The sequence below is a fragment of the Streptomonospora arabica genome, from assembly GCF_039531585.1.
Lineage (GTDB): Bacteria > Actinomycetota > Actinomycetes > Streptosporangiales > Streptosporangiaceae > Streptomonospora > Streptomonospora halophila.
Map to the genome: position 1 here is coordinate 57,672 of NZ_BAAAQI010000017.1, position 57,671 is coordinate 115,342.

Annotated in this window: 46 protein-coding genes and 1 other RNA gene (2 of these 47 cut by a window edge); 31 read left to right on the forward strand and 16 right to left on the reverse strand. The window is 75.0% G+C overall.

What is annotated here, in order from left to right:
• Window positions 1-982, forward strand: the 3' portion of a protein-coding gene (locus ABD284_RS21325; RefSeq protein ID WP_344146507.1) for a family 2 encapsulin nanocompartment cargo protein polyprenyl transferase. 59 nt of this gene lie to the left of the window's left edge; 982 of the gene's 1,041 nt are visible here — the last part of the coding sequence; its start codon lies off the left edge, out of view; its stop codon occupies window positions 980-982.
• A gap of 29 nt (window positions 983-1,011) precedes the next feature.
• Entirely contained in the window at window positions 1,012-2,355 is a 1,344-nt protein-coding gene (gene ispH, locus ABD284_RS21330; RefSeq protein ID WP_344146510.1) for a 4-hydroxy-3-methylbut-2-enyl diphosphate reductase, read from the forward strand.
• Between the two features lie 160 nt (window positions 2,356-2,515).
• Here the strand turns inward: ispH and ABD284_RS21335 are convergent, their stop codons facing one another.
• Complete coding sequence (locus tag ABD284_RS21335) at window positions 2,516-2,887, reverse strand: nuclear transport factor 2 family protein (protein WP_344146513.1); 372 nt, start codon at window positions 2,885-2,887, stop codon at window positions 2,516-2,518.
• A gap of 240 nt (window positions 2,888-3,127) precedes the next feature.
• On the opposite strand from ABD284_RS21335, the gene ABD284_RS21340 reads away from it, so the two are divergent.
• From ABD284_RS21340 to ABD284_RS21370, 7 genes are all read left to right on the forward strand, one after another.
• Window positions 3,128-3,958, forward strand: a complete 831-nt coding sequence (locus tag ABD284_RS21340) for a helix-turn-helix domain-containing protein (protein WP_344146670.1) — start codon at window positions 3,128-3,130, stop codon at window positions 3,956-3,958.
• 401 nt (window positions 3,959-4,359) lie between these two features.
• On the forward strand, window positions 4,360-5,145 hold the full coding sequence (locus ABD284_RS21345) for a DeoR/GlpR family DNA-binding transcription regulator (protein ID WP_344146516.1): 786 nt from the start codon (window positions 4,360-4,362) through the stop codon (window positions 5,143-5,145).
• Between the two features lie 19 nt (window positions 5,146-5,164).
• Window positions 5,165-6,574, forward strand: coding sequence for a GntP family permease (locus ABD284_RS21350; protein ID WP_344146519.1), 1,410 nt, complete (start codon window positions 5,165-5,167; stop codon window positions 6,572-6,574).
• Window positions 6,575-6,585: 11 nt separating this feature from the next.
• On the forward strand, window positions 6,586-7,974 hold the full coding sequence (locus ABD284_RS21355; RefSeq protein WP_344146522.1) for a four-carbon acid sugar kinase family protein: 1,389 nt from the start codon (window positions 6,586-6,588) through the stop codon (window positions 7,972-7,974).
• 95 nt (window positions 7,975-8,069) lie between these two features.
• On the forward strand, window positions 8,070-9,113 hold the full coding sequence (pdxA, locus tag ABD284_RS21360) for a 4-hydroxythreonine-4-phosphate dehydrogenase PdxA (RefSeq protein WP_344146525.1): 1,044 nt from the start codon (window positions 8,070-8,072) through the stop codon (window positions 9,111-9,113).
• 421 nt (window positions 9,114-9,534) lie between these two features.
• Entirely contained in the window at window positions 9,535-10,512 is a 978-nt protein-coding gene (locus tag ABD284_RS21365) for a fatty acid desaturase family protein (RefSeq protein ID WP_344146673.1), read from the forward strand.
• Window positions 10,513-10,678: 166 nt separating this feature from the next.
• Window positions 10,679-11,776: a DUF2157 domain-containing protein gene (locus ABD284_RS21370; RefSeq protein WP_344146528.1), complete on the forward strand. Its 1,098-nt coding sequence runs from the start codon at window positions 10,679-10,681 to the stop codon at window positions 11,774-11,776.
• Window positions 11,777-11,867: 91 nt separating this feature from the next.
• Here the strand turns inward: ABD284_RS21370 and ABD284_RS21375 are convergent, their stop codons facing one another.
• Window positions 11,868-14,249, reverse strand: a complete 2,382-nt coding sequence (locus ABD284_RS21375; RefSeq protein WP_344146531.1) for a Tex family protein — start codon at window positions 14,247-14,249, stop codon at window positions 11,868-11,870.
• Between the two features lie 227 nt (window positions 14,250-14,476).
• Here ABD284_RS21375 and ABD284_RS21380 point away from each other — a divergent pair, with 227 nt between their 5' ends.
• From ABD284_RS21380 to ABD284_RS21390, 3 genes are all read left to right on the forward strand, one after another.
• Window positions 14,477-15,451: a pirin family protein gene (locus ABD284_RS21380; RefSeq protein WP_344146534.1), complete on the forward strand. Its 975-nt coding sequence runs from the start codon at window positions 14,477-14,479 to the stop codon at window positions 15,449-15,451.
• A gap of 143 nt (window positions 15,452-15,594) precedes the next feature.
• Window positions 15,595-16,785 (forward strand): VLRF1 family aeRF1-type release factor, encoded by a 1,191-nt coding sequence (locus tag ABD284_RS21385; RefSeq protein WP_344146537.1) that lies wholly within the window; start codon window positions 15,595-15,597, stop codon window positions 16,783-16,785.
• Window positions 16,786-16,846: 61 nt separating this feature from the next.
• Entirely contained in the window at window positions 16,847-17,443 is a 597-nt protein-coding gene (locus ABD284_RS21390; RefSeq protein ID WP_344146676.1) for a hypothetical protein, read from the forward strand.
• A 257-nt stretch (window positions 17,444-17,700) separates the two neighbouring features.
• Here the strand turns inward: ABD284_RS21390 and ABD284_RS21395 are convergent, their stop codons facing one another.
• Together ABD284_RS21395 and ABD284_RS21400 are read right to left on the reverse strand one after the other, a co-directional pair.
• Window positions 17,701-18,246, reverse strand: coding sequence for a P-loop nucleotide/nucleoside kinase family protein (locus tag ABD284_RS21395; protein WP_344146540.1), 546 nt, complete (start codon window positions 18,244-18,246; stop codon window positions 17,701-17,703).
• A gap of 103 nt (window positions 18,247-18,349) precedes the next feature.
• The gene (locus ABD284_RS21400) at window positions 18,350-18,685 is read right to left on the reverse strand and encodes a hypothetical protein (protein ID WP_344146543.1); all 336 of its coding nucleotides are present in this window, start codon (window positions 18,683-18,685) and stop codon (window positions 18,350-18,352) included.
• 341 nt (window positions 18,686-19,026) lie between these two features.
• Here ABD284_RS21400 and ABD284_RS21405 point away from each other — a divergent pair, with 341 nt between their 5' ends.
• A complete protein-coding gene (locus tag ABD284_RS21405) occupies window positions 19,027-19,641 on the forward strand; it encodes a DUF7144 family membrane protein (protein ID WP_344146545.1) in 615 nt (204 codons plus the stop codon).
• Window positions 19,642-19,813: 172 nt separating this feature from the next.
• Here ABD284_RS21405 and ABD284_RS21410 read toward each other — a convergent pair whose 3' ends face one another.
• On the reverse strand, window positions 19,814-20,503 hold the full coding sequence (locus ABD284_RS21410; protein ID WP_344146548.1) for an SDR family NAD(P)-dependent oxidoreductase: 690 nt from the start codon (window positions 20,501-20,503) through the stop codon (window positions 19,814-19,816).
• Window positions 20,504-20,882: 379 nt separating this feature from the next.
• Window positions 20,883-21,746, reverse strand: a complete 864-nt coding sequence (locus ABD284_RS21415) for a deoxyribonuclease IV (protein WP_344146551.1) — start codon at window positions 21,744-21,746, stop codon at window positions 20,883-20,885.
• A 48-nt stretch (window positions 21,747-21,794) separates the two neighbouring features.
• Here ABD284_RS21415 and ABD284_RS21420 point away from each other — a divergent pair, with 48 nt between their 5' ends.
• The 6 genes from ABD284_RS21420 (at window position 21,795) to ABD284_RS21445 (ending at window position 26,116) form a co-directional block, all read left to right on the forward strand.
• The gene (locus tag ABD284_RS21420; protein ID WP_344146554.1) at window positions 21,795-22,214 is read left to right on the forward strand and encodes a hypothetical protein; all 420 of its coding nucleotides are present in this window, start codon (window positions 21,795-21,797) and stop codon (window positions 22,212-22,214) included.
• A gap of 130 nt (window positions 22,215-22,344) precedes the next feature.
• A complete protein-coding gene (locus tag ABD284_RS21425; RefSeq protein ID WP_344146557.1) occupies window positions 22,345-23,184 on the forward strand; it encodes a Nif3-like dinuclear metal center hexameric protein in 840 nt (279 codons plus the stop codon).
• A gap of 82 nt (window positions 23,185-23,266) precedes the next feature.
• The gene (locus tag ABD284_RS21430; protein ID WP_344146560.1) at window positions 23,267-24,010 is read left to right on the forward strand and encodes a zinc ribbon domain-containing protein; all 744 of its coding nucleotides are present in this window, start codon (window positions 23,267-23,269) and stop codon (window positions 24,008-24,010) included.
• A 77-nt stretch (window positions 24,011-24,087) separates the two neighbouring features.
• Window positions 24,088-25,257: a bifunctional RNase H/acid phosphatase gene (locus ABD284_RS21435; protein WP_344146563.1), complete on the forward strand. Its 1,170-nt coding sequence runs from the start codon at window positions 24,088-24,090 to the stop codon at window positions 25,255-25,257.
• Between the two features lie 68 nt (window positions 25,258-25,325).
• Window positions 25,326-25,709: RNase P RNA component class A (gene rnpB, locus ABD284_RS21440), an RNA gene on the forward strand.
• Between the two features lie 278 nt (window positions 25,710-25,987).
• Window positions 25,988-26,116 carry a hypothetical protein gene (locus ABD284_RS21445; protein WP_344146566.1) on the forward strand — a complete coding sequence of 43 codons (129 nt, stop codon included), beginning with the start codon at window positions 25,988-25,990 and terminating at the stop codon, window positions 26,114-26,116.
• A gap of 219 nt (window positions 26,117-26,335) precedes the next feature.
• Here ABD284_RS21445 and ABD284_RS21450 read toward each other — a convergent pair whose 3' ends face one another.
• The 3 genes from ABD284_RS21450 to ABD284_RS21460 all read right to left on the reverse strand — a co-directional run bounded on the left by ABD284_RS21450 (window position 26,336) and on the right by ABD284_RS21460 (window position 32,411).
• Window positions 26,336-28,708: a SulP family inorganic anion transporter gene (locus ABD284_RS21450; RefSeq protein ID WP_344146569.1), complete on the reverse strand. Its 2,373-nt coding sequence runs from the start codon at window positions 28,706-28,708 to the stop codon at window positions 26,336-26,338.
• 412 nt (window positions 28,709-29,120) lie between these two features.
• Window positions 29,121-31,379, reverse strand: a complete 2,259-nt coding sequence (locus ABD284_RS21455; protein ID WP_344146572.1) for a hypothetical protein — start codon at window positions 31,377-31,379, stop codon at window positions 29,121-29,123.
• Between the two features lie 456 nt (window positions 31,380-31,835).
• Complete coding sequence (locus ABD284_RS21460) at window positions 31,836-32,411, reverse strand: YbhB/YbcL family Raf kinase inhibitor-like protein (RefSeq protein ID WP_344146575.1); 576 nt, start codon at window positions 32,409-32,411, stop codon at window positions 31,836-31,838.
• 274 nt (window positions 32,412-32,685) lie between these two features.
• Here ABD284_RS21460 and ABD284_RS21465 point away from each other — a divergent pair, with 274 nt between their 5' ends.
• The gene (locus ABD284_RS21465) at window positions 32,686-35,976 is read left to right on the forward strand and encodes an AfsR/SARP family transcriptional regulator (RefSeq protein ID WP_344146578.1); all 3,291 of its coding nucleotides are present in this window, start codon (window positions 32,686-32,688) and stop codon (window positions 35,974-35,976) included.
• Between the two features lie 394 nt (window positions 35,977-36,370).
• On the opposite strand, the gene ABD284_RS21470 is transcribed toward ABD284_RS21465, so the two are convergent.
• The 3 genes from ABD284_RS21470 to ABD284_RS21480 form a co-directional block, all read right to left on the reverse strand.
• Window positions 36,371-37,162 (reverse strand): sporulation protein, encoded by a 792-nt coding sequence (locus ABD284_RS21470; RefSeq protein WP_344146581.1) that lies wholly within the window; start codon window positions 37,160-37,162, stop codon window positions 36,371-36,373.
• A gap of 250 nt (window positions 37,163-37,412) precedes the next feature.
• On the reverse strand, window positions 37,413-38,243 hold the full coding sequence (locus ABD284_RS21475; RefSeq protein WP_344146584.1) for an ABC transporter permease: 831 nt from the start codon (window positions 38,241-38,243) through the stop codon (window positions 37,413-37,415).
• The gene (locus tag ABD284_RS21480) at window positions 38,240-39,229 is read right to left on the reverse strand and encodes an ATP-binding cassette domain-containing protein (RefSeq protein ID WP_344146587.1); all 990 of its coding nucleotides are present in this window, start codon (window positions 39,227-39,229) and stop codon (window positions 38,240-38,242) included. The genes ABD284_RS21475 and ABD284_RS21480 overlap by 4 nt, the downstream gene beginning before the upstream one ends.
• 232 nt (window positions 39,230-39,461) lie before the next feature.
• Here ABD284_RS21480 and ABD284_RS21485 point away from each other — a divergent pair, with 232 nt between their 5' ends.
• Together ABD284_RS21485 and ABD284_RS21490 are read left to right on the forward strand one after the other, a co-directional pair.
• Window positions 39,462-39,983 carry a PH domain-containing protein gene (locus tag ABD284_RS21485; RefSeq protein ID WP_344146590.1) on the forward strand — a complete coding sequence of 174 codons (522 nt, stop codon included), beginning with the start codon at window positions 39,462-39,464 and terminating at the stop codon, window positions 39,981-39,983.
• Window positions 39,984-40,047: 64 nt separating this feature from the next.
• Entirely contained in the window at window positions 40,048-41,844 is a 1,797-nt protein-coding gene (locus tag ABD284_RS21490) for a PH domain-containing protein (RefSeq protein WP_344146593.1), read from the forward strand.
• Between the two features lie 70 nt (window positions 41,845-41,914).
• Here ABD284_RS21490 and sepH read toward each other — a convergent pair whose 3' ends face one another.
• Entirely contained in the window at window positions 41,915-43,177 is a 1,263-nt protein-coding gene (gene sepH / locus ABD284_RS21495) for a septation protein SepH (RefSeq protein WP_344146596.1), read from the reverse strand.
• A gap of 368 nt (window positions 43,178-43,545) precedes the next feature.
• A complete protein-coding gene (locus tag ABD284_RS21500; RefSeq protein WP_344146599.1) occupies window positions 43,546-44,847 on the reverse strand; it encodes a D-arabinono-1,4-lactone oxidase in 1,302 nt (433 codons plus the stop codon).
• Window positions 44,848-44,974: 127 nt separating this feature from the next.
• Here ABD284_RS21500 and ABD284_RS21505 point away from each other — a divergent pair, with 127 nt between their 5' ends.
• From ABD284_RS21505 to ABD284_RS21515, 3 genes are all read left to right on the forward strand, one after another.
• Window positions 44,975-46,012 carry a ferrochelatase gene (locus ABD284_RS21505; protein ID WP_344146602.1) on the forward strand — a complete coding sequence of 346 codons (1,038 nt, stop codon included), beginning with the start codon at window positions 44,975-44,977 and terminating at the stop codon, window positions 46,010-46,012.
• A gap of 187 nt (window positions 46,013-46,199) precedes the next feature.
• On the forward strand, window positions 46,200-48,236 hold the full coding sequence (locus tag ABD284_RS21510; RefSeq protein WP_344146605.1) for a S9 family peptidase: 2,037 nt from the start codon (window positions 46,200-46,202) through the stop codon (window positions 48,234-48,236).
• Between the two features lie 76 nt (window positions 48,237-48,312).
• Complete coding sequence (locus ABD284_RS21515; RefSeq protein WP_344146608.1) at window positions 48,313-49,134, forward strand: inositol monophosphatase family protein; 822 nt, start codon at window positions 48,313-48,315, stop codon at window positions 49,132-49,134.
• A gap of 189 nt (window positions 49,135-49,323) precedes the next feature.
• Here the strand turns inward: ABD284_RS21515 and ABD284_RS21520 are convergent, their stop codons facing one another.
• A complete protein-coding gene (locus ABD284_RS21520) occupies window positions 49,324-49,491 on the reverse strand; it encodes a hypothetical protein (protein ID WP_311545472.1) in 168 nt (55 codons plus the stop codon).
• Between the two features lie 694 nt (window positions 49,492-50,185).
• Between ABD284_RS21520 and ABD284_RS21525 the strand changes: the two genes are divergently transcribed.
• The 4 genes from ABD284_RS21525 to ABD284_RS21540 all read left to right on the forward strand — a co-directional run bounded on the left by ABD284_RS21525 (window position 50,186) and on the right by ABD284_RS21540 (window position 54,068).
• Window positions 50,186-50,839 (forward strand): response regulator transcription factor, encoded by a 654-nt coding sequence (locus tag ABD284_RS21525; RefSeq protein WP_344146613.1) that lies wholly within the window; start codon window positions 50,186-50,188, stop codon window positions 50,837-50,839.
• On the forward strand, window positions 50,836-52,128 hold the full coding sequence (locus tag ABD284_RS21530; protein WP_344146616.1) for a sensor histidine kinase: 1,293 nt from the start codon (window positions 50,836-50,838) through the stop codon (window positions 52,126-52,128). Before ABD284_RS21525 ends, ABD284_RS21530 begins: the two co-directional genes overlap by 4 nt.
• A gap of 479 nt (window positions 52,129-52,607) precedes the next feature.
• A complete protein-coding gene (locus ABD284_RS21535; protein ID WP_040270202.1) occupies window positions 52,608-52,907 on the forward strand; it encodes a DUF4193 domain-containing protein in 300 nt (99 codons plus the stop codon).
• A 237-nt stretch (window positions 52,908-53,144) separates the two neighbouring features.
• The gene (locus ABD284_RS21540) at window positions 53,145-54,068 is read left to right on the forward strand and encodes a hypothetical protein (RefSeq protein ID WP_344146622.1); all 924 of its coding nucleotides are present in this window, start codon (window positions 53,145-53,147) and stop codon (window positions 54,066-54,068) included.
• A gap of 63 nt (window positions 54,069-54,131) precedes the next feature.
• Here the strand turns inward: ABD284_RS21540 and ABD284_RS21545 are convergent, their stop codons facing one another.
• Window positions 54,132-54,425, reverse strand: coding sequence for a DUF4235 domain-containing protein (locus ABD284_RS21545; RefSeq protein WP_344146625.1), 294 nt, complete (start codon window positions 54,423-54,425; stop codon window positions 54,132-54,134).
• A 302-nt stretch (window positions 54,426-54,727) separates the two neighbouring features.
• Here ABD284_RS21545 and valS point away from each other — a divergent pair, with 302 nt between their 5' ends.
• Window positions 54,728-57,298: a valine--tRNA ligase gene (valS, locus tag ABD284_RS21550; protein ID WP_344146628.1), complete on the forward strand. Its 2,571-nt coding sequence runs from the start codon at window positions 54,728-54,730 to the stop codon at window positions 57,296-57,298.
• A gap of 117 nt (window positions 57,299-57,415) precedes the next feature.
• Window positions 57,416-57,671, forward strand: partial view of a dUTP diphosphatase gene (gene dut / locus ABD284_RS21555; RefSeq protein WP_344146631.1) — the 5' portion only. It continues 218 nt past the right edge of the window; 256 of the gene's 474 nt are visible here — the first part of the coding sequence; it begins with the start codon at window positions 57,416-57,418; its stop codon lies beyond the right edge, outside the window.

The following is a 57,671-nucleotide window of genomic DNA, read 5'->3' on the forward strand; positions in this document are numbered from 1 at the left end:
CCGCGACGTCGTCGACCCCGCACTGCGGGCGGCGGTCGCGACCCTTCCTTCCGCGCCGCGAGCGATCGCCGAGTACCACTTCGGCTGGTGCGACGAGCACGGCAACCCGGTGGGCGGTGCGGGCGGCAAGCTGTTCCGCGCCGCGCTGGCGCTGCTCAGCGCCCGGGCGGCCGGGGGCTCCGGGCAGGGCGCGGTCCCGGCGGCGGTGGCCGTCGAGCTGGTGCACAACTTCTCGCTCCTGCACGACGACGTCATGGACGGCGACGCCACCCGCAGGCATCGGGCCACCGCCTGGCGCGTCTTCGGGACCGGCGGCGCCGTCCTCGCCGGCGATGCGCTGCTGTCGCTGGCGTTCGACACCCTGGCCGCGGGCGGCGACCCCGCCGGCAGCGACACGGTGCGGCGGCTCAACAGCACGGTCCAGCGGCTCATCGCCGGCCAGAGCGCCGACATGGACTTCGAGCGGCGCGCCGACATCGCCCCCGCGGAATGCCGCGCGATGGCCGAGGCCAAGACCGGCGCGCTGCTCGGCTGCGCCTGCGGCCTCGGTGCCTCCCTCGGCGGAGCCGCGCCGGGGCGGGCCGAAGGGATGCACCGCTTCGGCGAGCTGCTCGGCCTCGCCTTCCAGATCGCCGACGACCTGCTGGGCATCTGGGGCGATCCGGCGACCACCGGCAAACCCGTCCACTCCGACCTGCGCAACCGCAAGAAGTCGCTGCCCGTCGTGGCCGCGCTGGCCGCCGGCACCGCGGAGTCGGGCGAGTTGGCGGCCCTGTTCGCCCGCGCCCGGCCTCTGGAGGGCCCCGACCTGGTCCGCGCCGCCGAGCTGGTCGAGCTAGCGGGAGGGCGCTCCTGGGCCGAGCGCGAGACCGCCGCCCTGCTGGAGAGCGCGCTGGAGCATCTGCGCTCCGCGGCCGCGGCGGCGGCCCCCGCCGCCGAACTGGCGGAGCTGGCCCGCCTGGCCGTCCGCCGCGACCACTGACCACGGCCGAGCCGAGGAGGCACACAGCCATGTCCCGGACCCCTCAGACCGCAGCACCGGCCACGGCGCCCGGCGGCGGGGACCCGCCCCTGGGCGAGGTCCTGGTCGCCGACCGCCTCGTCCCCCCGCACGGTCCCGACGTCCCCTGCCCTGCTGCCGACCTGGTCGCCGGCGAACTGAGCCGCCGCGGCGCCCGCCCGGTCCGGGGCGCACTGCGGCTGCCCGAAAGCCGCCGCCCGGCCGCCGGGGGAGGAGTAACCCCGCCGAGCGGCGGCGAAGGCGCGGCCGGCGCGGACCACGGCGGCGGCTACACCGCCGTGGTCGCGGGGTCCGACCCGCCGCGCGGGCTCGGCGCGGCCCCCACCGCGGCGACGGTGCCGGGGCAGGCGGGCGAGAGTGCCCTCCGCGAGGCCGTCGACGCCTGGCTCGCCGTCGCGGGAGCGGCGCGCACCGTCCTGCTCGCCGCTCCCCGGTCCTTCTGCGCCGGGGTCGAGCGCGCCATCGAGGTGGTGGAGCAGGTGCTCCAGCAGCGCGGCGGACCCGTCTACGTGCGCAAGCAGATCGTGCACAACACCCGTGTCGTGGCCGGGCTCGAAGCGCGCGGGGCCGTGTTCGTCGACGAGCTCGACGAGGTCCCCGAAGGGGCCGCCGTGGTCTTCTCCGCGCACGGCGTCTCGCCGCAGGTGCACCGGCAGGCGGCCGAGCGGGGCCTGCACGTCGTCGACGCCGCATGCCCGCTCGTCACCAAGGTGCACACCGAGGCGCGCCGGTTCGCGTCCCGCGGCGACACCGTGGTGCTCATCGGCCACGGCGGCCACGAGGAGGTGGAGGGCACCCTCGGACAGGCGCCCGCGCGCACGGTCCTGGTCGAGGCGCCCGAGGACGTCGCGGCCCTGGAGGTCGCCGACCCCGAGCGGGTCGCCTATCTGACCCAGACCACCCTCGCCGTCGACGAGACCGCCGAGGTCGTCGACGCGCTGCGGGCCCGCTTCCCGTCGCTGCGCGGGCCCGCCTCCGACGACATCTGCTACGCCACCACCAACCGCCAGGACGCGCTGGCCGCGATCGCCGGGGAGTCCGACGTGGTGCTGGTGGTCGGCTCGGCCAACTCCTCCAACTCCGTGCGGCTGGTGGAGCTTGCCCAGCGCCGCGGCGTCCCGGCCCATCTGGTCGACGACACGGGCGAGATCCGGCCGGAGTGGCTCGCGGGCGTGCGAACGGTCGGGCTGACCGCCGGCGCATCGGCGCCGCCCGGGCTCGTCGAGGAGGTGGTCGCCGCGCTCGGCGGACTGGGGCCGGTCACCGTGCACGAGCGCGAGGTCACCCGCGAGACCGTCCACTTCGCGCTGCCCTCGGCGGCGCGGCGGTCCTGACGGCCGCCGCCGGCACCGCGTCGCCGGCCGCTTCGGCGACGCGGGCGGCGCGGCCCGGCCGAGAGGGGGCGGCCGGACCGCCGACGCCCCGTGGCCGAGCGCCGGCCGCTCACGCCCGGATGGCAACGCCCCCTGCGGGCCGGAGCGGCCGGGGCGCCGGTCACCCCATCGCGGGCGCCTTGTCGAGAAAGCCGTAGACGGCGCTGATCCGCCCGTCGCCGGCCGCTTCGGCGACGTCGAAGCCGACCGCGACGGGCTCACCCCCGCCTTCGGGTACGAGCTCCCAGCCGAACCGGGCGACGTGGTGGTGGGCGTCCACCTCCGGCAGGGCGCGGAAGACGTGGCCGGGGAAGAGCTCCTGCACCTGGGCGATGACCGCGGCGATCGCCTCGTGCCCGGAGGCGTCGGCCAGCGGGTCGGTGTAGCGGCCGTCCTCGGTCCACAGTCGGGCGACCGCGTCGGCCCGGGAGGCCGGGTCGGCCTCGTTCCATGCGGCGATGAAGCGTTTCACCAGGTCGTCGAAGTCCTGCATGGTGTGTCCTCCATAGTCGGGTCCGAGTGCGGGGCGCAGACTGCGTCGATCGCCCCGGCCGGTGCCGAGAAAGCTGCCACGGGACACCGCGCCCGTCGATTACGCGCGAGGTAGCGGCGGGCCGGCGTCCGCGGGCGTTACCCGGCGGGTAATGGACACGGCCGCACAACGCGGGCATCGTGGCGGGGCAGGCGAGGCGCGGGAGCGCTCGGCCCGACCAGAGGAGGCGGCGCAGTGGTGATGGTGTCGGCGCGTACGGCAGAGCCCGTCGGCGCCCTGCTGCGGCACTGGCGCGCGCGGCGCGGCCTCAGCCAGCTCGCGCTCTCCGGCCTGACCGGGGTGTCCACCCGGCACTTGAGCTTCGTCGAGACCGGGCGCTCGGGGCCCAGCCGCGACCTCGTCCTGCGCCTGTGCGACCACCTGGACCTGGAGCTGCGCGAACGGAACCGGGTGCTGCTCGCCGCCGGCTACGCGCCCGCCTACCCGGAGACCTCACTGGACGACCCGCGGATGGCGGAGGTCCGCACGGCCGTGGGCAGGATGCTCACCGGCCACGAGCCCTATCCCGCGGTGGTCGTGGACCGGCGGTGGGACCTGCTCGACGCCAACGCCGGCATCGCCCTGCTCACCGAGACCGTCGCCGACCACCTGCTGAGCCCGCCCGTCAACGTGCTGCGGGCCAGTCTCCACCCCGAGGGGATGGCGCCGCGGATCGCCAACCTGGGCGAGTGGCGGGCGCACCTGCTCGGGCGCCTGCGGCGCCAGGCGGAGGTCACCGACGCGGCCGACCTGCGCGAGCTCTACGCCGAGCTGCGCTCCTATCCCGGCGACGACGGCTCCGCGGCCGAGAGTGCCCCGGGCGGCCCCGGCGACTTCGTCGTGCCGCTGCGCCTGCGCCACGGCGACCGTGAGCTCTCGTTCTTCAGCACGGTGGCCACACTCGGCACACCCGTGGACGTCACCCTCGCCGAGCTCGTCGTCGAGTCCTTCTTCCCCGCCGACGCCGGCACCGCCGAATTCCTGGCCGCCCGCGGCCGCACGGGCGCCGTCGCCGCCCTGCCCGCGGGCTGAGGCGTGCTCGCCGGGTCGCCGTCCTCCTGCGGCGCCCCGGCACCGCTCCCGCCGCGTTCCCGTCCTGCCGGCCGGGATCCGCCCCGGCCCCTTCCCCGGCCGCGCGGGAGCGGCACCGGTCCCTGCCGCAGCGCCGAGCGCCCCGCCGGAGGAGCGGCGCTTCGCGCCCCGGGAGCGGGGCGCGCCCGCGGGCGCTTCCTCCGGAGGGACCCGCCAACACGCCCGAGGCCCCTTCGGCGGCTTGGTCCAACAGGGGCCGGTGCGCTCGGCGCCCCCGCCGGGCCCCAGGTGAAATTGCGCAGTTCAGTCACGATCTGGTCTACCTGTTGCTTGTACTGCTCATTTGAGTCACTATTGTGCCGTTCATCTGCGTGAAATGAGCAAGCAAACGGGAGTGTCGCGTGCGCCATCAGGAGCTCCTGGACGCGGTCGTCGACGGCGTCCACCGGGTCGAGGACCTCGCCCGTGCGCTGGGGATCAGCCCGTCGACGGTGCGTCGCGGCCTGACCGAGCTGGAGCAGGCCGGCAAGATCGTGCGCACGCACGGCGGCGCCGTGCCCTCGCCCGGGGGCGGTGAGCTGTCCTGGGCGCAGAAGAGCCAGCGCAACGCCGCCGCCAAGCGGCGGATCGCGGCGTTGGCGGCCGACCTCGTCGAGGACGACCACGTGGTGCTGCTCGACGCGGGCAGCACCACGACCTTCATCGCCGAGCGGCTGGCCGCCCGCTCGGGTCCCACCGTGGTCACCAGCGGACTGGGGCCGATGACCGCCCTGCACGACGCGGAAGGCGTCGAGCTGATCGTCGTCGGCGGGCGGGTGCGGCGGCGGCGCGGCTCCATCGTGGGCGATTACGCGCGCGGCGTCCTCGACCGGGTCACCGCCGACATCGCCTTCATCGGCGCGGACGGGCTGCTCCCCGGCCGCGGCGTCAACTGCCCCAGCCCCGAACTGGCGGCGGTCAAGGAGCTGCAGATGCGCAGCGCCCGCGAGGTCGTCGTGGTCGCCGACTCCAGCAAGCTCCACACCGGCGAACACCCCTACTGGGCGGTCGTGCCCGGCCCCCACGTCCTCGTCACCGACGACGGCATCAGCGACGAGGACGCCCGCGCGTTCGACGCGGACCCCTCCTGCCGGCTCCGCGTCGCAGCGACCGCAGGCGGCCCCATCACGCCTGCGGCAACCGATTGACCCCACGAAAGGGGCGGACATGGATGTGCAGCTGCTCGCGGCGCTGGTCCTCGGCGTCGCCGCTGTCGTCGCGATCATCGTGTGGTCGCGACTGGACGCGTTCGTCGGCCTGCTGGCCGGCGCGCTGGTCACCGGCGTGGTCGCCGGAGTCCCCATCAACGACCTGATCGGCTACATCACCTCCGGGTTCGGCGACACCCTCGCCGGGATCGGCATCGTCATCGCACTCGGCGTCATGATCGGCAAGGTCCTGGAGGAGAGCGGCGGCGCCGACGCCCTGGCGCGGATGTTCGTCCGCGCCTTCGGCAAGGGCCGCGAGGACGTGGCCATGACCGCCACCGGCGCGGTCGTCTCGGTCCCGGTCTTCTGCGACTCCGGGTTCGTCATCCTGCACCCGCTCGCCCGTTCGCTGGCCCGGCGCTACGGCAAGCCCCTGGTGGGCGTCTCCCTCGCGCTCGCCGGCGGTCTGGCGGTCACCCACCACCTGGTCCCGCCCACGCCCGGGCCGCTGGCCGCGGTGGGGCTGCTGGGCGCCGACCTGGGCACCGTCGTCGTGGCCGGCCTGGTGATGGCCGTGATCCTGGTGCCCGTCGTGGTCGCCTACGCCCGCATCATGGGTCCGCGCCTGGAGCGCCACCTCGACCCCGAGCTGCTGCCCGAGCCGGCGGCCGCCGGCGCCGCGGCCTCCGGCGGGGCGCCGGGCGGCTCCGCGCCGGCGGGGAGCCCCGCGGATGCGGCCGCCGACGGAACCGGCCACGACGCCAAGCCGCGGGTGCACCCTGCGCTGGCGGCGATCCCGCTGCTCCTGCCGCTCCTGCTCATCGTCGGCAACACCGTCAGCGGCGCCGCCGCCGAGGGAAGCCGTGTCGCCGACGTGTTCGCCTTCATCGGCGAACCCGCCGTCGCACTGCTGATCGGCCTGGTCATCGCCGTCTACCTGCTGCCGCGCCTCGACATCGAACGCACGACCGTCGTGGGCTGGCTCACCTCCGCGGCCGCCTCCGCCGGCATGATCGTCTTCATCACCGGCGCGGGAGGCGCCTTCGGCGAGGTGCTGCGCCAGTCCCGCGTGGGCGACGCCCTGGCCGAGGAGGTCTCGACCTGGCCCGTCCCGCTGTTCCTGATGCCCTTCCTCATCGCCACCTTCGTGCGCATCGCCCAGGGCTCGGGCACCGTCGCCATCATCACCGCCGCCACGCTCGGCGCGCCGCTGGTGCAGTCGGCGGGGGTGGATCCCACGCTCGCCGTTCTTTCCGCGTGCTCCGGCTCCTTCGTCTTCTCCTACGTCAACGACTCCTTCTTCTGGGTCGTCACCCGTTTCACCGGGCTCTCCGGCGCTCCGGCGATGAAGATGTGGACCGGCGCCACCACGACACTGTGGCTGGCCAGCATCCCGCTGCTGGGTATCGCCGCCCTCGTTCTGGGATAGGAGAGACCACCGTGGCCCAGGTACTCGTCGTCGCCGACGACCTCACCGGCGCCAACGCCACCGGCGCCCGGTTCGCGCGCGCCGGGATGCGCGTGGCCACGGTCACACCCGAGCAGGCCCCGCGCGCGGCCCGCGACTACGACGCCGTCGTGGTCAACCTCGACAGCCGCCATATGCCACCGGGCCGGGCCGCCGAAGCGGTCGCCGCCGCGATCGACGCGGTCTGGCCGGTGGCGCTGGTGGTCAAGCGCACCGACACCACCCTGCGGGGCAACGTCGGCGCGGAGCTGGAGGCGGCGTGGCGCCGGGTGCGCGCGCGGGTCGCCGAGCCCACCCCGGTGCGGGCCCTGCTCGCGCCCGCGTTCCCGGCCTCCGGGCGGGTCACCGTCGACGGCGTCCAGCTGCTCGACGGCGTCCCGCTGGAGCGCACCGAGCTCGCGCTGGACCCGCTCAGCCCGATGCGCACCAGCGTCGTGGCCGACCTGCTCGCCGAGCAGACGGCCCTGCCGCTGCGCCACGTCCCGCTGCGCAGCGTCGCGCAGGGGCCGCTCGACGCGGAACTGGCGGCGGGCGCGGAACCCGTCGTGCTCTGCGACGCGCTCACCGAGCAGCACCTGGCCGACATCGCCCAGGCCGCCGCCCGTGCGCACCGCGACCACGGCACCGTATGGGTGGCCGTCGACCCGGGGCCCGCCGGAGCGCTGCTGGCCGAGGCGCTCGGGCTGCGCGGGAGCGCGGCCGCGGCGGGTCCCCTGCTGGGCGTGGTCGGCAGCGCCACCGAGCTGACCCGTCGCCAGCTCGACGCGGCCGCCCGCAGCGGTCCCGTGCGGTTCGTCGAGGCCGACGCCGCCCGCCTGGCCCGCGACGAGCCCGGCTACCGCGCGGGGCTCGCCGGCGAGCTCGCCGACACCCTCGCCGCGGCCGCCTTCCCCGAACCCGTGGTGCTGCGGACCGCCGGGGCGGCCCGCGACGTCGTCGAACTGCCCGAAGCCGCCAAGCTCGCCTTGCCCGGACTGCTCGCCGGACTGGTCGCCGAGGCGGTGCGGGGGATCGGCGGCGCCGCGCCGAGCGGCCTCTACACCAGCGGCGGCGAAGTCACCTCGGCGGTCCTCGACGCGTTGGAGGTGCGCGCCTTCGAGGTGGACGGAGAGGTGGTGCCGCTGGCCGTGCACGGCAGGCTCAGCGGTGGAGCACTCGACGGAGTTCCGGTGGTGACCAAGGGCGGCCTGGTGGGCGACGACTCCACCCTGGTCGCGTGCCTGGGCGAGCTGCGCCGCGCGGTGCAGGCCCGCATGCGCACGGTCCCGGCCGAGGTGCCCGAGCACCACGCCCCGCACGCTCCCAACGCCCCGCAGGCGCCCGATCCCCCCGGCCCGCTGCGCACACCGCCGCGGGTGTGACCGCGCGCCGGGGACCTCCGGCGCCGCGGCAGACGAATCCGAACAGCCCGGCCGCGCTATCCGCCGCGGCCGGCGCATCCTGGGAGGGAAGCCAATTGTCCGAGACCGCCCACACCGCGACCGGCCGTCCGGCCCTCGCCGTCACCGTCGGCGACCCCGTGGGGATCGGGCCCGAGATCACCGTGCGCACGCTCAGCGAGGTCGGCGGCACCGCCTCCGCCCGGGGCGTGGTGGTCGCCGACCCCGCCGTGCTGCGGCGCGCGGCCGCCGTGTGCGGCCTGGACGTGGAGGTCCGCGCGCTGGACTCCTGGGGTCTGCCCGCCGAGCGCGAAGGGGTCCTCGACTGCTTCGACATCGGCGAGCTGGGCGAGACCGAGCTGCCCTGGGGGCGGGTGGACGCGCGCGCCGGCGCGGCCGCCGTGCGCGCCGTCGAGGTCGCCACCCGCGCGGCGATGGACCGCCGCGTGGCGGGCGTCGTCACCGGCCCCATCAACAAGGAGGCCATCTGGGCCGCCGGCAGCGAGCACCTGGGCCACACCGAGATGCTGGGCGCGCTCACCGGGGTCACCCGGCAGAACACCATGTTCGTGGTGCGCGGCAAGAAGATCTTCTTCGCCACCCGCCACGTCTCACTGCGCACGGCGCTGGACCAGGTCGGCGCCGACCACCAGGTCGCCGCGATCGAGGAGGCGCTCACGGCCCTGCGGGTCTTCGGCCACGACGAGCCGCGCCTGGCCGTGGCCGCCATCAACCCGCACGGCGGCGAGAACGGCGCGTTCGGCACCGAGGAGATCGACCACCTCGCCCCCGCCGTCGAGCGGGTGCGGGCCTCCGGCGCCGACGTGGCCGGCCCGGTGCCCGCCGACTCCGTGTTCCACCAGCTCCTGCAGGACCGCTACGACGGTGTCCTCTCCCAGTACCACGACCAGGGGCACATCGCCGCGAAGACGTTCGACTTCGACGGTACGATCTCGGTGACCGTGGGGCTGCCGATCCTGCGCACCTCGGTCGACCACGGAACGGCCTTCGACATCGCCGGCACCGGCGCCGCCGACCCGGGCACGATGCGGTCCGCGTTCCTGCACGGATGCGAGTTTTCCCACTTCGCGGAGCGCATCCGCGCCGAGTACGGTTCTTGATGTCGCGTCACCGGACGGCGCGCATTCGCCCCGCTGCCCGAGGGCGGGCGCTTTGTGGTAGTGCAGGGGGTGGTGCGGGCTCCACCTTCGGTTAGCAAGCCCGCACCATCGTGGCGGCTTCCGGTATCGCCTAGGTTGAAGGAACCGGTTCGGCAGCGGTTCCGACCTCCGCCGCAACCGGGCGGAGCGCGGTGCGCGGCGTATCCCCCGGTCGACGCGATGGCGGACGGTCAGCCCTGCACCACGCTGAGCCCTGTCGGGCGAGGGTTCCGGCAGCGGATCGACGCGTGGAGGAGCCAGCATGACCATGACAGGATCGAGCGCGGAGCGCGGAGCGCCGCGCGGGGGCGGGCGCAGGGGTGCGTCCCGCACCCCCAGCGACTTCGCCGCACTGTCGCGGCGGATCGAGCAGGCGGGCCTGATGCGCCGCCGACCCGTGTACTACGCGGTGCGGCTGAGCGCGCTCGCCGTCCTCTTCATCGCCGGGTGGGCGGCGTTTGTGCTGATCGGGGACTCCTGGTGGCAGATGGCGGTGGCGGTCTACCTCGCCGCCGTCTTCGGCCAGGTGGCACTGGCGGCGCACGACCTCGCCCACCGCCAGGTCTTCCGCACGCGCGGCCCCAGCGAGGCGGCCGGGCGGATCGTCGGCAACCTCGGGATCGGCATGGGGTACGGCTGGTGGCAGGACAAGCACACCAGGCACCACGCCAACCCCAACCACGAGGACCTCGACCCCGACGTCGCCCCCGACCTGCTGGTCTGGTCGCACGACCAGGCCGAGCGCGCGTCGGGGCCGGCGCGGATCATCGGCGGGTGGCAGGCCGTGCTCTTCTACCCGCTGCTCACCCTTGAAGGCCTGAACCTGCACGTGCAGAGCGTCCGCTCGCTGCTGCGCCCCCGCCTGCGCCTGCGGTGGCTGGAGGCGGCGCTGCTGGCCGCGCACTTCGCCCTCTACCTCGGCGCCCTGTTCACCGTGCTCTCCCCGGGCAAGGCGCTGCTGTTCCTGGCCGTCCACCAGGGCCTGTTCGGCGTGTACCTGGGCAGCGTCTTCGCGCCCAACCACAAGGGCATGCCCACCCTCACCGGCGGCGACAAGCCCGACTTCCTCCGCAAGCAGGTGCTGACATCCCGCAACGTCACCGGCGGCGTGTTCACCGACCTCGCCCTGGGCGGGCTCAACTACCAGATCGAGCACCACCTCTTCCCGAGCATGCCCTCTCCCCACCTGCGCCGCGCCCGCCCCATCGTGCGCGCCTACTGCGCCGAGATCGGGCTGTCCTACCACGAGACCGGCTTCGTGCGCTCGCACGTCGAGGCGCTGACCCACATGCACCGCGCCGGAGCGCCCCTGCGCCGCCCGGGCCGGACCTCCGAGGCCGCCGCTCCCGGCGGCCGGTGACGGCGGCCCCGCGCTCCCGCGCCGCCCCCGCGTGTCCCACCGCGGCACGGTCGCCCCCCGTGCGCGTTGAGTACCGGTACTCAGGTCCTCCCGGCCCCGGCACGATGGGATGGAGGCGTCCGGCGAAGTCCGCCGGCGGCTTTGCGAGTGCGGGAGGAGGACACAGGTGAGCGAGTCGAAGCCGTCCCGCGACACGGCCCTGAGCGGTCTGGTCGAGCGCGGCGTCATCTCGGCCTGGCAGGCCGACCAGGTGCGCGTGGCGCTGGCCGCGGCCGAACCCGCGCCCGGGCGCGTGCGCTGGATGGAGATCGTCGGTTACATCGGCGGCGGCCTGGTGCTGGCCGGAGCGGTCGCGCTGGCGGCCGCCTCCTGGGAGGAACTGGGCGACGACGCCCGCATCACCCTTCTGGCGGTGCTGGCGGCCGCGGCAGCGGGCGGCGCGATGCTCATGAGCGGCGGCCCGCAGGAGATGCTCGGGCGCCGCAACCGGGTGCCCGACGTCCGGCGCCGGATCGCCGGGGTGCTCCTGGCGCTGGCCGCCGTCCTGGCGGCCTTCGCGGTGGCGGTGGCGGTCGACGTCGCGGAGGACGGCGACCCCGCCTACCTGCCGCCCCTGGTCGGGCTGGCCGTCGCCGCCGCCGGCTATGCCGCACTGCCCTCGGCCGTGGGCCAGGTCGCGGTGTGGGGGATGAGCGTCGGCGTGGTCGGAACGCTCGTCGAGGAGTTCGCCTCAGGCGACGACACCCTCCTGCTGGGAGGAAGCTGGCTGGCGCTGGGCGTGGTGTGGGCGGTGCTCTCGGCCCTGGGCGCCGCCGCCGAGCGCCGGCTGGGACTGGGGCTGGGGGCCGGACTGGCGCTGGCGGCCGGCCAGACCCTGCTGTCCTGGACCGACGAGAACGCATGGGGATACGCCGCCACCCTGCTGGTTGCGGCGGCGTGCATCGCCTACTACTTCCTCGACCGCACCGCTGTGCTCCTGGTCATGGGGGTCATCGGGGTCACGGTCGGCGTGCCGGAGATGGTCTGGGACCTGACCGACGGCGCGATCGGCACGGCGACGGTGCTGCTGATCGCGGGGGCGGTCCTGCTGGCGGCCAGCTGGACCGGGCTGCTCGTGCACCGGCGCCGCAACGAGGCCGACGGCCGGGCCGGGCCGGAGGGCGGGGGAGCGCCCGGCGCCGGTGCCGACTCCGGGCCGGCCGACGGCGGCCCCGTTCCGCCCGACCCCGCCGGCGCCGGGCCGCCTCCCTCCGCCCGGCTCTGAGCGGACCCGGGCCGGGGAGGGGAGGCCGGCGGCGCCGCCGCGCGGGGGCGGGCGGCGCCGCCCGCCCCCGCACGGCGGTCGGGCGCGCGCCCTAGCCGATCCCCTTGTCCAGTCCGGCCTTCCGCAGCGCCTCGGCCATGGCGCCGTCGGCGCCGCCGCCGCCGGACGCGCCGCCGCGGTCCTCGCGGCGGCCGCCGCCCCTGCGGTTGCGGGAGCCGTCCTTGCGGCCGCCTCCTCCGCCGCGTGCACCGCCGTTGCCGCCGCCGCGTGCGCCGCGCTCGCCGCTCTCGGGGTCGTCCTCCAGCCGCATGCTCAGTGATATCCGCTTGCGGTCGGTGTCGACGTCCATCACCTTCACCCGTACGACGTCGCCGGGCTTGGCGACGTCGCGGGGGTCGCTGACGAAACTCTTGGACATCGCGGACACGTGGACCAGGCCGTCCTGGTGCACGCCCACGTCCACGAAGGCGCCGAAGGCGGCCACGTTGGTGATCACACCCTCCAGGATCATGCCGCGCTGCAGGTCGGCCAGCGTCTCGACACCCTCCTTGAACGAGGCGGTGGCGAACTCCGGCCGCGGGTCGCGCCCGGGCTTCTCCAGTTCGGCGATGATGTCGGTGACCGTGGGCAGCCCGAACCCGTCGTCGGCGAAGTCCGCGGGCCGCAGCGAGCGCAGCCTCGCGGTGTCGCCGATCAGCGAGGAGACGTCGCCGCCGGTGGCGGCCACGATGCGGTGCACCACCGGGTAGGACTCCGGGTGCACGCTGGAGGCGTCCAGCGGGTCGCCGCCGCGGATCCGCAGGAACCCGGCGGCCTGCTCGAAGGCCTTGGGGCCCAGCCGCGGCACCCGGCTCAGCGCCGAGCGCGCGGCGAACGGCCCGTTGGCGTCGCGGTGGTCGACGATGTTCTGCGCGACGGTCGAGCTGATGCCCGACACCCGCGAAAGCAGCGGGACCGAGGCGGTGTTGGCGTCGACCCCGACGCCGTTCACGCAGTCCTCCACGACCGTGTCGAGCATGCGCGAGAGCTTCGTCTCCGAGAGGTCGTGCTGGTACTGGCCCACGCCGATGGACTTGGGGTCGATCTTGACCAGCTCGGCCAGCGGGTCCTGCAGCCGCCGGGCGATGGACACGGCGCCGCGCAGCGACACGTCCAGCTCCGGCAGCTCCCGCGAGGCGTAGGCGGAGGCGGAGTAGACCGACGCGCCGGCCTCGGAGACCATGACCTTGGTGAGCCTGCCCGCGCCGATCAGCTTCACCAGCTCGCCGGCCAGCTTGTCGGTCTCGCGGGAGGCGGTGCCGTTGCCGATCGCGACCAGCTCGACGCCGTGCTCGCGGACCAGGCGGCCGAGCGCGGCCAGCGCCTCGTCCCAGCGCCGCTGGGGCGCGTGCGGGTAGACGGTGTCGGTGGCCACCACCTTGCCGGTGGCGTCGACCACGGCGACCTTGACACCGGTGCGCAGGCCCGGGTCCAGGCCGAGCGTGGGGCGGGTGCCGGCGGGCGCGGCCAGCAGCAGGTCGCGCAGGTTGGCGGCGAACACCCCCACGGCGGCGTCCTCGGCCTGCTGCCACAGCCGCATGCGCAGGTCGATGTCCAGGCGCACGAACACCCGCGTGCGCCAGGCCCAGCGCACGGTCTCGGCCAGCCACCGGTCGGCCGGGCGGCCGCGGTCGGCGATGCCGAAGCGCGCCGCGATCGCGCGCTCGTAGGGGCCGGGGGCCGCGGGGGCGGCGGCGGAGTGCTCGTCGTCCTCGGGCTGCAGGGTGAGTGAGAGCACCTCCTCCTTCTCGCCGCGGAACATCGCCAGCACGCGGTGGGAGGGCAGGTCGGTCAGCGCCTCGGAGTAGTCGAAGTAGTCGGAGAACTTGGCCCCGTCCTGTTCGCGGCCCTCGCGGACGGCGGCGACCAGGCGGCCGCGCGACCACAGCCGCTCGCGCAGCTCGCCGACCAGGTCGGCGTCCTCGGTGAAGCGCTCCACCAGGATCGCGCGGGCGCCCTCCAGCGCCGCGGCGGCGTCGGCGACGCCCGCGTCCGGGTCGGCGTAGCCGGCGGCCGCGGCCTGCGGGTCCCGGTCGGGCTCGCCCAGCAGCAGCTCGGCCAGCGGCTCCAGGCCGGCCTCGCGGGCGATCTGGGCCTTGGTGCGGCGCTTGGGCTTGTAGGGGAGGTAGATGTCCTCCAGCCGCGCCTTGGAGTCGGCGGCGTTGATGCGCGCCTCCAGCTCCTCGTCGAGCTTGCCCTGGGAGCGGATGGAGTCCAGGACGACGGCGCGGCGCTCCTCCAGCTCCCGCAGGTAGCGCAGGCGCTCCTCGAGGTGGCGCAGCTGGGTGTCGTCGAGCCCGTCGGTCGCCTCCTTGCGGTAGCGGGCGACGAAGGGGACGGTGGCCCCGTCGTCGAGCAGCCCGACGGCCGCGGTCACCTGGTGCTGGCTGACGCCGATCTCCTCGGCGATGCGCTGGTCGATACTGATCGTCACGTTGGCTGGTCCACCTTCTCGGTCTTGTTCACCCGCTGCATTGTCCTGGCCGTGAGGGCGGTTGTCACGCCGAAGGGAAGGAGCCCGGGGCGCTGCGGTCGCCCAGGGCGTCGGCGGGAAGGCGGGTGCGGCCGCGGGAGCGTGCGTGGAATGATGCAAACGCATGGATTGTTCGTGTCGAGTGCGGTCGGCAAGGTGCCGAGCGCCCGGAGCTTGGGAGGCCCCGCATGCCCGCTGTGACGGTCGACGACATCCTGGTGCTGCCGCGCGCGGCCGAACCGGCGGCCACCGCCGCCGAACGCGCCGTCATCTCGGTGACCACCGCTCCCACCGGCTATGAAGGCGAGGGCTTCCCGGTCCGGCGCGCGTTCGCGGGCGTGGACATGCGCGCGCTCGACCCCTTCATCCACCTGGACCAGATGGGCGAGGTCGAGTACGCCCCGGGCGAGCCCAAGGGCACCCCCTGGCACCCGCACCGCGGCTTCGAGACGGTCACCTACATGATCGACGGGGTGCTCGACCACAGCGACTCCCACGGCGGCGGCGGGTCCATCACCGACGGCGACACCCAGTGGATGACCGCCGGCGGCGGCATCCTGCACATCGAGGCCCCGCCCGAGGAGGTCGTCGTGAGCGGCGGGCTCTTCCACGGGCTCCAGCTGTGGGTGAACCTGCCCTCCCGGCTCAAGATGACCGACCCCCGCTACCAGGACATCGGCCGGGGCGAGGTCACGCTGCTCAGTTCCTCCGACGGCGGGGCGCTGCTGCGGGTCATCGCCGGCGACGTCGCCGGCCACAGCGGACCGGGCGCCACGCACACGCCCATCTCGCTCGTGCACGCGACCCTGGCTCCGGGCGCGCAGCTGCGCCTTCCCTGGCGGCCCGACTTCAACGCACTCGTCTACACGCTCGCGGGCTCCGGCGGCGCCGGCTCCGACCGCCACCCGATCGAGACGGGCCGGCTCGCGGTCTTCGGGCCGGGCGACGCGGTCACCGTGCGCGCCGACGAGCGCCAGGAGAGCCGCTCCCCGCAGCTGGACGTGCTCATCCTGGGCGGGCAGCCGATCCGCGAGCCCGTCGCGGCCTACGGCCCGTTCGTCATGAACACCCGCCACGAGCTGCTGCAGGCCGTCGAGGACTTCCGGTCCGGACGGTTCGGCGGCATCCCCGCCGAGCCCCGCCCCGGCCACGGCGTGCTCTGACACCGGGCCGCCGCCCCTGCTCCCCGCATCTTGAGCCCGCGGTGACCAGCCGGGGACCGACCGTTGAACCCCGCCCTGATCTCCTGTTAAAGAGGACAGTAGACGCCTCCGTTGGACCGGAAGGCGCATCGACGATGGGCGGGATGACCGTGATCATTGATCCGACGTCGGTTCGCGACCTGGCCGCCATGAACGACGAGATGGGCGTGCTGACCGTGTACGCCACCGCCGACCCGCGCGACAAGTCGGCTTCTCCGGCCTGGCGCCTGGCGGTGGGCAACGCCATCGGCGCGCTGCGCAGCGGAGCGGCCGACGACGGCGACAGGGAGCGCCGCGCGGCGGTTCTGGATCGGCTCGACCGGCTGCAGCCCGAGATCGAGTCCGTGCTCGACGCCGGCGAGTCGGGGGTGGGCCGGGCCCTCTTCGCCCCCGTCAGCCGCGACGAGGTGCACACGCTTAACGTGCAGATGCCGCTGGACGACTGCGCGGTGCTGGAGCGCCGCCCCTACCTGCGGCCGCTGGCCGGCGCCCTCACCCTCGGCGCGCCCGCCGGCGTGCTGGCCGTGTCCCACGAAGGGGTGCGCGTGATCGACCTGCGGTTCGGCGTCGCCCGGGAGGTCACCCGGCTGGCCTTCGACCTCGACACCGACGACTGGCGCTCCATGCGCGGGCCGGCCTCGCTCGCCCAGTCCGGCAGCCCTTCCCGGGGCGCCAACCAGCTCGACCGGTTCGACCGCCGCGTCGAGGACAACCTCCAGCGCTACCTGGCCTCGGTGCGCCCGCGCCTCTCCGCGATCGCCGACGAGCACGGCTGGCAGTCCGTCGCCGTCACCGGCGACCGCCGGCTGATCGACGTCGTCCGCAAGGGCCTGTCCACCTCGCCCGCCCGCCGCGACGTCGTCCTGCTGGACCGGGTCGTGGAGTCGCTGTCGACCAACGAGATCGCCGCACTGGTGCGGCCCGAACTGGAGGAGGACCGCCGGCGCCGCTGCCGCGTCCTCGCCGAGCAGGCACGCGACGCCGCGCGCTCGGGCGGGCCGGGCACGACCGGGATCAGCGACACACTCGGCGCGTTCCGCGAGAACCGGGTCGCCCACCTCGTCCTGGACGGCACCCGCGAGCTGCGCGGCCAGCGCACCTTCGACGGGCGGTACTACCCTCACGGTGAACGGCCGCCCGGGGAGTCCGACGCCGCCATGGCCGAGGAGCCCGACCTGGGCGAGCGCATGATCGAGATGGGCTACACCTCCGGCGCCGCCGTCACCATGCTGCCGCCTGAGGCCGCCGGCGTGCTGGCCGAGGAGGACGGCGTGGCCGCGCTGCTGCGCTGGTAGGCGCCGGCCGCCGCGGCGCCGCCGGAGGCGTGCCCGCCGAAGGGGGCGAGCGGTGGAGTCGATGGGTCCGCGCGGGTTCCAGCTGGTGCTGCTGCGGCGTATGGCCGACTACCGGCCCCAGTTGGTCGACGACGCCCGCCGGGAGCTCGGCGCCACCCGCGCCGAGATGCGCGAGGCGAACCGGCGCTGGCAGGCGATGCTGCGCTCGGCCCGCGCGCCCTCGGGCCTGCGCCGCTACCGGCTGTTGCTGGGCCCCGCCGAGACGACCGCGCGGCGCCCGGTGGGCGACCTGGACTGCGAGGTGCACCGCTGGCCGGTGCCGCTGTGGCCGGACCTGCGCTACGAGGTCGTGACGCTGGAGGGCGGGCCCGTGCTGCACGAGTGGCTGGTGCGCGCCGAGGGCGCGACCGCGCCCCGACCCCGCCACGTCGGCGAACTCGACCCCTGGTCGTGCGTCGTCGACGACGTGGCGCGCGCGTTCGCGCCGGCGGTGCCGATGGAGGGCACCGCCCCCTCGCGCTGGCGCCTGGCCTTCACCGCCCCCGACGCCTCGGGGCGCAGCGGGCGCCACGTCGCCGAGTTCACCTGGGGGCTGCTGCAGCGCGTCGTGCCCGCGCACGCCGAGCCGGGCCGGGCGCAGGAGGAGGCGGGCGGCTGACACCGGCGCGGCGCGCGTTCCGGAGCCCGGGATCGGGCCGGGCACCGGACGGCGCCGCATCCGGAGCGTGCCGCCGGCGGAGGCGGATGCGGGAAGCGGCGCCCCTCAGCGCCGCGAGCGCAGGTACCGGTGCCGCATAAGCGCAGCGACCGTCACGAAGATGGCCGGAATGCCGATGATCAGCACCGCCATGATGACGAGTTCGACGGTTCCGATGTCCATACCGGTCCCGTACCCTCCGCGGGCGTCCGCAAAGGTCAGACGGCCCCCGCGAGTGCCGCGACCTGGTCGGACAGCGGTGCGGCGCCCAGCCGGTTGTCGATCGCGATGTGCTCGACGGGCGGCGGCTCGTCCGGCCGCACCCGGGCGACGAACGCGTCGAACCCGTCGATCTTGCCCGTGTCGCGGGAGCGCCCCCGGCCGCCGATGCGGGCGCGCAGGGTCGCCCCGTCGCTGGCCACCCACACCAGGCGCACCGGATCGCCGCCGAGCTCGCCGACCCACGCCCGCCATCGGCCGGGGTCGCGGATCTGCCCGGTGAAGGGCGCCACGGGCATCACCGGGCACCCCGACGCGCGGATCTGCGCGGCCGCCGCGGTCATCCCGCCGTACTCGTGCGCCTTGACGTGCTCGTCGTACCACGCGCCCTCGCGCTCGCCGTAGGACCGGCCGTGCGCGGCGAGCACCTCGGCGACGAACCCGCTGAACAGCGTGTCCTTATCGAGTAAGGCCGGCACGGGCTCCAGCCGGCGCAGCAGCAGCTCGGCCACCGTCGACTTGCCCGCGCCCGGAGCGCCCGCCACGACCCACACGGTCCCTCGCGGCACGCCGCCGGCGCTCACGGCCGCCCCCGCACCGCGGGGAGGCGCGCAGCGCCCCGCCGGCGGCCGCCGGCGGCCGCGCCGCTCAGGAGTCGCCGCCGATGATGTCGGGGGCGTAGTACTCGTCCACCGGGACCGGCCCGCGGTAGCCCTGGCACTTGCACGGGCGGTACGTTCCGCCGCTCTGGCCCACCCAGCGGCCGGGTATGACGACCTGGGCCTGGCACATCTTGGTCTCCTGGTCGTGGAAGACCAGGTGGTGGCCGCAGCCGCAGATGGGCTGGGGCGTGGCGGGCTTCGCCGAGACCGCGGGCACCTGCGGAGGCGGAGCGGGATAGGGGGGCCGGCGCGGCATCATGCGGCCGATCATCACCCCGCCGAGAGCGATGGCCGCCCCCACTACAAGGCTCACCGGCTCCATGCTGTGCACCGCCCTCCGAGGTCCTACACGCTCCATTGTGGCCGAGGACGCGGGCGTTCAATCCCTCGGGACCCGCGTTCTAAGATCCATTGTGCGTCCGCATCCGGCCGCGCGCCACGCCACGAAGCCGGTACTCCGCCGACCCGTTCCCTCTCGCCGGACCCACCCGCAGGACAAGGCCGGGAATCCGTTTTTTGTGCTGTTTTACCCGCACATGGTGAGCCGGGTATGGAGCCGCCCTGTACGCGTCGGGCATGGTGAGGCCAGGTCATGTCTGACTAGGCGGACGGGCGGCGCGCGCGGCCACACTCGCGCGCCCCGTCCCGGGGGAGGAGCACGACATGAAGCGATCGCGCGCGAACGGCTGGGGAGTCTTCGCAGCCACCCTGCTGTTCGTCGTCGGCGCAGTGAACATCGTGCAGGGCCTGGTCGCGATGCTCATGCCCGCCTACTTCGTCGCGGCCGAGGACGAGATGCTCGTCTGGGACTTCGCGATCTGGGGGCTTGTGCTGGGCGTCTGGGGCGTCGTCCTGGTACTCGCGGGCCTCGCCCTGCTCTCCGGCCAAACCTGGGCCCGGGTCTTCACCGTCGTCGTCGCGGCGGTGAACGCGTTCGCCCAATTGGCGTTCATCGGGTCCTACCCGGTGTGGTCGCTGGTGGCCATCGCCGTCGACGTGCTGGTCATCTACGCGGTCACCGCCGGCTGGCCCGACCGGGTGACGGCGGACGAGGACGCCTATGCGGCCGGCCGCGCCGACGCCGAGAGGGCGCCCGCGGGCACTCAGCAGGCGGTCGGCGGCGGGCAGGGCACCGATGCGGACGCGGACGCGGCGTCCGGCGAAGCGGGAACGGGTGAGCGCCCCTACGGCGGCGCCAGCACCCAGGAGGCGCGGCACGGTACCGCGGAACGCCCGCCGGGTACGCGTCCCGGCAAGCACGAGCAGCCGATGAGCTGACCGCGGGGCGGGTGGTCGCGCGCTCGCGCGCGACCACCCGCCGGAGCGGGCCGCCCGGCCGAGCCCCGTCCGTCCCGGCATCCGGACGGCGGCGCACCGCCGGGCGGCCCGCTCGCGTGCGTTCGAGGGCGGTGCGGGTGCTCGCGCTCCCGCAGCGGCGACGAGGCGCCGGCTACCAGGCGGCGGGGCCGGCGTTGTCGAACCAGCCGCCGGTGGGTCCGTCGGCGCCGACGGCGGCCATGCGCACGATGACCTCCGCGCCCTCCTGGACCGGAGCGCCCTGGTGGCCGGTGAGGTCGGTGGCGGTGTAACCGGGGTCCACGGCGTTGAACCGGATGGCGGGGAACGCCTTGGCGTACTGCGAGGTGAGCATGACCAGCGCGGACTTGGACGCGCTGTAGTCCAGGTAGGCCACATCGAACTCCGGCCGCGACCGGTCGGCGCAGGCCGCCCGCGACCCCAGGGCGCTGCCGACGTTGACGACCACCGGGGCGGCGCTCTCCTTCAGCAGCGGCAGGAAGGCGTGCGTGACGCGGACGACGCCGAACACGTTGGTCTCGAAGGTACCGACCAGGTCGTCGGCGGTGGTCTCGCCGACCGGTCTGCGCGCCCCGGCGGTTCCGGCGTTGTTGACCAGGACGTCCAGGCCGCCGGAGGCGCGGAGGGACGCGGCGGCCGCCTGGACGGAGCCGTCGTCGGTGACGTCGAGCCGGACGAATCGAGCGCCCAGCCGCGCGGCCGCCGCCCGGCCGCGCTCGGGGTCGCGCGCCCCGATGTAGACGGTGTGGCCGGCCCCGGTCAGGCGGCGCGCCGCCTCGAAGCCCAGGCCCCTGTTCGCTCCGGTGATGAGGGTGGTGGTCATCGGAAGGCCTCCAGGGGGAGGGGACGCGGCGTCGAGCATGCGGCAGGGAGGCGGGGGCGGCGGTCGGCCGGCAGGAGGGCGACCCGGTCGGCGGGGACCGCGTCCCTCCGCTCCCTCCGCCCCGAGGGGGGAGATGTCACGGTGCGCACTCCGGTAGGGGGAACGGCCCTGCCATCCTCGCACCGCGCGGCCGGGCGCAACCCTGGGTCGGCAATACACGCATGGATAGCGGCCGTCCGAAATCGCCGCCCACCCCGCCGGCGCACCACCCGCCGCCCCGACCGGAGCGCGGCCGCGGCGCGCGGGCGGCGGGTTCTCGTCGCGCACCCGCCGGGCGCTCGGGCGCCTGCGGCGGGTGTTGAAGGCGCGGCGGAGGGGGTCAGTCGGCGGCGGGGCCGCCGCGCAGGTCCTTCAGCGTCGCCACGTCGGCCGCGTGCGGTGCGACCGGGCCCGGCGTCTCGCAGACGACCGGCACACCGGCGCTCACCGGGTGCTCGAACAGCGTGCCGAAGGGCGCGGAGCCGATGTGGCCCGCGCCGATGTTCTCGTGGCGGTCCTTGTTGCTGCCGCACGCCTCCTTGGAGTCGTTGGCGTGCACGAGCCGCAGCCGCTCGGCCCCCGCGACCTCGCCGAACCGGTCCAGCATCGCGGACATCCCCTCCGGAGTGGAGACGTCGTGGCCCGCCGCGAAGACGTGCGCGGTGTCCAGGCAGACCCCGGCGCGCGGGTGCCAGTCCAGCGCGGCGAGGTAGTCCCCCAGGTCGTCCACTGTCGCGCAGAGCACCTGTCCCTGCCCGGCCATCGGCTCCAGCAGGACGGGCGGAACCTGCTCGCCCAGTTCCTCCAGGACCGGCAGCAGCAGCGCGCGCATCCGGGCCAGCCCTTCGTCGCGGCCGCCGCGCACCGCCGACCCCGTGTGCACGACCACGCCGCGCGCGCCGATCTCGGCGCCGCGCTGCAGCGCGTGGCGCAGGGCGGTCGCGGACCGCTCCGCGATGGTCTCGTCGGGCGAACCCAGGTTGATCAGGTAGTTGGCGTGCACGAACACCGGAAGGTCGGAGCGTTCGCGCAGCTCGGCGTCCTCGTCGGGGCTGCCGGGCGTCGTGGCCCAGCCGCGCGGGTTGGAGACGAAGACCTGGACGGTTTCGGCGGCGATGTCGGCGGCATAGGCGAGACCACGGGTGGCCATTCCCCCGGCGACCGGTACGTGCGCCCCGATGGGCGATGCGGCGAGTTCAGTCATGGTTGGCACCCAGCTTAGAGCGTCACGGCACCGGGCATCATGGAGGCCATGACCCCGAGTCGCCTCGCGCCCGACTGGCGCCGCATCGCCCTCGGCGCCGCTGTTGGCGCCGCCGGAACCGCGGCCGTCGGGTTGGCGGTCCACGGTGCGGCGGCGCTGGCCGGTTCGCTCACCGCCGACCAGGTCGTGGGCGCCAACATCGGCCTCGGCCTGGCGGCCTTCGCGGCTCGGCTGGCGGCCACGCCGCTGGTGTGCTGGTGGCTGCTGCGCCTGGTCAGAGTACCGCGGGCGGGTCCGGCGACACTGTTCGGCCTGGTCTGCTACCTGCTGCTGGCGCTCGCCGGCCCGGGCGGTCGGGCGCTGCCCGGCCTTGCCGCGGTCTGGCTGGTGCTGGGCGCGGTCTCCGGTGCGGTCGGCGTGTACGCGGCGGGCTGGACCGCACCGCGAACCCCCGCCGCCCGGGCCTGAGCACGCGCCGGTGCCCGGCGCGGCGCGTCACCGCGCCGACTCCCGGGCGGCCGACCGCCGCCTCGCGCGACGCGTGCGGCCGGGGCGGACACCGGTCCGACCGGCCGGCCGGGGCGCTAAGGTGCGGTGCGTGAGCGAATCGCCTGCCGACCCGACCCTGCACGAGGTGACCCGCGCCTTCGAAAGCGTCTACGACCCCGCGTGGGCGGCGCCCTGGGACGCCGTGGGGCTGGTGTGCGGCGACCCCGCCCAGCCGGTGCGCCGCGTGCTCTTCGCCGTCGACCCCGTCGCCGAGGTCGTCGACGAGGCCCGCGAATGGGGAGCCGACCTCCTCGTCACCCACCACCCGCTGCTGCTGCGCGGGGTGACCGGCGTGGCCGCCACCACGCCCAAGGGACGACTCGTGCACCGGCTGATCTCGGCGGGAACCGCCCTCTACACCGCGCACACCAACGCCGACACCGCCGATCCCGGCGTCTCCGACGCACTGGCGGCGGCCGTGGGCCTGCCCGGCCCGCTCGCGCCCCTGGACCCCGATCCCGCCGACCCCGCCGGCGGCCGAGGCATCGGACGCATCGGGTCGCTGCCCGAGCCCCTGCCGCTGCGCGAATTCGCGGCGCAGGCCGCCGCCGGGCTGCCCCGCACCGCCGGAGGGATCCGCGTCAGCGGCGGCCCCGACCGTCCGGTCCAGCGCATCGCGGTCTCCGGCGGGGCGGGCGACTCCCTGCTCGACCGCGCCCGCGCCGCCGGCGTGGACGTCTACCTGACCTCCGACCTGCGCCACCATCCTGCCTCGGAGTTCGCCGAACACGGCGGCCCCGCCCTCATCGACACAGCGCACTGGGCCGGCGAGTGGCCCTGGCTCGCCGAGGGCGCCGCCCGGCTCGCGAGCGCGCTCGGGCCCCGACGGGCTAACGTGGAGTTCCGCGTATCCGAGATCGTCACCGACGCCTGGTCCCTGGCACTGTGAGCCGATCGACCCCTGGCCGCGGCCGACGGCCCGCGCTGCGCCGCGACCGCTTCCGACGTCGGCAAAGGAGCCTTGAACACAAGTGAAAGCAGAACCGGCCCACCAGCTGCGCCTACTCGATCTCCAGGAGATCGACAGCCGACTCGCCCAGCTCGCCCACCGCCTGCGCAACCTGCCCGAGAACGAGGAGGTCGAGCGCCTCGACAGCCGCATCAGCGAGCTCCGCGACCGGCGGACGGTGCTGACCACGGCGCTGTCCGACCTCGACCGCGAGCAGCGCAAGGCCGAGTCCGACGTCGACCAGGTGCGCACGCGCTCCGAACGCGACTCCAAGCGCCTCGACGCCGGCCAGGTCTCCTCGCCCAAGGACCTGGAGCACCTGCAGTCCGAGATCGCGTCCCTGCAGCGCCGCCAGACCGAGCTGGAGGAGATCGTGCTGGAGGTGATGGAGCGCCGCGAGGGCCTGGAGAGAGAGGAGGCCGAGCTGCGCAAGGAGCTGGAGGCCGCCGAGACCGAGCGCGACGCCGCCGACGAGCGGCGCGGCACCGCCAGGGCCGAGATCGAGGCCGACCGCGCCGCCGAGTCCGCCCGCCGCGAGCGCGTCGCCGCAGAGGTCCCCGAGGACCTCGCCGCCTTCTACACCAAGCTGCGCGACCAGCACGAGGGCGTGGGCGCGGCGGCGCTGCGCTACGGCCGCTGCGAGGGCTGCAAGCTCGCGCTGAGCACCGCCGAGCTCTCCGGGATCCGCCAGGCTCCCGCGGACGAGGTGCTGCGCTGCGACCAGTGCCGGCGCATCCTGGTGCGTACCGGCGACTCGGGACTGTAGGCCGCTCGGACGACTGTCGCGGGGCACCGGCGGATGCGCGGGCCGGGCGGGCCCGGCACAGGTACAAGGAGCGAGTGATGAGCAGGCGACTGGTGATCGAGGCCGACGGCGGATCCCGCGGCAACCCCGGCCCGGCCGGGTTCGGTGCTCTGGTGCGCGACGCGGACACCGGCGAACTGCTGGCGGAGGTCGCCGAGGCCGTCGGAAGGGCTACCAACAACGTCGCCGAGTACCGCGGCCTGATCGCCGGGCTCGCGGCGGCCCAGGGCCTCGACCCCGCCGCCGCGGTCGAGGCGCGCATGGACTCCAAGCTGGTGGTCGAGCAGATGTCGGGCCGCTGGCGGATCAAGCACGCCGCACTGCGGCCGCTCGCCGAGGAGGCCCGCGCCAAGGCCGCCGGGTTCGCCGCGGTCTCCTACGTGTGGGTGCCGCGGGCCGACAACGCCCACGCCGACGCGCTGGCCAACGAGGCGATGGACGCCGCCGCCGAGGGACGGCCCGTGCGGCTGGAAGCCGCATCCGGCGGCGCGGCGGACTCCGCCGCCGAGCCGCCGGCCGAACCCGCGGGCGGCGCCGGAACCCGGGCGCCGCAGCCCGCCGCCACCGGCTGGGCGGCGCCCGACACCGAGCCCACACGGCTGGTGCTGCTGCGCCACGGCGAGACCCCGATGTCGACGGAGCAGCGATTCGCCGGCGTCGGCGACATCGGCCTGACCGAGACCGGGCACGCCCAGGCCCGCGCCGCAGCCCGGCACCTCGCCGGATCCGGAATCGACGTGGTCGTCTCCTCGCCGCTGCGCCGCGCCCGCGACACCGCCCAGCCGGTGGCGGCCGAGCTGGCGCTGCCGGTCGAGGTGGACGAGGGCCTGCGGGAGACCGACTTCGGGGCCTGGGAGGGGATGACCTTCGGCGAGGTGCAGCGCAGCCGCCCCGACGAACTGCGGCGCTGGCTGGCCGACACCGCCGCGGCACCCGAGGGCGGCGAGAGCTTCGCGGCGGTGGCCGAGCGCGTGGCCGAGGCGCGCGAAAAGCTGCTGGCGCGCCACACGGGCCGCACGGTGCTGGTGGTCAGCCACGTCACGCCGATCAAGGTGCTGCTACAGCAGGCCCTGCTGGCACCACCGAAGGCGCTGTTCCGCATGCACCTGGACGTGGGCTGCCTGTCGCGCATCGACTGCTTCAGCGACGGGCCGACGCTGGTGCGCTCCCTCAACGACACCGGACACCTCGGCCCCGGCAGCGCCTGAGCCGGGCGTGCTCGGCTCCCGCACGCGCGCCGAGCAGGCGCGCGGCGCGATATCATCGCGGTGAGGGGAGAGTCGGCCAGGCGGCCGCGGCACCCGAAGGGGTGTCGAGGAAAGTCCGGACTCCACAGGGCAGGGTGGTCGGTAACACCGACCCGGGGCGACCCGCGGGAAAGTGCCACAGAAAACAGACCGCCACCGCTGTGCGCGGTGGTAAGGGTGAAACGGTGGTGTAAGAGACCACCAGCGGCCGGAGCGATCCGGTCGGCTCGGTAAACCCCACCCGGAGCAAGGTCAAAAAGGGGGACCGCGGTCCCCTGCGCGGACGTTCGAGGGCTGCCCGCCCGATGTCCGCGGGTAGACCGCACCGAGGCTGCCGGCAACGGCAGTCCCAGACGGATGGCCGCCCGGTCCGCAAGGACCGACAGAATCCGGCTTACCGGCCGGCTCTCCCCCTTCTCTGCGGTGGGCCCGCTGTCGGGTGCGTGTGCCGGCAGCGGTCGCTCCGCGTGCGGCGAGCGCGGCCGGGGGCGCGGCGCCGCCGGCGCAGGTGCCGAGTGCGCGGCCGGGAGCCGAAAGTCCCGCCCATACGGGGATGCGTGCACCGACCAGGCGTGCGGCGGGATAGATTGGTGAGGGTCCAGTCGGTCTCCGCGAGGTGCCGCGCGGGGCCCACCGCGGGCGCGGATGCGCGCCCGCGCCGTTTGCGAGCCGGGTTTCGGTGAGAGCTGCCTTGTCCACGATCTGGGTGATCCTGTTCGCCCTGCCGATCATCGCGATCGTCGTCATCGTCCTGTTCGCCCTTTACCACTCCTCCGAGGTGCGAAAAGACGTGCGCGACGACTACACCGAAGAAGACTGAGGGCGGCTGCGCACGCGCGCGTACCGCGCCCGGTGCGTGAAGCGCCGCTTCCCGCCTCGGGCACCGCGGCGGAAAGGTGCTCGGCCGCCCTGCCCGATCGGTCCCGCCCGCCTGGCGGGCGCTCGGCACCCGCGCGGGGCGCTTCGCCGGTCGCGGCCCACGGCCCCGCGGGGCGCGGCCCCGCCCGCGGCAGGAAGGCGCGCCCCGAGGGAACCCGGCCTACGGCGTGGGCGACGGGGATGCCCCGGCGCCTTCGGGGCCGGGCGCCGCCTCGGCCGGCCCGGCGGCGCTCCCGGAGCCGGGCGCGGACGCGTCCGCGCCCACCCGTTCGGCGGCCTCGGCCGACACCGCGGCGAAGGACCCGTCGGCGCCGAGCACGTGCACCCGGGCCGACTCCAGGTCGTAGTACATCCCCGACAGCTCCAAGTCGCCCCGCTCGAACCGGCGGCGCACCGCCGGGTAGGTGAGCAGGTTCTCCAGCTGCTGCACCACGTTGGCCTGGGAGAGCCTGCGCATCGCCTCGGGTGTCGGCGCGTCCCGCAGCCGCAAGGCGCCGGCGCGCTCCAGGCTCTCGCCGCCGTGGGCCAGCCACCGCCGCAGCTGGCCCAGCTCGGCGTCGGGCTCGCCCGGTCCTTCCAGCAGCGCCTTCATCGCGCCGCAGTTGGAGTGGCCGCACACCACCACCGAGGGCACCTCCAGCACCGTGACGGCGTACTCGACCGCCGCGCCCACGGAGTCGTCGCCACTCCCGCTGCCGCGCCGGGGCACCAGGTTGCCGATGTTGCGCAACGTGAACAGGTCGCCGGGACCGCTTGCGGTGATCAGGTTGGGCACCACCCGGGAGTCGGCGCAGGTGATGAACAGCGCCTTGGGGCGCTGGCGCTGCGCCAGCCGGCTCATCAGCGACCGCATCCGCCCGGCCGTGCTGGCGTGGTACTCCCGCGCCCCGCTGAGCAGCAGGCCCGAGGGCGGGGCGGCGGGGTCGAAGCCGCCGCGCATGCCCCAGGGCGCCCACGACCGGGCGAGGCCTCCGGGCGAGGTCTTGCCGGCGGGCGGGGCCTGTCGGGACCGGCGCTCATACCAGTTCTCGTGCACCTCGTCGATGTCGACGCTGCCGCCGGTGCGCTCGTGGTCCAGGCGCCAGGCGTGGATCGACTCGAACGCGGCGTGGTCCATGAAGTCCACGTGCAGGTCCAGGTCGACGTGGGCTCCGCTGGGCACGGTCCGCAGCACGTGGGCGACCCGGGGGACGCCCAGAAACGTCAGCGAGCCCTGGACGACGATGTGCCGGCGTCCCTCGCGCTCCTCGGTGAGCACGCTCACGCGGGTCAGCCGGCGCAGCGATACCAGCACCGACAGCGCGAATCCGATGAGGACGCCCTCCAGCAGTCCGAAGAGCACGACGGCCAGCAGCGCCGCGACGTAGATACTGGCCTCGCGGTGGCGGCGCAGATCGCGCAGATGGGCGAGGTTGACCATCTGCAGGCCGATCACCACCAGCAGCCCGGCCAGCGCCGCCAGCGGGATCAACTCGACGGCGTGCGCGAACAGGCCGATGAACGCCAGGATCCACACGCCGTGCAGCATGGCCGCCAGCGGCGTGCGCGCGCCCGCGCGGGCGTTGGTCGTGCTGCGCACGATGACACCGGCGATGGGCAGGCCGCCCAGGGCCCCGCTGGCGGTGTTGGCGGCGCCCTGGCCGAGGAGCTCGCGGTTGAGATTGGCGCGCGGGCCGTCGTGCAGGCGGTCGGCGGCGATAGCGCACAACAGGGACTCCACGCTGGCGACCAGGGCGACGGCCGCCACTCCGATGGCCACGCCCCGCAGGTCGCCCGGATCGGGGAGGACGGGGCCGGTCCAGGCGGCGGCGGGGGAGTCGGGCAGGGATACGCGCTCGACCGGCCAGCCGGCCGCCGTGGCGAGGGCCGTGGCCGCGACCACGGCGACCAGCGCGCCGGGCAGTCGGCTCAGGCGGCGCAGCCCGGGCAGGCGCGGCCACACCAGCAGCACGGCGATGGTCACCATGCCGACGACGACGGCCGGCGTGTGGTTGTCGGCGAGCTGGCGGGGAAGCTCGGCGATGTTGGCGGTGGCCGAGCTCTGCGGGTCGCCGCCGAGCAGGACGTGCAGCTGGGCGAGGGCGATCGTGACGCCGACGCCGGCCAGCATGCCGTGGATGACCGCCGGCGAGATCGCCAGCGCCGCACGCGCGATGCGGCAGGCGCCCAGGGCGATCTGCACCAGGCCGGCCAGCAGCGTGATCAGGCAGGTGACCCGCCAGCCGTAAGCGGTGACCAGGTCGGCGACGATGATGGTGAGTCCGGCGGCGGGCCCGCTGACCTGCACCGCCGAACCTCCGGCCAGCGCGGCCACGATGCCGCCGACAACGGCGGCGATGATCCCGGCGATCAGCGGAGCCCCGGAGGCCACGGCGATGCCCAGCGACAGCGGCACCGCGACGAGGAAGACGACGAGCGAGGCGGCGACGTCGCCGGGGACGTTGCCGAGTAACGGAAGAGAGCGGACGCGGGAGAGCGGGCTCTGCGCGCTCTCCCGGGGCGGGGTCGGTGTTCCCTGGGCGTCTGGACGCATGACTACCCCCGGTGGGTGCGAACGAAATGGCGCTCTGGGACAGCGGCCTCGCGGCGGGCCGGGCACGGCAGCCCATGACCCAACGAACTTCGGCCGTCACTTACTGTAGCCATGCGGGAGTGTCGTCCGGGCCGGATTCACCATGATGTCGATAACCGTTGTCGCTCCGGCCGTGCGGGCGGCGGCGCGGCCCCCCGGGCCGCCGGGGACAGCGGAGGGCGGGGCGCGCGCCGCGCGCCCCGCCCTCCTTTGTGCGGTGCCCCGGAGGGCCCGCCGCCGCGTCCGGGGTGTGTTCGCCGGGTCGCCTGTCCTCCTGCGCGGCGCCCCGCGCCGGAATGCGGAGCTTCGCGCCCGGGGCGCGGGGGCACGCCTGAGCGCGCCGCCCGCTAGGGAGGGACCCGTCGGACGCGCCTTAGCGGTTCCCGTAGCCGTAGCCGCCGTACCCGCCCTGGCCGTACGGCGGCGGAGGCGGGTTGTCCGGGTCCTGCTGTTCCGGGCGGCCCGGGTAGGGCGGCCATTCGCCCGGTGCGGGGTCGTATCGGGACGGGCCGGCCGGCGGGTAGCCGCCGTACTGGTCCGCCGGCGGGTAGTCGCCGAGCACGTCGGCGTACCCGGGGTAGGGCTGCGGGCTTCCCGGCGCCTGCTGGGAGGCGCCTATGCCGGGATAGCCGTTCGCCGGTGCCGGTCCGGGGGCCGGCGGCGGTGCGCCGTAGGGCCCGCTGTCGTAGCCCTCGGGAACGTGCGGGCCGCCGGGGCCGTAGGCCTGGGCGTCGTAGCCCGGCCGCGGGTGCATGCCCGGCTGCTCGCCCGTGGCGCCGCCCCACGACTGCTGGTCCCAGGGCCCCTGCTGCCGGCCGCCGTAGCCGTAGCCGGGCTCCGGCCCGTTCGGCGCCGGCCCGCCCGGCGGGGGGCCGCCCGGCGGAGGGCCGGCCTGGCGGCCGGGGTGGGGCGGAGCGCCGTAGCCGCCGCTGTCGTAGGGCCCGCTGTTGTCATAGGGCCCGCTGTCGTAGTGCTCGCGTGCGAACGACCCGGTCCCGTACGCCGGCGGCGCCGCCTCGAATCCGCCCGACGGTGTGGGCGGGTTCGGGGGCGCGGCGGGCCGCTGGTGCGAGCCGGTGTCCAGGCTCGACCAGATCGGCGATCCGGACTCGGGGCCCGCCGGACCGGGGGAGGGGGTGAACGCGGGGTCGGTGAGGGGGTCGCCGCCGCCCGGGCCGCCGCGCCCGCCGGTGTCGTAGGAGCTGCGCGAAGGGCGGCTGTAGGACCCCGTGTCGTAGGGCGACGCGGGCCCCGGGTCGTAGGAGGCCCGGTTGTAGGAGCCGGTGTCGTAGGCCGAGGAGCCCGCGGGCGCATCGTAGCCCGGGCGGCTGTGCGTACCGGTGTCGTAGGAGGAGCGGCTCAGGGGGCCCGAGTCGTAGGTGGGCCGGTTGAGCGAGCCCGTGTCGTAGGCCGAGGAGCCTTGTACGGGGCCGCCGAGGTCGGGGCGGCCGTGGGCGCCGGAGTCGTAGGAGGAGCGGCTCAGCGGGCCGGAGTCGTAGGTGGGCCGGTTGAGCGAGCCCGTGTCGTAGGAGCCGCTGTCGTAGGAGGAGGGAGCGGGGGAGGAGCCCTCGTAGCCCGGGCCGCCGCGGGTGAGGGGCCCGGAGTCGTAGGTGGGCGGGGCGCCCGGAGCGGGTGCCGAAGCGCCGCGGCTCAGCGGTGAGGGGCCGCTGAGCGGGTCGTGCGCGAAGGACCCGGTGTCGCGGGACGAAGGGCGGGACTGGTCGGCGCCGCCCGGCGGCGGCGGGTGCCCCGCCAGCGGGTCGGACGAGCCCCCCTGGGCCCACGGCCGGGCGGGTGAGGACGGCGCGGGACCGCCCAGCGGGTCGTCGAGGGGGTCGCGGGCCTCAGGACGGCTCCGCCCGCCCGCCGGCCCGAGCTCGCCCGCCGCCGCGGCCGGGCGCTCGGGGGCCTGTGCCGCGGGGGCGCTCGGGCGTTCCTGAGCCGGCGCGGCGGGGCGCTCCCGGGCGGCATCGCGCCCGGGCTCCTCACCGGAAGCCGACCCCTGGCCCAGGCTCGCCAGCATGCGCAGGCCGGAGTCGTCGCCCGCGGGCTCCTGCCCTGCCGGAGGCAGCGCCTGGGGGGCTTCGCGGCCGCGCCGGTCGCGGGCGGCGCCCTCGACCGCCGGCGCGCGGCCGGGCCCGGTGTCGGCGGAGCGCGTCGGCGCGGGGGGCTCGTCGTCCTCGACGACCGCCGCCATCGCCTCGGTGGACTCCGCCCGGGTGTCGCGGCGACCGGAGCCGGAGCCGGAGAAGGGCCGCTCCTCGTCGGCGAAGTCGGGGTCGTCGCCGGAGAGGCTGGACCAGAAGTCGTTGTCGGCGAAGTCGTCGCCGTCGTCGTCGCGGGCCGAGGAGCGGCCGCGGCGCGAGCGGGAACGCGCCGGTTCCGGCTCGGGCCGCGGCCGGCGCTCGCGGGAGCGCCCGCGCCCGCGAGCGCGGCCCCGCGGCGCGGGGTCGTCCTCCGGCTCCTCGCGGTCGTCGCCTTCCGCGTAGCCGTCGTCGTACTCGGGCTCGTCGTAGTCGTCATAGCCGTCGTCGGCGTTGCTGACGTTGAGCGCCCGCATGCCCAGCAGGATCAGCATCAGGACGATGAGGACCACGATGACGGCGATGATCGCGATTAGCGCAATGGTCACGGTGAATGCACCACCCTAGGGCCCGCGGCCTGGTAGACGTCATGGCTGCCACCGGCGGGGGCGACCGGGTCGGCCGGTGTGGAAGCGCGCGGAGAGGGCGCTCGGTGCACCGCCGCCGCGCCTGCGCCTCGCGGGCGTCGGCGGTGCGGGTGGACCGCGGTCCGTCGGGGGACCCCCGTTGCCGTGGGACGCGCGGCGCGGACCGCGGGATGTCCGGCGGCGCCGAAGCCGCGAACGCGGCCCGGCGCGGTCGCCGCGCCCGTGCGCAGGCCTCGGCAGCGCCGGTTGCACGATTCGGTCATGAGGTAATCAACGGGGGGCACGATCCCACTTTATGCATAGATGCGGCATGAGTGCAGAGGGCGACGGACGTTGCCGTCGCGTACACGCGGTGCGCACGCAGGATGCAGCGCCGGTCTCCGGGCCGCGCGCACGGGAGGGGCGCGGTGTCGGCGTTCACTGGCCGTTGGAGACGGTGAGGGAACCGCGCGACACCGCGCGTTCGGCGATCGCGCCCAGCGCCTCCTCCAGTGACGCGTCGTCGGCCAGGTCCAGCTCGCTGTCGAGGGCGTAGAGCGTGAAGCGGACCTCGTCGGCGCCGTCCTCGGAGTAGCACGGCGGGTCGTAGGCGGTCTCGCCCTCGCTGTTGCGGCCCTGCTCGCCCGGGTGCGGGACCGTGTTCTGGCGCAGCTCGGCGGTCTGCGGGTCGAGGCCGTAGAGCACCCAGAAGACGGTGGCCTCCTCGGGGGCGTCCACGACCAGCGCCAGGGACTCGGTGGTGTTCTCGTCGGGCAGCCCCGACCACTGGAGCGCCGGCGAGACGCCCTCGCCCCGGCACGTGTAGAGGCGGGGCATGGGCTCGCCGGCCTGCATCATCGTGCTCGTCAGGTTGATGTTGTCGTCGAGCTCCGTCTCGGTGTCGGAGGCCAGGCTCCCGCACCCCGCGGTCGCGGCCAGCACGGCACCGCCGGCGGCGGCGAGCCGCGCCCCGGCGCGGCGCTGGCGTGATGAGCGGCGGTCGACCGAGAACATGGGGCTCCTGCGAAACTCTTCCGACGGGACTCTCCCGGTGCCGGGCGCCGCTGCCGACGGGGCGGGAGTCGGGCTGCGGCCGCACGGCACGGCATACCCGAACCATACTGCGGACTGAGCGGCGATGGGTTCGCCCGGCCGCGGCGGGCCGCCGCGGCCGGATCCTCCGACGGCGAACGCGCGGATTCCACAGAATCGGTAAACCTGTTGAAGTCCTGCTGCGGGAATCGGCAATCATGGAGCCGTGCGGTTCTGCATCCTCGGTCCACTCGCGGTGTACAGCGCTGACGGCGCGGCACTGCCCATCGGCGGCGCGCGCCTGCGCCGCCTGCTCGTGCTGCTGCTGCTCACACCCGGCCGCACCGTGGGCAGCGAGCGCCTGGTCCGCGGCGTGTGGGGCGACGAACCCGCGCCCGAGAACTCGGGCAACGCGCTGCAGGCGCTGGCCTCCCGGCTGCGCCGCGCGCTGGGCGACACGGCGCCGCTGCGCGGCGACCCCGCGGGTTACCGGCTCGACGTCGACCCCGCCTGCGTCGACCTGCACCGCTTCGACGAGCTGGCCCGGCGCGGCCGCGCCGCCCGCGCCGAAGGCGACCCGCAGGGCGCCGAAGCGCTGCTGGGGGAGGCGCTGGCGCTGTGGCGGGGCCCGGCGCTGTCGGATTTGTCCGGGGCCGGGGGTGCCGACGACGTCGCCGTGCGCCTGGCCGAGTCGCACCGCAGCGTTTCGCTGGAGCGCCTGACCCTGCTGCTGGAGATCGGCCGCCACGACGACGCGCTGCCCGACATCGAGGAGCTGGCCGCGCGCGAGCCCCACGACGAGCGCCCCGTCGAACTGCTCGTCCGCGCCCTGTCGGCCGCGGGCCGCCAGGCCGACGCGCTGGCGGCCTACGACCGGCTGCGCCACGCGCTCGCCGGGGACCTGGGCATCGACCCGTCGCCGCACATGCAGCGGCTGCAGGTCCGGCTGCTGCGCGGCGAGCTCAACGCAGGCGACTCCGCGCCGGCGCGCGCCGAGCGGCCCGAGCCCCCGCCTGCCTCCCGCGAGCAGTCCCCGCCGCCCGCCCCGCGCCCGGTCAAGCGGCTCCCGCACACCCTGACCAGCTTCGTCGCCCGCGAGGACGAGGTCGACCAGGTCGGCGCGCTGCTCGTCGGCGAACGCCTGGTGACCCTCATCGGCCCCGGCGGGGCCGGCAAGACCCGGCTGTCCATCGAGGCCGGCTCCCGCTTCGTCGAGGAGCGCCCCGACTCGCCCGCGGGCGGTGTGTGGTTCGTCGAGCTCGCGCCCCTGCGCGACGGCGCCGACATCCCCCACGCCCTGGTGAGCGCCCTCGGGCTGTACGAGAACTCGGCCGTGTCGCTCTCGGGCGCGCCCACCGGCACCGGGGACCTCCTCGACCGCGTGGTCGACTTCGTCGACGAGCGCGAGCTCCTGCTCATCCTGGACAACTGCGAGCACTTGGTCGCCGAGACCGCGGAGGCCGCCGAACACCTGCTCGCCCGGTGCGCCCGGCTGCGCCTGCTCGCCACCAGCCGCGAACCCCTGGGGATCGCGGGGGAGCGGCTGCTGGCCGTGCCCTCCCTCGCCCTCCCTCCCGAGACCACCCCGGCCGCCGACGCCGGCGACTACGCCTCGGTGCGGCTGTTCGCCGAACGCGCCCGCGCGGCCGACCCCGCCTTCGCCGTGGACGCCGGCAACGCCGAGCACGTCGTGCGCATCTGCCGCGAACTCGACGGCATGCCGCTGGCGCTGGAGCTGGCCGCGGCCCGGCTGCGCGCGATGCCGCCGGCCCACCTGGCGGCCAGGCTGTCCGACCGGTTCCGGCTGCTCACCAACGGCAACCGCTTCGCGCTGCCGCAGCACCAGACCCTGCAGGCCGTCGTCGACTGGAGCTGGGAGCTGCTCGACGGCGCCGAGCGCACCCTGCTGCGGCGCCTGTCGGTCTTCGCCGGCGGCGCCTCACTCGAAGCCGTCGAGCACGTGTGCTCCCACGGCCTCGGCGACGACCGCGACGTGTGGTCGGTGCTGTTCGCCCTGGTCGACAAGTCCCTGGTCACCGCCGAAGTCGGCGAGGGCGGCGAGGGCCAGCCCCGCTACCGGATGCTGGAGACCGTGCGCGCCTACGGTGCCCAGCGCCTCGCCGAAAGCGGCGAGGAACCCGCGGTCCGGCGCGCCCACGCCGACTACACACTCGCCCTGTGGGCCCGGGCCGACCCCTATCTGCGCCGCACCGAGCAGCTGCTCTGGCTGGCCCAGCTGCGTGTGGAGCACGACAACCTCACCGCCGCGCTGCGCTGGGCGATCGACGTCGGCGACCTCTCCCGCGCCCTCGACCTGCTGCTCGCCTCCTGCTGGTACTGGCAGATGGGCAACGCCTGGAGCGACCTGGTGCGCTGGTGCGGCGAGCTGCTGCGGGCCGCCGGCGAGCACCCGCCCGAGGGGCGCACCGTCGCCTACGCCCACTGCCTGGCGATCCACTCGCTGGGCGCCGACTTCGCCGGGCCCGAGACCTCTACCAAGGGGCTGCTGCGCGCCGAGCAGATCCTGGTCGAGCTGGGCGACCCTCCCGAGAACCACCCCGGGCTGCTGCTGGTGCTGATGCTGCTGGGCATGCTCGGCTACGACCGCGAGGAGCGCATCGCCCGCCTGAGCGCCACCGCCGCCGACCACCCCGACCCGTGGATGCGCACCGGCGCACAGCTGTTCGGCGGCCTGCTGTGCCTGCACGACGGCCGCGGCCGCGAGGGCCGCGACCGGGTCCGCACCGCACTGGAGAGGTTCCGCGCGATCGGCGACCGGTGGGGCACCGCGCACGCGCTGACCGTGGCCGCGGGCCTGTACCACCTCACCGACCTCGACCGCGAGATGGAGCTGCTGTCCGAGGGCGACGAGCTGGCCGCCGAGATCGGCCTGAAAGGGCTGCGCGCCCAGTTCAAGATCCGCCAGGCGCTGTGCATGGCCGGACGCGGGCGCATCGAGTCCGCGCGCCGCGAGCTCGCCGCGACCCGCCCGCTGGCCGACGAGAGCGACACCCGGATGTTCTGCAGAATGGGCGAGGCCGAAGTCGACCACGCCGCCGGCGCCCCGGCGGCGGCCTACGAGAAGGCCCTGTCGCTGACCGGTGAGATCGCCGCGATGAACCCGGTCGTGCGCGGACAGGTCGAACCCGCGTGGCTGGCGCTGCGCAGCCGCACGGCGATGGCCCTCGGCGACCGCCCCGCAGCGCTGGCCGACGCCGCGGCCGCCTGGCAGGCGATCGCCCCCCACACGGCCGGGATGCCCTGCGCCGACATCCTGGAGCAGCTGGCCGAGGTGCTGGTCGCGGAGTGGCCTGAGCGCGCCGCCGTCGCACTCGGCCGGGCCCGGTCGGTGCGCGGTCTGCCCAACGAGGCCGCCCCCGCGATCGCGCGGGTCCGCGCGCAGGCCCGCCGCCGCCTGGGCGAGGCCGGGTTCGAGCGCGCCTTCGCATCGGGCGCCGATGCCGACCCGGCCGCGGTGACCGCGTGGATCGACGGCTGGCTGGGCGAGGGGGGCGGCGGCCGCCCCGCCGGCACCGCGCCCGAGTGACCGCCGCCCGGCGGTGCCGCACCGTCCGTCCTACGGTGCGGTGACCGGCCGGGCGGCGGTCGGTCTCGCGTGTGCCGGCCGCAGCCGGCCGGCCGCGGCGCCGCCGGAGCCGCGCTGCGGTCGCGCGAAGAGCCGGGGCCCGGCGCGCCGCCGCGTGCGCGCTGTCCTGTTCCCGCCGGGGACGGGGCGCGGGCGGTGCGGCTCCGGCCGGAGGGCGCGCCGAGGATTGCGGGCGGTGCGGCGCGCTTCCGGCGGGCGGCGGGTGCAGACGCTCGCATGGCGAGCAGCACCCGCCCCCCGCTGCGGCGCCGGCGGCTCTCACCGGGCACCGGGCCGGTCCCCACCCGCCAAGGCCCGCGCGGCCCGCCCGCGCCCGCTGGGAGGCGCCGCGGCCTCAGCCGAACAGGCCGCGGCGCTTGAGCATGGACTCCACGGTCTCGGCGAGCATCGGCGACCAGTCGCCCGGCTGCTCGGCCTGAGCGTGCTCGATCCGGAACCGCGCGAAGCGGTCCTGGCTCTCGGTGAACAGGCCGCCGCGCTTGTCGACCTCGATGACGACGTCGACGCCCCGCTCATCGGCGACGAACGACAGCTCCATCTCGTTCATCCGGCCGCGGAACTGCGGAGCCGCCTTGAACTCCAGCTCCTGGTACATCGGGAACTCCTGGCGGGTGCCCGACAGGCGGCCCTGCTCGATGTCGGTCTTGGCCAGCGTGAAACCGAGCCGGTGCGCCGCCTCCAGCACCCGGTCCTGGGCCGGCAGCGGGTGGATCCGGACCGGGTCGAGGTCGCCCTTGTCGGGCTGGCCGCCGATCACCACGTCGGTGCTCAGGCCGAGCGTGGCACGGGGGAGTGGCCCTCCGCCCGCGTCGGTCAGCGGGCTCTGCAGGGAGACCGGATAGGTGAAGGGGATCCGCCGGTTCTCGCCCGCGCCCAGGCGGAAGGCGCCGCTGACGACGACGCGCGAGAACTCCCGCGTGACCTCGCCTTCGGAGTCGCCGATCTCCACCTGCACCCGCGCGGCGAGCGCCACCGCGATCTCGTCGATGTCGGCGTCGACCTCGCCGCCGGCCAGGTCGATGTGGCCCGCGAGCTGCTGGCCGGGCCGGGCCTGCGCCTGCGTGACGACGGTGTCGATGCTCGGGCCGCCGATGCCGATCGCGGCGAGAAAGCGCTTGAAGCCCATGGTGTCCTTCCGATCGGGGGTGGAGCCGCCGCCGTGCGGCGGGCACGAATGGATTCGAGGGGTCGGTCCTACAGGGCTTCGATGCACGTCCCCGGCCGGCGGTTCCCGCCCGGGCGCCCTGATCGCGCGGCCGCGGATCGCGGCGGCCCGAAACCCCGCGCCCGGCGGGTGCTGCGGCGCCGGCCCCGCCGGGGCCGGCGCACGCGTGCGCCCCGCGCGGGTGCGCGGGGCGCCGCCGCCCAAGGCGACCTCAGGCCCGCCGCCGGTAGGCCCGGGTGGCGAGCGGGAAGAACACCGCGGTGATCGCGACGATCCACGCGAGCACCCACAGCAGCGACTCGCCGGCGGGCCGGCCCGCGAGCAGCTCGCGCATCGCGTTGATGACGTGGGTGACCGGATTGACCTCGGCGAAGGTCTGCATGAACCCCGGCATCCGGTCGGTGGGCACGAACGCCGAACTGCCGAAGGTCAGCGGGAACATCCACACCGACCCGAAGATGTTCACCGCCATGGGCGTGCGCAGCAGCATCCCCATGAACGCCGACAGCCAGCACAGCGCGAACGCGAAGGCCATGACCACCGCGGTGGCCGCCAGCACGCCCAGCACGCCGCCCGCGGGGCGGTAGCCGATCGCCACCGCCACCAGCAGCACCATGATCACGGTCAGCAGGTAGCGGACCAGATCGCCCAGGATGGCGCCGATCAGCGGCGCCGAGCGCGCCACCGGCAGCGACCGGAACCGGTCGAAGATCCCCTTCTCGATGTCGGTGTTCAGCGCCACGCCGGTGCCGATCGTGGCGAAGATGACCGACTGGGCGATGATCCCCGGTGTGATCAGGTCGCGGTAGGCCTGCCAGTCGCCCATCATCGCCTCGCCGAAGACGAAGACGAACAGCGCGACGAACATCAGCGGCATGAACGTCAGCCCGAGGACCTCCTCGGGGTTGCGCTTGATCTTCAGCAGGCTGCGCCAGGTCAGCAGCGCGCCGTGCTGCGCCGCCGACAGCGGCGTGATGCGCGGCGTGACGACGGGCGCGGCGGTCGTGCCGCCGGCCGGCTCGGCCGTGTCCACGGCGCTCATGCGTGCGTCCTCTCGGTCTCCTCGGCGCCGGCGGCGCCGTCGTCGACGGGGGCGGTCTCGGCGGTGCGCCCGGTCAGGGCCAGGAACACCTCGTCCAGGCTGGGTCTGCGCAGGGTCAGCTCCGAGACCGCGATGCCCTGGTCGTCGAGGCGGCGCACCACCTCGGGCATGACGGTGGTGTCGGTGACCGAGGCGTTGGCCGCGCCCTCGCTGGTGCGGATCTCCGAGCCGGTGACGGCCTCGACGATGCGGCCGACCTGTTCCACGCGGTCCGCCTCCAGCGGCCGCACCTGCAGCACCTGGGCGCCCGCCCGCGCCTTCAGCTCGTCGGGGGTGCCCCTGCTGATGACCTCTCCGCGGTCGAGGACCGCGATGTCGTCGGCGAGCTGGTCGGCCTCCTCCAGATACTGCGTAGTCAGCAGCACCGTGACGCCGTCGTTCACCAGCGAGCGCACCACGTCCCACAGCTCGTTCCGGCTGTGGGGGTCGAGTCCGGTCGTGGGCTCGTCCAGGTAGAGCAGCGCCGGGCGGCCCACCAGGCTCGCGGCGAGGTCGAGCCGGCGGCGCATGCCGCCGGAGTAGGTCTTGGCCGGGCGGTCGGCGGCGAAGGCGAGGCCGAAGCGCTCCATCAGCTCGGCGGAGCGCGCCCGGGCCGCGGTGCGCGAGAAGCCCAGCAGCCGGGCGATCAGAACGAGGTTCTGGGTCCCGGTCAGGTCCTCGTCGACGGCCGCGTACTGGCCGGTGAGTCCGATCTGGCGGCGCACCTGGTGCGGTTCGCGGACGACGTCGTAGCCGCCGACGAGGGCGTGCCCGGAGTCGGGCCGCAGCAGGGTCGACAGGATGCGCACGGTCGTCGTCTTGCCGGAGCCGTTGGGCCCCAGCACACCGAGCACGGCTCCGGTGCGCGCGGTCAGGTCGACTCCGCCGAGGGCGGTCTGCCCCTTGAACGTCTTGACCAGACCTTCCGCCCGGATGGCGTCAGTCATCGTTCCTCCCCGTTTCCGTTCATTCCGCCAGTCTCGGGCCGGGTACTGACAAACCGCTGACAAGTGCCCGCACCTGCTGACATGCCGACGACATACCGGCCCGACGCGACCGTGCTCGTTCCAACACCGCAGCACCCCCGAGGTTTCCCCGGCGGCCGGAGGCGGTCGGCACCCCGGTCCCGCGCCGCGCGGCATGTGACCGGCGCAACGCCCCGCCCCTAGACTCGGTGCCGTGGCGACGACGACGCGGTTGAGAGCTCCGACCCACCGGGTTTCCCGGCGATCGGTGCGGATGTGGACGCTGGAAGGCGCCATGGCCGCCGCGGTGCTGCTGGTCCTGCTGTGCGCCGGCGTGTGGGGCCTGCGGTTCGCGTCGTGGGACTGGGTGCCCGGATGGCTGCTGCGCAACGCCTGGTGGCTGCCCGTCCTCTACGCCGCGTACTCCGCGGTCCGCGTCCCGCTCGTGCCCCAATGGCGCTATCGCGTGCACCGCTGGGAGATCACCGCGGACGTCGTCTACACCCGTACCGGCTGGTTCAGCCGCAAGTGGCAGCTGGTCCCGGTCAGCCGCATCCAGACCGTCGACCACCGCCAGCGCTGGATGGAGCGGATGTTCCGCGTGGCGACGCTGGAGGTGCAGACCGCCTCCCACGCCGGATCCTCCACCATCGAAGGGCTCGACGCCGACGAAGCCCGGCGCATCTCCGAGGAGCTGGCCGCGCGCGCCGCCGAGCTGCGCGACGACGCCACATGAGCCCGTGCCCGCAGCGGGGCGGCTCCGCGGCCCGCCGCCCCCGCGGGCCCCCCGGAGGAGGCAGATGAGCGAGAACGGCCGGTTCGACCGGCAGCGGCCGAGCCCCGAAGGCGCCGACCGCGCCGGCGCCGAGGAGCGGCCCGGGGCCGGCGCGGGACCGGGCACCGGCGCGGCCGGGATGCGGGCCGGGGAGCCGGCGGCCCCGGAGGCACCGGAGGGTCCCGACGGACCCGCTGAGACCGCGGCCGCAGCCGCGCCCGAGTCCGAACCCGCCTACCGCCTCAGCCCGCTGACCCTGGTCACCGCGCCGCTGAACTACCTGCGCAGCTACCTGGTCCCCGTCCTGGTGGCGCTGATCGCCGGTACCTTCAGCTTCAACCCCTGGGTGCTGGGCGGCGCCGCCGCGGCGGTCGCCACGATGCTCGCCAGCGGACTCTTCACCTGGTACACGGTGCGCTACCAGGTCGGCGCCGAACGCCTGGAGATCCGGCGCGGCCTGATCGGCCGCTCGCGCCGCTCCATCCCGCTGGAGCGCATCCGCGGCGTCGACATCAGCGCCAACCTCCTCCACCGCATGCTCGGGCTGGCCGTCGTCAAGATCGAGGCCGCCGCCGGGGGAGGGGGCAGCGAGGAGGGCAAGCTCGACGCCGTCACCGCGCAGGAGGCGGAGCGGCTGCGCCGCGTCCTGCTGCGCCGGCGCGCCTACCTGCGCGGCGACTCCGGCGACCTGCCGCGGGCCGAGGGCGCCGCCGAGGTCCGGGCGCCGACCGAGGGGGAGGAGTCCGACACCGAGGTCTACTTCACCGTCCCGGCGAGCTGGTACCTCTACTCCGTGCTCAGCCTGGGCTACCTGCTGACACCGTTCGTCGCCCTGGCCACGCTCGTCGGCGTCCTCGGCCAGGGGCTGGGCGAGCGGGCCGCGGAGCGGTTCGGCGACCTCGCCCTCGGGATCTACGAACGCGCGAGCGAGATGGCCGTGTCCCTGCTGGTCGCCGGGGCGGTGCTGGCGGTCCTGGTGCTGCTGCTGGCCATGCCGCTGTTCGCGGTGGTCTCCTACACGGTGACGCACTGGCGGTTCACCCTGCGCCGGCGCGGCGACGCGCTCATCGCCGAGCGCGGGATGCTGACCCGGCAGAGCGTGACCCTGGAGAAGCGCCGCATCCGCGGCCACGAGCTGGTGGACAACCCGCTGGAGCGGACGCGCTCGGCGGTGCACCTGCGCGCCATCGTCACCGGACTGGGCCAGACCGCAACCCGCGCCATGCTGATGCCGATCGGTCCGCGCAGCCGGGTCGAGGAGGTCGTACAACACGCGCTCTCGCCCTTCCGGGGCACGCTCGCGCGCCACCCGCGCGCCGCGCTGGGGCGGCGGCTGTTCCGGGCGGTGGCGCCCTTCGCGGTCGCGGCCGCCGCGGCCGCGCTGCTGGCGCCGCCGTGGGTGGCCGGGGTGTTCGCGCTGCTGGCGCTGCTGGGCGTGCCGCTGGGGATCGACCGCTACCGCTCGCTGGGCCACGGCGACGACGGCCGCCAAGTGAGCGTGCGGTCGGGGTCGCTGCGGCGCGTGCAGGCCGTCGTGGTGCGCGACGCCATCATCGGCTGGACCTGGAGGCAGACGCTGTTCCAGCGCCGGGCCGCGCTGGCGGACCTGGAGCTGTCGGTGGGCGCGGGCAGCGGCGGCTACTCCGCGATCGACGCCGGCTTCGCGGAGTCGGCGGCCTTCGCCCGCGGAGTCACCCCGGAGATGGTGCGGCCGTTCCTCGAAGGGGCCGGCCCGGACGCGCCGGCGGCCCCGAGCGGCGCGGGAGCGGATGCGGGCGGCCTCGGCGCCGGCGGCGAGCGGACCGCGAAAGATCAGGGCTGACTGCGCTCGGCGCGCGGCACCGCCCCGGGCGCGGCCGGGTGTCCGCCGCCGGGCGGGCACCCGCCGGCACTCAGTCCGACTTCTTGGACCCGAACATGATCTCGTCCCACGAGGGCACCGAGGCGCGGCGGCCGCGGCCCTTGCGGCGGGGCGATGCGCCGCCTCCCGTGTTCGCCGTCCCGGCGGCCGCGGCCGAGACCGGCGGCTCCTGGCGGCGGGCGGCCGCACGGTCCTGGCGGTCGTCCTGCTCGGCGGCGGGAGCGGGCTCGGGAGCGCGCGCGGACCCCGCCGCCTGGCCCTGCGCAGCGGGGGGCTCGGCGTCGAGCACCGAAGCGCGCCCCGGGGCGGGGCGCTCCGCGCGCTCGGGCCGGCCGGGGTGTTCGGGTTCGCCGGCCGAGGCCGCCGGGGACTCGGCCGGGGGCTCCGGTGCGGGGCGCTCCTCGCGCCGCTGCGGCGCAGCGGGCTCGGGCGGGGTGGCGCGCTCTCCGGGGATCACGTCGTCGGTCGTGATGCGGGAGCGGCCCGCCGCGGGCCGCCGCGGCGCGGCCGGAGGCGCCGGTGCGGGCGGCTCCTCGTAGCGCGGGGGCTCGGCGGGCGGCGGGGTGTCCTGGCGGCCGGTTTCGGGCGCCGCCGGCTCGGGGCGCGCGGGTTCGGGCCGCAGCGGCTCCGGGCGCGCGGGCTCGGGCGCGGGCCCCTGGCGGCGCGGGACGAACGGCGTCACGTTCGCGCTGCCCGGGCCCAGATCCAGGGGCTCGTCGGCCTCAGGGGCGAGGAAGCGCAGCGCCTCGTCGTCGGCCGGGGTGACCGACCTGCGGCGCGGCTCGTAGACCCAGTGGGCCACGCGCTCCTCGCCGCCCACGAGGAAGACGAGCTTGAGCTGCCAGGTGCTGTCCTCGCGCTTCCAGGAGTCCCAGGCCGCGTCGCCGGTCTCCAACTGGTGCGCGCCGATGCGCTCGGTGATCAGATCGCCCAGGTTCGGCCCGGGCGCGGTCTCGCCCTGGCGGCGGACCGATGCCCGCTGCGCCTGCTGGGCCACGTACTCGCGCTCCTGGAGCACGGGGCTCTCGAACCAGCGGACGCGCTCGATCGGGATCCCGGAGAGGTCCGAGATCGCCTCGGCTGTCTCACCCGAGCGGATCCGGGCCTGGATTTCCTTGGGGCGCAACGGATTCTCCACTTCGATCTCGTACTGGCCGAGCCGGGAGAACTGGCCGCGCACGGCAGCGCGGAGACGGTCGTCGACGGGCAGCATGAAACGGGTCCCACGACCGGCACTCGCCAATACCAGGTAAGTGCCGTCCTCGCTGACGGCGGCGAGGCGAAGCTCTTGCATCGCCCTCCCTTTCGCGTCCCGTCGAGGGTAGGTCCTCGGCCATCCCCCACGATCCCAGTCTCATCGGCATCCACGTGTTCGGCCACTACCACGACTGGCATGTCCGAACTGCGTACCTTCCGGGAGGTCGGGGACCGCCCGCCGAGCGCCGGCGTGATCCTGAACGCCATCGTGGCACGCAGGCGGTCCGGGCTCTGGAGGCGGTGAGCGCTCCGGCCCGGAGCGCGCGCCGCCTCTGGCCGATGGTATCCCGGGCCGTCCATACCGGGCCGGGGGGACAAGGCGGACTTTTCGCGGATCCGGCGCGCGGCGGCGCGGTCGCGGCCGCGGTCGGCGGCGGCGCGCCGCGGTCGCCGCGCCCCGTCAGCTCAGGCGCCCAGGACCGTGTCCAGGTACTCGTTGGCGAACCGCCGCTCGGGGTCCACCCGGTCGCGGACCGCCTCCGCCTCGGCGAATCGGGGGTAGAGGGCGGCGAGGTCGCCGCTGCCGAGCGAGTGCATCTTGGCCCAGTGCGGGCGGCCCCGGGCGGCGGTGAAGACCGCCTCGATCTCGCGGAAGTAGTCGGCGTAGGGCATGCCCCGGTAGACGTGCGCGGCGACATAGGCGGTGTCGCGGCCGTAGGCCGTCGACAGCCACACCGAGTCCGCCGGCGCGAAGCGCACCTCGACCGGGAACCCGATCCGGTGCCGCCCGGAGTCGACGATCCCGCGGATCTCGCCGAGCACGTCGGGCAGCGTCTCGGCGGGGACGGCGTACTCCATCTCGACGAAGCGCACCCGGCGGGTGCTGGCGAAGACGCGATGGGAGGCGTCGGTGTAGGTCCGCGCCGACAGCGCCCGCGCCGAGACCTGGTTGATCGCGGGAATGGCCGCCGGCACGCGCCGCCCCAGCCGGTTGACCGCACCGAAGACGGTGTTGGACAGGAACTCGTCGTCCAGCCAGGCACGCAGCGGAGACGGCGGCTCGGCCGGGCCCTCGGCGCGGTTGTTGCGCTTGGTGTTGGTGCAGCCGGTGTGCGGGAACCAGAAGAACTCGAAGTGCTCGTTGGCGCTGCGCAGCTCCGGAAGGCGCGCCAGCACCTCCGCCAGGCGCATCGGCTCCTCGCGCGCCCGCAGCAGGAACGCCGGGCGCACCTTCAGCGTCAGCGCGGTCACCACGCCGAAGGCCCCCAGCCCGACCCGCGCGGCCTCGAAGAGGTCGGGCTCGCGCTCGGGCGAGCACTCCACCACCGAGCCGTCGGCCAGCACCAGCTCCATGGCGCAGACCTGCTGGGCGAGCCCGCCGCTGTCGCGGCCGGTGCCGTGCGTGCCCGTCTGGATCGCGCCCGCCGCCGTCTGCACGGCGACGTCGCCCATGTTGGCCAGGGCCAGCCCGCGCGCGTGCAGCGCCTCGTTGAGGTCGCACAGCGGCATGCCCGCCTCGACGGTGACCGTGCCCGCCTCGGCGTCGACGCCGCGCAGCCGCGCCAACCCCGTGGGCGAGAGGAGCAGGCCGTCGGTGACCGCCGCTCCGGTGAAGGAGTGGCCCGACCCCACCATCCGCACCCGCATGCCCTGCTCCGCGGCGCCGCGCACCGCCGCGGACACGGCCCCGGTGCTGGAGGGCGCCGCGATCCTGCGGGGCCGGGCCTGCTGTGTACCGGACCATGTGTGCCACACCACACTGCTCATAGCGCGGCAGACTACCCGGAGGGCGTCCCAGGCGCCTCCGCGGACCCCGCACGGGCGGCGCCGGCCGGTGACACGCGCAACGCGCGGGCGGAGGAGAGCCGCCTCGGGGAGCTGGTTTGATGGAGCCATGCCCTACGAGCCCTACGACGCGTTTCTGCTCGTCTCCTTCGGCGGCCCCGAGGCGAACGAGGACGTCATCCCCTTCCTGGAGAACGTCACCCGCGGCCGGAACATCCCGCGGGAGCGCCTGGCCGAAGTCGGACAGCACTACTACCTCTACGACGGTGTCAGTCCGATCAACCAGCAGTGCCGCGACCTGATATCCGCCGTCCGCGCCGACTTCGCGGGGGCGGGCGTGGACCTGCCGGTCTACTGGGGCAACCGCTTCTGGACCCCCATGCTGGCCGACACCGTCGCGCAGATGGCCCGGGACGGGGTGCGCCGCGCCGTGGCCATGGCGACCTCGGCCTACAGCAACTACTCCAGCCACCGGGCCTACCTGGACGACATCGCCGCCGCCCGTGAGGCCGCGGGGCCCGACGCGCCCGAGATCGAGCTGATCCGCCCGTTCTTCGACCACCCCGGGTTCATCGAGCCGCTGGTCGAGCACACCCGCGACGCGCTCGACCGGCTGCCCGAGGACCAGCGCGCGGGGGCCCGCCTGTTGTTCTCGGCCCACTCCATCCCCACCGCCATGGCAGACGCCAGCGGCGCGCCGGACCACGACCACGGCCCCGGCGGCGCCTACGTCGCCCAGCTCACCGAGGTCGCGCGGCTGGTCGGCGAGCGGCTGGGCGAGGACCACCCCTACGACCTCGTCTACCAGAGCCGCAGCGGCCCGCCCTCCCAGCCGTGGCTGGAACCCGACGTCGGCGACCGGCTGGCCGAGCTGGCCGATGAGGGTGTCACCGCGGTCGTCGTCGTGCCCTTCGGGTTCGTCTCCGACCACATGGAGGTCAAGTACGACCTCGACAACGAGGCCCGCGAGACCGCCCGGAAACTGGGGCTGCACTTCGTGCGCGCGCTGAGTCCCGGCACGCACCCGCGCTTCGTGGCGATGGTGCGCGAACTGGTCGCCGAGCGGGCCTCCGGCGCCGAGCCCTTCGGCCTGACCTCGCTGCCGGCCTGCCACGACTGCCCCGAGGGGTGCTGCCGGCAGCGCTGACCGCTCGGTCGGCCCGACGGCGGCGGACGCGTCCCGATAGGGTCGATTGGACAGGGATATCCGCGGATGTCCCCCACGGGATGCCGCGCAGCGTCCCCAGCCGGCGAGCGGCCGCCGCAGCGGCCGCTCGCGTCGGACGGGGAGGGGCGGCCGAAGGCAGCCGACGGCAGAGGGGAAGTCGCACGACGTGGTTCGCACCTGGTATGACCCCGAGGAGTACGCCGGACTGCGCCGTGTGAACGGCCTGGTCCTGTCACCCGACGGGACACGGCTGATCGCGCCGGTGAGCGAGCTCAAGCCCGACGGGGCGGCCTTCACGACCGCCCTGTGGGAGATCGACCCGGCCGGCGAGGCCGAGCCGCGCCGGCTGACCCGCTCGGCGGCGGGCGAGGGCGGCCCCGCCTTCCTGCCCGACGGCTCGCTGCTGTTCACCTCGGCTCGCCCCGACCCCGACAGCACCGAGTCCGCCGACACCCCCGCCCTGTGGCTGCTGCCCGCGGGCGGCGGCGAGGCCCGCTGCGTGGCCCGGCGCCCCGGCGGGTTCGGCGCCCTGGCCGTCGCGCGCGACGCGGGCACGGTCGCCTACACCTCCGAGTCACTGCCCGGCACCGCCGACGCCGAGGCCGACGCCCTGGCGCGCAAGGCCCGCAAGGACGCCGGGGTCAGCGCCATCCTGCACGAGTCCTCCCCGGTGCGCAGCTGGGACCGCGACCTGGGACCGGCGCTTCCGCGGCTGTTCACCGCCGCGGCGCCCGCCGGCGCCGACGCCGGGCTGGGCGAGTCCGCCGACCTCACGCCCGAGCCGGGCGCCGCCCTGTTCGGCCAGGCGCCCGACCTCACGCCCGACGGCGGCACCGTGGTCACCGGCTGGACCGTGCCCGCGGGCCGGGGCGTCCAGCGCGAACAGCTGATGGCCCTGGACGCCGCCACCGGCGAGCGCCGGGTCCTGGCGGCCGAACCCGGCTACGACTTCGGCGCGCCCGCGGTCTCGCCGGACGGCCGCCGCGTCGCCGCGCTCCGCGACTACGACGGCGAGCCCGGCCCCGACGGCGCCACCCGCGAGAGCACGCTGTGGCTGGTGGACCTGGACACCGGCGAGGGCCGCGACCTGCTGGCGGCACACGACCTCTGGCCGCGCGAGCACGTGTGGACGCCCGACTCCTCGGCCGTGCTGTTCACCGCCGACTACCAGGGCCGCTGCCCGGTGTTCCGCGTCGAGGCCGCGACCGGCGAGCTGACCCGCCTCACCCTTGACGACGGCACCTACACCCGGCTCAACCCCGCGCGCAGCGGCGGCGCGCTCTACGCCCTGCGCGACTCCTGGGACGAACCGCCCACGCCCGTGCGCATCGACGACGCCTCGGGCGCGGACGGCGGCAACCCGGTGCGGCTGCGCTCACCCGAGGCGCCGCTGGAGGTACCCGGCACCCTCACCGAGGTCGAGACCGAGGCCGACGACGGCACCCCCGTGCGCGCCTGGCTCGTGCTGCCCGCCGGCGCCTCGTCCGCATCGCCCGCACCCCTGGTGCTGTGGGTGCACGGCGGGCCCTACATGAGCTTCAACGGGTGGTCCTGGCGGTGGAACCCGTGGCTGCTGGCGGCCCGCGGCTACGCGGTGCTGCTGCCCGACCCGGCGCTGTCCACCGGCTACGGCCGCGAGATGCGCCGCCGGGCACGGGCCTCCTGGGGCGAGCGCACCTTCGCCGACCTCATGGCGATCACCGACGAGGCCGCGGCCCGGGACGACGTGGACGGCACCCGCACGGCCGCGATGGGCGGCTCCTTCGGCGGCTACATGGCCAACTGGATCGCCGGGCACACCGACCGGTTCGCGGCCGTGGTCACCCACGCCTCCCTGTGGGCGCTGGACGCCTTCGCCGCCGGCACGACGGACTACCCGGCGGCCTGGACCGCCGAGTTCGGCGACCCCATGGAGCACCCCGAGCGCTACCGCGCCGCCTCGCCGCACTCCAGTGCCGACCGCATCCGCACGCCCATGCTGGTCATCCACGGCGACAAGGACTACCGGGTGCCCATCGGAGAGGGTCTACGGCTGTGGTGGGACCTCATCAGCCGCGAGGTCGACGCCAAGTTCCTCTACTTCCCCGACGAGAACCACTGGGTGCTGACCCCCGGCAACTCCAGGATCTGGTACGAGACCGTCCTCGCCTTCCTCGACCACCACGTGCTGGGCAAGGAATGGCAGCGGCCGGCGCTGCTGTGAGGGCGCGCGGCCGAGCACGCACGGCTGCGGGCGCGCGGCGCGCCCGGCAGCGACCGACTGCAGGAACGGGGGAGACATGACAGCGAGTCCCACACCGGACCGCGCCGCGCTGCTGGCCCTGGCCGTCGATGCGGCCCAGGAGGGCGGGCGCGCGGCGTCCGAGGGCCAGGCGGGCATCGGCGTGCTCGACACCAAGTCCTCCCCCACCGACGTGGTCACCGAGATGGACCGGTCGGTGGAGGAGCTGATCCGCAAGCGCATCCACGAGGCTCGACCCGGCGACCCCGTGCTGGGCGAGGAAGGCGGCGACGTGGCCGGCGAGGGCGCGGTGCGCTGGATCGTCGACCCCATCGACGGCACCGTCAACTACCTCTACGGGCGGGGTGAATGGGCGGTCTCCATCGCCGCCGAGATCGCCGGCGAAGTGGTGGCCGGCGCCGTGGCCGTGCCCGCCCGGGGCGACGTGTACACCGCCGTTCTCGGCGGGGGAGCGTTCCTCAACGGCGAGCCGCTGCGTGCGGCGACCGCGGTGCCGCTGGAGCTGGCCCTGGTGGCCACGGGCTTCGGCTACGAGTCCCGGCGCCGGGCCCAGCAGGCCGAGGTGCTGCGCACGGTGCTTCCGCGGGTGCGCGACATCCGGCGCGGCGGCTGCGCCTCGGTGGAGCTGTGCGAACTGGCGCACGGCCGCGTCGACGCCTACTACGAGCGCGGGCTCAAACCGTGGGACTGGGGCGCGGCGGCGCTCGTCGCGCAGGAGGCCGGCGCCCGGGTCGGCGGCCTGCACGGCGCGCCGCCCAACCCCGACCTGGTCATCGGGGCGGCCCCGGAGCTCTTCGCCCAGCTGCACGACCTGCTCGCCCCGCTGGGAGCCGACACCGACGGCCCCGCCGCGGACTGAGTCCGGCAGCGCCCGGCCCCGCCGGCAACGCGAAAAAGCGCCTCCGAAGTGCCCGGCACTTCGGAGGCGCTCCTCACGGTTCCCGCGGGGTTGCACACCCCGCCTGGCTCTGCTGCGCGGCCGGTTCCCACCCGACCGGCCACGCGCGCCGCTCCGCAGGCGTCGGGGCCGAGGCGGCGCTCCCGGGACTCACACGCAGCCGGTGTCGACTCCGTTGCGAGCGGCGATGCGGTGGAGGTCCTCCAGCTCCGACGTGTGCACGTCCGCGAGGTCTTCGTCTCCTGCGGCCTGCGCCGCCTGAAGCGACTGGCGGATCTCCTTGATGCGGCCCTTGATCTCCGCGCGGAACTCGCCCATTTCACCTCACATTTCATCGCGTCATTGCAGCACAGCGCCTCGGCGGCACGGTGCGGCGTGACAGGGGACAGCGGTGTCGAGACCGGCGCGACCCGCAGGTGACGGCCATACCCACCGGGCGCGCGCCGCCAAACGTCCGTGACCCAGCTGTGATCCCGGCTGTGCCGCGCCTTCGCGGCCCTCGCGTGCGCGTCGCGCGCCGTGGGATACTCGACCACGGAGTCGGCGCCGGCGCGAGCCGGACCGGCGGTGCCCTACACCACATTTCGCGAGGTGCGCCAGGGCTTACTTCTTTCTTATCCTGGATGTGTCAGATTCGAGATGTGCGGGGTGATCGTCGCTGCCGGCGGTTGGGGGATACGCCGGCAGCGACACCCGCGCACAGTCAGGGAGTCGCGCAAGGGGCTGCGGCCCGGCCCGGCCGGGACCGCGCGCCGGCTCCCCAGTGGCTACCCCGGGTTGCCGCGCACCCGCCGCCGGCCTTCGGTCGGCAGGGGATGGGTCCGCTCTTCCGCCGGTCGCGGCGGGGGCGGGGGCCGAGTCCACCGCTCAGGTGGCTTACTCCATCCTTATCGGGCGGGTGGGATAACGGATGGTGCAGCCGGGGGTCACAAGCGCCGCTGCCGGTGTGTTGGGGGATGCGCCGGCAGCGGCCCACTCCGGTCGCAGGAAAGCTAAGGACGACGAACTCACAGTGCGCGTACTCGTGGTCGAAGACGAGCAGGTTCTGGCCGACACGGTCGCCGTGGGGCTCCGCCGCGAATCCATGGCCGTCGACGTCGTCTACGACGGCGACAGCGCGCTGGAGCACGTGGGAGTCAACGACTACGACGTCGTCGTCCTCGACCGCGACCTCCCCGGCGTCCACGGCGACGACGTCGCCCGCGACCTGGTCGCCCGCAGCTACACCGGCCGCATCCTGATGCTCACCGCCTCGGTGGAGCTGGAGGACAAGGTCGAGGGCCTGACCCTGGGCGCCGACGACTACATCACCAAGCCCTTCGCCTTCGCCGAGCTCATCGCGCGCGTGCGCGCGCTGGGCCGCCGCGCCGTCCCCCCGCTGCCGCCGGTGCTGCAGCGCAACGGCATCGAGCTGGACCCGGCCAACCACACCGTCGAGCGCGACGGACGCCGGGTCTCGCTGACGCCCAAGGAGTTCGCCGTCCTGGAGGTGCTCATGCGCGCCAACGGCACCGTCGTCAGCGCCGAGGGGCTGCTGGAGAAGGCCTGGGACGAGAACGCCGACCCGTTCACCAACGTCGTCCGGGTCACCGTGATGACCCTGCGCAAGAAGCTCGGCGAGCCCCCGGTCATCCAGACGGTGCCCGGTGCGGGGTACCGGATTTGACGGCGCAGGGCCCTGAGCCGGGCCCCGAGCACGCGGCCGGCCCGGGCGAGGTGGCGCCCACCCCGCCGGGCGACACCGGCACGTGGCGGCGGCTGTCGGCCGAGCCCGCCACCGCCTCGGCGAAGCCGCCGGGCCCGGTCACCGGCGGCGTGCACCGCTTCACCGACAACATCAGCCTGCGCGCGCGGCTCACCCTGATCTACGGGATGCTGTTCTTCGCGGCGGGCTCGCTGCTGGTGCTGCTCAACTACATCATCGTCGCGGGCCTGCTGGACAACCTCAACTTCACGATGCCCAACGCCGACCCGGTCGAGCTGCAGATGCGCAAGACCGAGTTCATCGAGTCGGTACTGGCCGAGATGACACGCTACTCGGTGATCGCGCTGGTGATCGTCGGCCTGCTGGCGGTCGGCCTGGGCTACTTCGTGGCCGGGCGGGCCCTGTCGCCCCTGCACAAGATCACCCGGATCGCCCGGCGGCTCTCCGAGCGGTCCCTGCACGAGCGCATCGCCCTCAGCGGCCCCGACGACGAGATCCGCGAGCTGGCCGACACCTTCGACGGCATGCTGGAGCGCCTCGACCGCGCCTTCGACGGCCAGCGCCGCTTCGTCGCCAACGCGTCCCACGAGCTGCGTACGCCGCTGGCCATCAACCGCACGCTGCTGGAGGTCGCCCTCAGCGACCCCGAGGCCTCGGCCGATCTCAAGACCGTCGGCCGCACCCTGCTGGAGACCAACTCCCGCCACGAGCGGCTCATCGACGGCCTGCTGTTCCTGGCCAAGAGCGACCGCGAGCTCGACGTGCGCACCGCCGTGGACATGGCCGAGGTGCTCGGCTCCGTGCTCAGCCAGCTCGCCGAGGAGCTGGAGAAGGCCGATCTGACCCTGCGCACCGACCTGCGCCCGGCCGCGGTGGTGGGTGACCCCGTCCTGCTGGAGCGCCTGGTCGCCAACCTCGTCGAGAACGGCATGCGCTACAACGCCGCCGACGGTGAGATCACCGTGCGCTCGGGCATCTACGAGGGTTCCCCGGCCATCCAGGTGGAGAACGCCGGCCCGGTCATCGCCGGATACGAGATCGAGGGACTGTTCGAGCCGTTCCGCCGCGCCTCGGGAGACCGCGTCAAGTCCGGGCGCAGCGCCGGGCTGGGCCTGTCCATCGTCCGCTCGGTGGTGCGCGCCCACGGCGCCTCGGTCAGCGTGTGGCCGCGCCAGGGCGGCGGCCTGGTCGTCACCGTCCGGTTCCCCGCTGCCGAGACCGGTGACACGGCCGCATCCGCGGGCAGGTAGCATCTGGCCGTCCGGACGCCGGGTGCTGATCACGAGGTGGGCGAAGATCCTGCGGGACGCGGCTTCCGCATGATACTCATACGTGTTCTACGACACGACGGCCCCGGGATCGTGGGCGCGCCGTGGGTGGGTATGCTCTCCCGGGCGCGAACGCTGCGGGAATATCTCCCGGAGTACGCGTGTATGTTCTTACCCCGCCTCACGGGCGGCATCGAGCCCGCGCGGCGTGGGGAAAGACGAGGAAATAGGTCGGAATCCCGCGGGCGTTGGGTAGCACATGAGGGCGAGTGGATCGACGGCGCGACGAAGCGCGACCGGTTCTATTCGAAGGGTGCTGCTATGCGGTGCGACTGCACCCGGGAGGGGTCATAGTCCACTTACGCCGGCGGAAGTTTCCACGCGGCTCGGGCACAAAACGAGGTCCTCATGCGTTGGAAGCGCGCAACGAGGCATAGAACGAGGGGGATGGAGTTAGCAGAATGGCCACCGATTACGACAGCCCGCGTAAGGCCGACGAAGACATCAACGAGGACAGCCTGCAGGAGCTGCAGGCGCGCCGTGTCGACAAGGGAACCAGCACCATAGACGTCGACCCCGACGAGGTCGCCGAGGGCATGGAGCTGCCCGGTGCTGATCTGTCCGGCGAAGAGCTGGCGGTCCGGGTCCTGCCGCGCCAGGCAGACGAGTTCACCTGCTCGCGCTGCTTCCTGGTGCACCACCGCAGTCAGCTGGCCGAGCAGCGGAAGGGGCAGCTGGTCTGCAAGGAGTGCGCCGCCTGAGCCCGGCGGACTCCTTTCCTCTATTGCCTCGAACGGCCTCCGCCGCGGCATGTGATGCGTCTCCGGGAGGGCTCCCGGGGGCGCATCGTCCTTTGCGCACCGAGCGCCCGGCATTGATTTCCGCCTTCCCTTAGCTTTGTAAGCGTCGGGGCCTCCGGCCCCGCAAGCCCCGGGACCGCTCCCGGGGAAAGCCGGGCACACCCGGCAATCCGGGGACACCGCGAATGGGAGGTCGACGTGGCCGAGGACACTGGAGACCGGGAGGAGACGGGTCCCCGCCCGCAGGCGGGCGGCGACGGCGCCGGTGGAGCCGCGGGCGACGCCGGCTCCACCGCGCCCGGGACCGAGGTCGCCGCGGTCGCCGAGGACGACATCGGAGTCCTGGTGGGCGAGCTCCTCGACGAGGAGGGCGCCGACCCCCGGCGCCGGGCCGGGCTGCTGGGCAGGCTCGCCGCGGCGCTCACCGCCCGCGCGCGTTCGGCGCGCGCCGGCGGCGCCGCGAGCGGCCGGTGGCTGGCCGACGTGTTCGCCAACGAGATCGCACCGCGCATCCCGGTGCGCGACCGCGAGACCCTGATCCGCCACCACTCCGGCCTCGCCGGCGAAGAGCTCGCCGACGCGCTCGTACGCAACGCCGCCCACGCCACGACCGGCGTCGGAGCGGCCGGCGGTGCCCTGGCCGCGGTGCAGTTCACCGCGCCGCCGCTGCTGCTGACGGCGCCGGCCCAGATCGTGGCCGAGACCGTCGTGGTCGCCTCGGTCGAGGTCAAGCTCATCGCCGAGCTGCACGAGGTCTACGGGCAGCCGGCGCCGGGAACGAGCCTGCAGCGCACCACCGGCTACCTCGCCTCGTGGGCGCGCAAGCGCGGGATCGACCCGCTCAGCGCCGCACAGTCGCTCTCGGCGACCCTCGGGGCCGCCGCCAAGGCCGCGCTGCGCCGGAGACTGCTGCGCACGCTCGGCCGCCACCTGTCGACGCTGGGCCCCTACCTGACCGGCGCCGTGGCCGGAGGGGCGCTCAACCGCGCCGCCACCCGGGCGCTGGCGACGTCGGTGCGCGCCGATCTGCGCGCGCAGGGCCTGCCCCCGGCGTCCGGGCGCGGCGGCGTCGGCGCCGGCGCCGACGGTTCCGCGCGGGAGCTGCCCCGCGGCGGCCGCTGACACAGGCGCCAGCCGGCGGACCGCGCGGGCCCGCCGGCGGGCGCCCGCCCGCGCCCGGCGCGCTCAGTCCACGTCGATTCCCACGACGCCGCTCTGGTGGGCGGCGTCGAAGAACCGGCGGTGGGCGGCGCGCACCGCGAGCACGCGGGTGACCTCCATGCCGATGCCGGTGACCACGGCCCAGCCCAGCGCCTCGCTGAGGCTGACGTCGGGGGACTCCGGCTCTGTGGGCGGCGCCTTGCCGGTGGCCTGGGTCCAGGCGAACGTCAGCGCCTTCCGGGCGACGTAGGCCGCCGCCAGAGCGGTGACGCTGCCGACGACCTGCGCGGCGAACTCACCGTTCCTCTTCTTAGCCATCTGTCGGATCGCTTCCCTTCTAGCCTTCGTGGCCGCGTGGCCGCGCTGCCGCACGCGGCTGACCGCGCGGCCGTGCGCGGCGCTGTGGCCGACCGCCTCCGGCGCGCCGCGATCCGGCGCCGTGCGGATGCGCCTTGCCGGAATCCTTTCATGCCCGGCGCCTGCGCCGCCGCCTGCACGGGGCGCGCCGCACCGGCCGCCCGGGCCGCGGCCGCGAGACCGCGCGAGACGCCGCTGGAACGCTGTCGTGGGCTGTGGAAATCCGGAGCGATCAGGGCCGCCGAACCAATACCATTGGGCCCATGACCAACCGCTCTCGTTCCTTCCGCGTGCCCGACAAGCCTTCGCTCGACGGTATCGAGGCGAAATGGGTCGACGTATGGGACGAGTCCGGCGTCTACCACTTCGACCGCACCAAGAGCCGCTCCGAGATCTACTCGATCGACACCCCGCCGCCCACGGTCTCCGGGTCGCTGCACATCGGCCACGTCTTCTCCTACACCCACACCGACACCGTCGCCCGCTTCCAGCGCATGCGCGGCAAGTCGGTCTTCTACCCGATGGGCTGGGACGACAACGGCCTGCCCACCGAACGCCGCGTGCAGAACTACTACGGCGTGCGCTGCGACCCCGGCGTCGCCTACGACCCCGCCTTCACGCCGCCGGCCAAGCCCGACCCCAAGCGGCAGGTGCCCGTCTCGCGGCGCAACTTCATCGAGCTGTGCGACCGGCTGACCGCCGAGGACGAGAAGGTCTTCGAGGGCATCTGGCGCCGCCTGGGCCTCAGCGTCGACTGGCGCTACTCCTACGCCACCATCGACGCCGGCGCCCGCGCCACGTCCCAGCGCGCGTTCCTGCGCAACCTCGCGCGCGGCGAGGCCTACATGGCCGAGGCGCCCACGCTGTGGGACGTCACCTTCCGCACCGCCGTCGCCCAGGCCGAGCTCGAGGACCGCGAGCGCACCGGCGCCTTCCACAAGATCGCCTTCCACCGCGACGGCGGCGAGCCGGTCGCCATCGAGACCACCCGGCCCGAGCTCGTCCCCGCCTGCGTCGCCCTGGTGGCCCACCCCGACGACGCCCGTTACCAGGACCTGTTCGGCGGCACCGTGCGCACGCCGGTCTTCGGCGTCGAGGTCCCGGTCATGGCCCACCGCCTGGCCGAGCCCGACAAGGGCTCCGGCATCGCGATGATCTGCACCTTCGGCGACCTCACCGACGTCACCTGGTGGCGCGAGCTGCAGCTGCCCACCCGGCCCGTCGTGGGCTGGGACGGCCGCATCGTCTCCGAGCCGCCCGAGGCCGTCGCCGCGGCCGGCGGCGGCGAGGCCTACGCCCGCCTGGCCGGCGCCACCGTGCACACCGCCCGCGAGCGCATGGTCGAGCTGCTGGGCGAGTCCGGCGACCTGCTCGCCGATCCCGCGCCCACCACCCGCCCGGTGAAGTTCTACGAGAAGGGCGACAAGCCGCTGGAGATCGTCACCACCCGCCAGTGGTACATCCGCAACGGCGGGCGCGACACCTCCGTCCGCGAGGAGCTGCTGGCGCGCGGGCGCGAGCTGAACTGGTACCCCGACCACATGCGCTCGCGCTACGAGCACTGGGTCGAGGGCCTCAACGGCGACTGGCTGATCAGCCGCCAGCGCTTCTTCGGCGTGCCGTTCCCCGTGTGGTATCCGCTCGACGCCGAGGGCAACCCCGACTACGACTCCCCGCTGCTGCCGGACGAGTCGCAGCTGCCGGTCGACCCCAGCTCCGACGTCCCGGCCGGCTACGCCGAGGACCAGCGCGGCGCGCCCGGCGGCTTCACCGGCGACCCCGACATCATGGACACCTGGGCCACCTCGTCGCTGACCCCGCAGGTCGCCGGCGGCTGGGAGCGCGACCCCGACCTCTTCGAGCGCGTCTTCCCGATGGACCTGCGGCCCCAGGGCCAGGACATCATCCGCACCTGGCTGTTCGCCACGGTCGTGCGCTCCCACTTCGAGCACGGCAGCCTGCCGTGGCGGGGCGCGGCCGTCTCCGGGTGGATCCTCGACCCCGACCGCAAGAAGATGTCCAAGTCGAAGGGCAACGTCGTCACGCCCATCGACCTGCTGGAGAAGTACAGCTCCGACGCCATCCGCTACTGGGCCGCCAGCGGGCGGCTCGGCGCCGACACCGCGCTGGACGAGGGCCAGATGAAGGTCGGGCGCCGGCTGGGCATCAAGATCCTCAACGCGAGCAAGTTCGCGCTGTCGGTCGCCGGCGAGGACACGGCGGCGGAGCCGTCCGCGGTCACCGAGCCGCTGGACCGCTCGATGCTCGCCACGCTCGCCGACGTCGTCGAGGACGCCACCGCGGCCTTCCAGGCCTACGACCACACCCGCGCACTGGAGCGCGTCGAGCGGTTCTTCTGGGAGTTCTGCGACGACTACCTGGAGCTGGTCAAGGCCCGCGCCTACGACACCGCCTCGCCCGCCGCCGCCTCGGCCCGCGCGGCCCTGCTGATCGCCCTGTCGGCGCTGCAGCGGCTGTTCGCCCCGTTCCTGCCGTTCGTCGCCGACGAGGTGTGGAGCTGGTGGCACGAGGGCTCGGTGCACGCCGAGTCCTGGCCCGAGGCCGAGGAGTTCCGTGCGGCCGCGCGCGAGGGCGACCCCGCCGTCCTGGCGGCGGCCTCGGAGGTGCTGCGCACGGTCCGCAAGGCCAAGTCCGAGGCCAAGCTCTCCATGCGGGCCGAGATCGAACGCGTCTCGGTGCGCGGCAAGAACGTCAACCACGTGCGTCTGGCGGGTGACGACCTCGCCGCGGCGGGGCGCGCCGCCCGGCTGGACTTCGAGGCCTCCGACGACACCGAGCTTCAGGTCGAGGTCAGCCTGCCCGCGGCCGGGTAGCCGGCGGTCCGCCGCAGCGCCGAGCGACCGGCGTGCGGGGCGGTTCCGCCCCTCCCGCGCGCCGGCGCTCCACGCGGCGTCCGACACAGGCCCCGCACCGCGATAAGCTGGCTCAGTGTGAGTAACGGAAGCCGCAGCGGCGGGGTCGAGGTCCTCATCCGCCGCATCGACCCCGACCTTCCCCTGCCGGCCTACGCCCACCCCGGCGACGCGGGCGCGGACCTCGTCACCGCCGAGGACGTGGTCGTCGAACCGGGTCGGCGGGCGGTGGTCGGCACCGGAATCGCCATCGCGCTGCCCGAGGGCTACGCCGCCTTCGTGCACCCCCGTTCGGGCTTGGCGGCCCGGTGCGGACTGACCCTCGTCAACGCGC

Coding starts and splice junctions, on each gene's coding strand:
- ispH (WP_344146510.1), top strand. CDS start 1,012: ATGTCCCGGACCCCTCAGACCGCAGCACCGGCCACGGCGCCCGGCGGC.
- ABD284_RS21335 (WP_344146513.1), bottom strand. CDS start 2,887: ATGCAGGACTTCGACGACCTGGTGAAACGCTTCATCGCCGCATGGAAC.
- ABD284_RS21340 (WP_344146670.1), top strand. CDS start 3,128: ATGGTGTCGGCGCGTACGGCAGAGCCCGTCGGCGCCCTGCTGCGGCAC.
- ABD284_RS21350 (WP_344146519.1), top strand. CDS start 5,165: ATGGATGTGCAGCTGCTCGCGGCGCTGGTCCTCGGCGTCGCCGCTGTC.
- ABD284_RS21365 (WP_344146673.1), top strand. CDS start 9,535: ATGCGCCGCCGACCCGTGTACTACGCGGTGCGGCTGAGCGCGCTCGCC.
- ABD284_RS21380 (WP_344146534.1), top strand. CDS start 14,477: ATGCCCGCTGTGACGGTCGACGACATCCTGGTGCTGCCGCGCGCGGCC.
- ABD284_RS21385 (WP_344146537.1), top strand. CDS start 15,595: ATGACCGTGATCATTGATCCGACGTCGGTTCGCGACCTGGCCGCCATG.
- ABD284_RS21390 (WP_344146676.1), top strand. CDS start 16,847: ATGGGTCCGCGCGGGTTCCAGCTGGTGCTGCTGCGGCGTATGGCCGAC.
- ABD284_RS21400 (WP_344146543.1), bottom strand. CDS start 18,685: ATGGAGCCGGTGAGCCTTGTAGTGGGGGCGGCCATCGCTCTCGGCGGG.
- ABD284_RS21405 (WP_344146545.1), top strand. CDS start 19,027: ATGAAGCGATCGCGCGCGAACGGCTGGGGAGTCTTCGCAGCCACCCTG.
- ABD284_RS21410 (WP_344146548.1), bottom strand. CDS start 20,503: ATGACCACCACCCTCATCACCGGAGCGAACAGGGGCCTGGGCTTCGAG.
- ABD284_RS21415 (WP_344146551.1), bottom strand. CDS start 21,746: ATGACTGAACTCGCCGCATCGCCCATCGGGGCGCACGTACCGGTCGCC.
- ABD284_RS21420 (WP_344146554.1), top strand. CDS start 21,795: ATGACCCCGAGTCGCCTCGCGCCCGACTGGCGCCGCATCGCCCTCGGC.
- ABD284_RS21435 (WP_344146563.1), top strand. CDS start 24,088: ATGAGCAGGCGACTGGTGATCGAGGCCGACGGCGGATCCCGCGGCAAC.
- ABD284_RS21450 (WP_344146569.1), bottom strand. CDS start 28,708: ATGCGTCCAGACGCCCAGGGAACACCGACCCCGCCCCGGGAGAGCGCG.
- ABD284_RS21460 (WP_344146575.1), bottom strand. CDS start 32,411: ATGTTCTCGGTCGACCGCCGCTCATCACGCCAGCGCCGCGCCGGGGCG.
- ABD284_RS21470 (WP_344146581.1), bottom strand. CDS start 37,162: ATGGGCTTCAAGCGCTTTCTCGCCGCGATCGGCATCGGCGGCCCGAGC.
- ABD284_RS21475 (WP_344146584.1), bottom strand. CDS start 38,243: ATGAGCGCCGTGGACACGGCCGAGCCGGCCGGCGGCACGACCGCCGCG.
- ABD284_RS21480 (WP_344146587.1), bottom strand. CDS start 39,229: ATGACTGACGCCATCCGGGCGGAAGGTCTGGTCAAGACGTTCAAGGGG.
- ABD284_RS21490 (WP_344146593.1), top strand. CDS start 40,048: ATGAGCGAGAACGGCCGGTTCGACCGGCAGCGGCCGAGCCCCGAAGGC.
- sepH (WP_344146596.1), bottom strand. CDS start 43,177: ATGCAAGAGCTTCGCCTCGCCGCCGTCAGCGAGGACGGCACTTACCTG.
- ABD284_RS21500 (WP_344146599.1), bottom strand. CDS start 44,847: ATGAGCAGTGTGGTGTGGCACACATGGTCCGGTACACAGCAGGCCCGG.
- ABD284_RS21505 (WP_344146602.1), top strand. CDS start 44,975: ATGCCCTACGAGCCCTACGACGCGTTTCTGCTCGTCTCCTTCGGCGGC.
- ABD284_RS21515 (WP_344146608.1), top strand. CDS start 48,313: ATGACAGCGAGTCCCACACCGGACCGCGCCGCGCTGCTGGCCCTGGCC.
- ABD284_RS21520 (WP_311545472.1), bottom strand. CDS start 49,491: ATGGGCGAGTTCCGCGCGGAGATCAAGGGCCGCATCAAGGAGATCCGC.
- ABD284_RS21535 (WP_040270202.1), top strand. CDS start 52,608: ATGGCCACCGATTACGACAGCCCGCGTAAGGCCGACGAAGACATCAAC.
- ABD284_RS21545 (WP_344146625.1), bottom strand. CDS start 54,425: ATGGCTAAGAAGAGGAACGGTGAGTTCGCCGCGCAGGTCGTCGGCAGC.
- valS (WP_344146628.1), top strand. CDS start 54,728: ATGACCAACCGCTCTCGTTCCTTCCGCGTGCCCGACAAGCCTTCGCTC.